50 protein-coding genes, 4 pseudogenes and 1 riboswitch (2 of these 55 running past the window's edge) are annotated in these 57671 nt (G+C 58.7%); of the genes and pseudogenes, 43 read left to right on the top strand and 11 right to left on the bottom strand.

Annotated elements, in window-relative coordinates; translation table 11 throughout:
* Both QRQ56_RS22160 and QRQ56_RS22165 read right to left on the bottom strand, forming a co-directional pair.
* Positions 1-23 carry the 5' portion of a tyrosine-type recombinase/integrase gene (locus QRQ56_RS22160; RefSeq protein WP_438742976.1) on the bottom strand. 841 nt of this gene lie to the left of the window's left edge, so the window shows 23 of its 864 coding nt (coding positions 1-23); it begins with the start codon at positions 21-23; its stop codon lies off the left edge, out of view.
* Between the two features lie 428 nt (positions 24-451).
* Entirely contained in the window at positions 452-1141 is a 690-nt protein-coding gene (locus QRQ56_RS22165) for an IclR family transcriptional regulator (RefSeq protein ID WP_438742977.1), read from the bottom strand.
* A 164-nt stretch (positions 1142-1305) separates the two neighbouring features.
* Here QRQ56_RS22165 and QRQ56_RS22170 point away from each other — a divergent pair, with 164 nt between their 5' ends.
* The 7 genes from QRQ56_RS22170 to QRQ56_RS22200 all read left to right on the top strand — a co-directional run bounded on the left by QRQ56_RS22170 (position 1306) and on the right by QRQ56_RS22200 (position 6981).
* A complete protein-coding gene (locus QRQ56_RS22170; protein ID WP_317245401.1) occupies positions 1306-2094 on the top strand; it encodes an ABC transporter ATP-binding protein in 789 nt (262 codons plus the stop codon).
* Entirely contained in the window at positions 2081-2857 is a 777-nt protein-coding gene (locus tag QRQ56_RS22175) for an ABC transporter permease (protein WP_438742978.1), read from the top strand. Before QRQ56_RS22170 ends, QRQ56_RS22175 begins: the two co-directional genes overlap by 14 nt.
* A 31-nt stretch (positions 2858-2888) precedes the next feature.
* Positions 2889-3911 carry an ABC transporter substrate-binding protein gene (locus tag QRQ56_RS22180; protein WP_438742979.1) on the top strand — a complete coding sequence of 341 codons (1023 nt, stop codon included), beginning with the start codon at positions 2889-2891 and terminating at the stop codon, positions 3909-3911.
* A gap of 50 nt (positions 3912-3961) precedes the next feature.
* Positions 3962-5227, top strand: a complete 1266-nt coding sequence (locus QRQ56_RS22185; protein WP_317245399.1) for a CaiB/BaiF CoA transferase family protein — start codon at positions 3962-3964, stop codon at positions 5225-5227.
* Positions 5228-5282: 55 nt separating this feature from the next.
* Complete coding sequence (locus QRQ56_RS22190; protein WP_317245398.1) at positions 5283-6110, top strand: citryl-CoA lyase; 828 nt, start codon at positions 5283-5285, stop codon at positions 6108-6110.
* A 167-nt stretch (positions 6111-6277) separates the two neighbouring features.
* Positions 6278-6616: an SMP-30/gluconolactonase/LRE family protein gene (locus tag QRQ56_RS22195; RefSeq protein ID WP_310473285.1), complete on the top strand. Its 339-nt coding sequence runs from the start codon at positions 6278-6280 to the stop codon at positions 6614-6616.
* A 65-nt stretch (positions 6617-6681) separates the two neighbouring features.
* Positions 6682-6981 (top strand): hypothetical protein, encoded by a 300-nt coding sequence (locus tag QRQ56_RS22200; RefSeq protein ID WP_317246486.1) that lies wholly within the window; start codon positions 6682-6684, stop codon positions 6979-6981.
* A gap of 557 nt (positions 6982-7538) precedes the next feature.
* Here QRQ56_RS22200 and QRQ56_RS22205 read toward each other — a convergent pair.
* A complete protein-coding gene (locus QRQ56_RS22205; RefSeq protein ID WP_317245397.1) occupies positions 7539-8075 on the bottom strand; it encodes a GNAT family N-acetyltransferase in 537 nt (178 codons plus the stop codon).
* 546 nt (positions 8076-8621) lie between these two features.
* Here QRQ56_RS22205 and QRQ56_RS22210 point away from each other — a divergent pair.
* The 3 genes from QRQ56_RS22210 (at position 8622) to metE (ending at position 14017) form a co-directional block, all read left to right on the top strand.
* Positions 8622-9836 (top strand): EAL domain-containing response regulator, encoded by a 1215-nt coding sequence (locus QRQ56_RS22210; RefSeq protein WP_438742980.1) that lies wholly within the window; start codon positions 8622-8624, stop codon positions 9834-9836.
* Positions 9837-10413: 577 nt separating this feature from the next.
* Positions 10414-10617, top strand: coding sequence for a 4Fe-4S binding protein (locus tag QRQ56_RS22215; RefSeq protein ID WP_007600001.1), 204 nt, complete (start codon positions 10414-10416; stop codon positions 10615-10617).
* A gap of 785 nt (positions 10618-11402) precedes the next feature.
* Positions 11403-11602, top strand: a riboswitch (cobalamin riboswitch).
* A gap of 99 nt (positions 11603-11701) precedes the next feature.
* Entirely contained in the window at positions 11702-14017 is a 2316-nt protein-coding gene (gene metE, locus QRQ56_RS22220; RefSeq protein WP_438742981.1) for a 5-methyltetrahydropteroyltriglutamate--homocysteine S-methyltransferase, read from the top strand.
* A gap of 820 nt (positions 14018-14837) precedes the next feature.
* Here metE and QRQ56_RS22225 read toward each other — a convergent pair.
* Positions 14838-15905 carry a cytochrome-c peroxidase gene (locus tag QRQ56_RS22225; RefSeq protein ID WP_438742982.1) on the bottom strand — a complete coding sequence of 356 codons (1068 nt, stop codon included), beginning with the start codon at positions 15903-15905 and terminating at the stop codon, positions 14838-14840.
* A 2634-nt stretch (positions 15906-18539) separates the two neighbouring features.
* On the opposite strand from QRQ56_RS22225, the gene QRQ56_RS22230 reads away from it, so the two are divergent.
* The 12 genes and pseudogenes from QRQ56_RS22230 (at position 18540) to QRQ56_RS22285 (ending at position 31574) form a co-directional block, all read left to right on the top strand.
* Entirely contained in the window at positions 18540-18752 is a 213-nt protein-coding gene (locus QRQ56_RS22230; protein WP_317245392.1) for a helix-turn-helix domain-containing protein, read from the top strand.
* A 22-nt stretch (positions 18753-18774) separates the two neighbouring features.
* Positions 18775-18987, top strand: a complete 213-nt coding sequence (locus QRQ56_RS22235) for a hypothetical protein (protein WP_143275372.1) — start codon at positions 18775-18777, stop codon at positions 18985-18987.
* Positions 18988-20439: 1452 nt separating this feature from the next.
* Positions 20440-21942 carry a nitrogenase molybdenum-iron protein alpha chain gene (nifD, locus tag QRQ56_RS22240; RefSeq protein WP_438742983.1) on the top strand — a complete coding sequence of 501 codons (1503 nt, stop codon included), beginning with the start codon at positions 20440-20442 and terminating at the stop codon, positions 21940-21942.
* An 80-nt stretch (positions 21943-22022) separates the two neighbouring features.
* Positions 22023-23582 carry a nitrogenase molybdenum-iron protein subunit beta gene (gene nifK / locus QRQ56_RS22245; protein ID WP_317245391.1) on the top strand — a complete coding sequence of 520 codons (1560 nt, stop codon included), beginning with the start codon at positions 22023-22025 and terminating at the stop codon, positions 23580-23582.
* A gap of 115 nt (positions 23583-23697) precedes the next feature.
* Entirely contained in the window at positions 23698-25341 is a 1644-nt protein-coding gene (gene nifE, locus QRQ56_RS22250) for a nitrogenase iron-molybdenum cofactor biosynthesis protein NifE (protein WP_438742984.1), read from the top strand.
* Between the two features lie 5 nt (positions 25342-25346).
* Positions 25347-26729, top strand: a complete 1383-nt coding sequence (gene nifN / locus QRQ56_RS22255) for a nitrogenase iron-molybdenum cofactor biosynthesis protein NifN (RefSeq protein ID WP_438742985.1) — start codon at positions 25347-25349, stop codon at positions 26727-26729.
* Positions 26730-26751: 22 nt separating this feature from the next.
* Positions 26752-27147, top strand: coding sequence for a nitrogen fixation protein NifX (gene nifX, locus QRQ56_RS22260; protein WP_085394603.1), 396 nt, complete (start codon positions 26752-26754; stop codon positions 27145-27147).
* A gap of 10 nt (positions 27148-27157) precedes the next feature.
* Positions 27158-27628, top strand: a complete 471-nt coding sequence (locus QRQ56_RS22265; protein ID WP_438742986.1) for a NifX-associated nitrogen fixation protein — start codon at positions 27158-27160, stop codon at positions 27626-27628.
* Positions 27629-27635: 7 nt separating this feature from the next.
* Positions 27636-27836, top strand: a complete 201-nt coding sequence (locus QRQ56_RS22270; protein ID WP_007600023.1) for a CCE_0567 family metalloprotein — start codon at positions 27636-27638, stop codon at positions 27834-27836.
* A gap of 13 nt (positions 27837-27849) precedes the next feature.
* Entirely contained in the window at positions 27850-28134 is a 285-nt protein-coding gene (gene fdxB, locus QRQ56_RS22275) for a ferredoxin III, nif-specific (RefSeq protein WP_085394605.1), read from the top strand.
* A gap of 641 nt (positions 28135-28775) precedes the next feature.
* On the top strand, positions 28776-29936 hold the full coding sequence (locus tag QRQ56_RS22280) for a TlpA disulfide reductase family protein (RefSeq protein ID WP_438743028.1): 1161 nt from the start codon (positions 28776-28778) through the stop codon (positions 29934-29936).
* 751 nt (positions 29937-30687) lie between these two features.
* A pseudogene (locus QRQ56_RS22285) lies at positions 30688-31574 on the top strand (aspartate-semialdehyde dehydrogenase).
* A 674-nt stretch (positions 31575-32248) separates the two neighbouring features.
* Here the strand turns inward: QRQ56_RS22285 and QRQ56_RS22290 are convergent.
* Positions 32249-32839, bottom strand: a complete 591-nt coding sequence (locus QRQ56_RS22290) for a hypothetical protein (protein ID WP_085394607.1) — start codon at positions 32837-32839, stop codon at positions 32249-32251.
* Positions 32840-33163: 324 nt separating this feature from the next.
* Here QRQ56_RS22290 and QRQ56_RS22295 point away from each other — a divergent pair, with 324 nt between their 5' ends.
* From QRQ56_RS22295 to QRQ56_RS22340, 10 genes are all read left to right on the top strand, one after another.
* On the top strand, positions 33164-33484 hold the full coding sequence (locus QRQ56_RS22295; RefSeq protein WP_438742987.1) for an iron-sulfur cluster assembly accessory protein: 321 nt from the start codon (positions 33164-33166) through the stop codon (positions 33482-33484).
* Positions 33485-33523: 39 nt separating this feature from the next.
* Complete coding sequence (locus tag QRQ56_RS22300; protein WP_438742988.1) at positions 33524-33817, top strand: NifU family protein; 294 nt, start codon at positions 33524-33526, stop codon at positions 33815-33817.
* Positions 33818-35029 carry a cysteine desulfurase NifS gene (nifS, locus tag QRQ56_RS22305; RefSeq protein ID WP_007600029.1) on the top strand — a complete coding sequence of 404 codons (1212 nt, stop codon included), beginning with the start codon at positions 33818-33820 and terminating at the stop codon, positions 35027-35029.
* A complete protein-coding gene (gene nifT, locus QRQ56_RS22310; RefSeq protein WP_007600030.1) occupies positions 35026-35250 on the top strand; it encodes a putative nitrogen fixation protein NifT in 225 nt (74 codons plus the stop codon). Before nifS ends, nifT begins: the two co-directional genes overlap by 4 nt.
* Positions 35251-36111: 861 nt before the next feature.
* Positions 36112-37665 (top strand): nitrogenase cofactor biosynthesis protein NifB, encoded by a 1554-nt coding sequence (gene nifB, locus QRQ56_RS22315; protein WP_438742989.1) that lies wholly within the window; start codon positions 36112-36114, stop codon positions 37663-37665.
* A 15-nt stretch (positions 37666-37680) separates the two neighbouring features.
* Positions 37681-37905 (top strand): 4Fe-4S binding protein, encoded by a 225-nt coding sequence (locus QRQ56_RS22320; RefSeq protein ID WP_007600032.1) that lies wholly within the window; start codon positions 37681-37683, stop codon positions 37903-37905.
* Positions 37906-38031: 126 nt separating this feature from the next.
* Entirely contained in the window at positions 38032-38352 is a 321-nt protein-coding gene (locus QRQ56_RS22325; protein WP_007600033.1) for a nitrogen fixation protein NifZ, read from the top strand.
* Complete coding sequence (locus QRQ56_RS22330) at positions 38349-38588, top strand: nitrogen fixation protein NifZ (RefSeq protein WP_007600034.1); 240 nt, start codon at positions 38349-38351, stop codon at positions 38586-38588. Before QRQ56_RS22325 ends, QRQ56_RS22330 begins: the two co-directional genes overlap by 4 nt.
* Before the next feature lie 11 nt (positions 38589-38599).
* Positions 38600-38959 (top strand): DUF3024 domain-containing protein, encoded by a 360-nt coding sequence (locus QRQ56_RS22335; protein ID WP_007600036.1) that lies wholly within the window; start codon positions 38600-38602, stop codon positions 38957-38959.
* Positions 38960-38969: 10 nt separating this feature from the next.
* Positions 38970-39236: a hypothetical protein gene (locus tag QRQ56_RS22340; RefSeq protein ID WP_085394612.1), complete on the top strand. Its 267-nt coding sequence runs from the start codon at positions 38970-38972 to the stop codon at positions 39234-39236.
* A gap of 1793 nt (positions 39237-41029) precedes the next feature.
* On the opposite strand, the gene QRQ56_RS22345 is transcribed toward QRQ56_RS22340, so the two are convergent.
* Positions 41030-41584, bottom strand: coding sequence for a peroxiredoxin (locus tag QRQ56_RS22345; RefSeq protein WP_317245385.1), 555 nt, complete (start codon positions 41582-41584; stop codon positions 41030-41032).
* A gap of 530 nt (positions 41585-42114) precedes the next feature.
* Between QRQ56_RS22345 and nifH the strand changes: the two genes are divergently transcribed.
* The 8 genes and pseudogenes from nifH to QRQ56_RS22385 all read left to right on the top strand — a co-directional run bounded on the left by nifH (position 42115) and on the right by QRQ56_RS22385 (position 49854).
* Positions 42115-43005, top strand: coding sequence for a nitrogenase iron protein (gene nifH, locus QRQ56_RS22350; RefSeq protein ID WP_007600043.1), 891 nt, complete (start codon positions 42115-42117; stop codon positions 43003-43005).
* Between the two features lie 66 nt (positions 43006-43071).
* Positions 43072-43800: a nitrogen fixation protein NifQ gene (locus QRQ56_RS22355; RefSeq protein WP_317245384.1), complete on the top strand. Its 729-nt coding sequence runs from the start codon at positions 43072-43074 to the stop codon at positions 43798-43800.
* Positions 43801-43962: 162 nt separating this feature from the next.
* Positions 43963-44392 (top strand): annotated as a pseudogene (locus QRQ56_RS22360) (homocitrate synthase/isopropylmalate synthase family protein); the annotation flags it as partial.
* A 106-nt stretch (positions 44393-44498) separates the two neighbouring features.
* Positions 44499-44831 carry a nitrogenase stabilizing/protective protein NifW gene (nifW, locus tag QRQ56_RS22365; protein WP_317245383.1) on the top strand — a complete coding sequence of 111 codons (333 nt, stop codon included), beginning with the start codon at positions 44499-44501 and terminating at the stop codon, positions 44829-44831.
* 1148 nt (positions 44832-45979) lie between these two features.
* Positions 45980-47095: an electron transfer flavoprotein subunit alpha/FixB family protein gene (locus QRQ56_RS22370; RefSeq protein ID WP_410706228.1), complete on the top strand. Its 1116-nt coding sequence runs from the start codon at positions 45980-45982 to the stop codon at positions 47093-47095.
* Between the two features lie 11 nt (positions 47096-47106).
* Entirely contained in the window at positions 47107-48414 is a 1308-nt protein-coding gene (locus QRQ56_RS22375; RefSeq protein WP_317245382.1) for an FAD-binding protein, read from the top strand.
* Between the two features lie 40 nt (positions 48415-48454).
* Positions 48455-48751, top strand: coding sequence for a ferredoxin family protein (locus QRQ56_RS22380; protein WP_007600062.1), 297 nt, complete (start codon positions 48455-48457; stop codon positions 48749-48751).
* A gap of 572 nt (positions 48752-49323) precedes the next feature.
* A complete protein-coding gene (locus QRQ56_RS22385; protein WP_245285976.1) occupies positions 49324-49854 on the top strand; it encodes a hypothetical protein in 531 nt (176 codons plus the stop codon).
* Between the two features lie 817 nt (positions 49855-50671).
* Here the strand turns inward: QRQ56_RS22385 and QRQ56_RS22390 are convergent.
* Positions 50672-51037, bottom strand: a pseudogene (locus QRQ56_RS22390) (RMD1 family protein); the annotation flags it as partial.
* A gap of 373 nt (positions 51038-51410) precedes the next feature.
* Between QRQ56_RS22390 and QRQ56_RS22395 the strand changes: the two are divergent.
* Positions 51411-52163: an energy-coupling factor ABC transporter permease gene (locus QRQ56_RS22395; protein WP_438742990.1), complete on the top strand. Its 753-nt coding sequence runs from the start codon at positions 51411-51413 to the stop codon at positions 52161-52163.
* Positions 52164-52596: 433 nt separating this feature from the next.
* Entirely contained in the window at positions 52597-53118 is a 522-nt protein-coding gene (locus QRQ56_RS22400) for a thermonuclease family protein (RefSeq protein WP_007605661.1), read from the top strand.
* Between the two features lie 672 nt (positions 53119-53790).
* Here QRQ56_RS22400 and sugE read toward each other — a convergent pair.
* Both sugE and QRQ56_RS22410 read right to left on the bottom strand, forming a co-directional pair.
* On the bottom strand, positions 53791-54105 hold the full coding sequence (gene sugE / locus QRQ56_RS22405) for a quaternary ammonium compound efflux SMR transporter SugE (RefSeq protein ID WP_007600067.1): 315 nt from the start codon (positions 54103-54105) through the stop codon (positions 53791-53793).
* Between the two features lie 91 nt (positions 54106-54196).
* Positions 54197-55069, bottom strand: a complete 873-nt coding sequence (locus QRQ56_RS22410) for a radical SAM/SPASM domain-containing protein (protein WP_245329445.1) — start codon at positions 55067-55069, stop codon at positions 54197-54199.
* A gap of 862 nt (positions 55070-55931) precedes the next feature.
* On the opposite strand from QRQ56_RS22410, the gene QRQ56_RS22415 reads away from it, so the two are divergent.
* Complete coding sequence (locus QRQ56_RS22415; RefSeq protein WP_317245378.1) at positions 55932-56180, top strand: hypothetical protein; 249 nt, start codon at positions 55932-55934, stop codon at positions 56178-56180.
* Between the two features lie 74 nt (positions 56181-56254).
* Here the strand turns inward: QRQ56_RS22415 and QRQ56_RS22420 are convergent.
* Together QRQ56_RS22420 and QRQ56_RS22425 are read right to left on the bottom strand one after the other, a co-directional pair.
* A pseudogene (locus QRQ56_RS22420) lies at positions 56255-57251 on the bottom strand (IS3 family transposase); the annotation flags it as partial.
* 127 nt (positions 57252-57378) lie between these two features.
* Positions 57379-57671: the 3' end of a hypothetical protein gene (locus QRQ56_RS22425; protein ID WP_438742991.1), read on the bottom strand. The gene runs 373 nt beyond the window's last position; 293 of the gene's 666 nt are visible here — the last part of the coding sequence; its start codon lies beyond the right edge, outside the window; the stop codon is at positions 57379-57381.

The following is a 57671-nucleotide window of genomic DNA, read 5'->3' on the forward strand; positions in this document are numbered from 1 at the left end:
CGAAGAGGGCTCAAATCGGCCATCTCAATACCCTGTCTGAGGGGGGCTCCAACACCCACATCCTCTCAGCCAGGAGGCGATCTACGCCACCTCGCCACGCACGCTGCGACAGCGGCTTCGTTCAATCCCAGATCGATTCGGTCTAACCCCATCCGGCTTTAGGCCGCACAATCCGCGAAACGTCCTAACCGCGCTTGCATCGATGTCGGCGCGCCGCAGCTTGGCCGTCACGCCATGACGGCTCCAGAACACGCGCACCAGCACACATCACACGAGCAGCGTAATAGCCTTGAAGAAGCCTCCCTCCTGATGTCCGTGTAGGGATGGGTGGCGTCGAGATCGAGGATGATCTGCAGGCCTCAACAATGCGAGAAATGCGCGCTACGCTCAGGAGAGGCCATTGCGGCACCCGCTGAGCTGTGCGTTATAAACAGAACGCTGCCATTGTAGCTCAGCGCTCAGTTGCAGGCAGCAAACCAGTCAGCGCTTTAGCCTCGGACTTCAGCACTTCAACGGCAGATTTCCGAGCATCTGCATCAAAGCGAGTGCGAATGGCGGAGACTGAGAGCGCGCCCCGCAATTTGCCGTAGACATCGATTACGGGCACCGCTGCGGCCGCAACCTCAGGATCACGCTCGCCGATCGAGACGTAGAAGCCACGATCTCTGATCTTCTTTCCACCAGCTAATGCAAAATCGCGGTAAGCGGTAAGAACGCGGCCCGCAGCGCCGCGATCAATCGGCAATCGTTGTCCTTCTTCGAGGTGATGCCGGACGGAACGCGGAGAATTAACGCGATAAAGGCAAATGCGCTCGTCGCCCTCCGCGATGTAGAAGGATGCGGTCTCTCCGGTTGCTTCGACCAGACGATGGAGCGAGGGTCTGATCAGGTCACCGAGGTCCAGCCCACGCTGATAGAGCGCCCCAAGGCGCCATAGCTCCGGTCCGGGTCGAAATAGCCGGTCGGTCCCCCGCACCAGGAATCCGTCCGCTTCCAGGGATGCGGCAAGGCGAAGGACCGTGCTCTTGTAGAAGTCGGTCGCCTCGGCAATCTCGGTCAGCGTCATGGCTGCGCGCTCAGCGCCGAAGGCCTTGAGGATCGCCAGGGCGCGCCCGACCGCATCAACCCCTGTCTTTGCCATTGATACAGTCCTCATGTTCTGGCGTGCAGAACAGATATCCAGAATGGATAGAAAGTCCAGTATTCAATTCTCATCTGGGTTCTATACTGCAGAATGCAATTGACTCCGGATGAAGCGCCAGTTACCTGTTTTGAGGCTTAGAACAGGTTCTGCGGAGCGAAACAATGGAAGGGCAGCCGGCACTTGCCGTCGACCTGCGCGACGTGATGATTCGCTTCGGCGACTTCACCGCCGTGAAAAGCATGAACCTCCAGGTCGGCGAAACCGAATTCGTTGCAGTGGTCGGGCCGACCGGCTGCGGAAAATCGACCATTCTCAATACTGTCACCGGACTGCTGAAGCCGGCCGCCGGCGAGGTTTGCATTTTCGGCAAATCGCTTAGGGGCCTGAACGGTCAGTCCGGCTACATGCTGCAACAGGAAGGGCTGCTGCCCTGGAAAACCGCCCAGGACAATGTCGGCCTCGGGCTCGTGTTTCAGGGAAGCTCGATCGCAAAGGCGCGCGAGCAGGCGCGGCCCTGGCTCGCCAAGGTCGGCTTGAAGGGGTTCGAGGAGCGCTATCCGCATCAATTATCCGGAGGCCAGCGCAAGCGCGTTGCCATGGCCCAGACCCTGATCATGGAGCCGAAGATCGTCCTGATGGATGAGCCTTTCTCCGCGCTGGACGTTCACACGCGCCGCCTCATGCATCGCATCCTGCTCGAGCTATGGCAGGCGGACCGGCGCTCCCTCGTCTTTATCACCCATGATCTCGATGAGGCGATCACGCTGGCGGACCGCGTCGTTGTGATGTCTGCCGGTCCTGCCAGCCGCATGGTTGGCGATGTCAGGATCACGCTGTCCCGTCCACGCGACGTCTTGGCACTCCAGACCACGGATGAATTCGTCGCGCTCTATCGTGAAATCTGGTCGCTGCTCGGCGCCGAAGTGGAGAAAAGCTATGCGCAGGGGTAAGGGTAAGGTTGCTCTCACGCAGTTCGCCATCGTCCTCGGTGTGATCCTGATCTGGGAACTGGGTGTGAGGGTCGGGCTGATCGATCCTTTCTTCTTTCCGGCACCATCGACGCTTGTCGCAAGAATAGGCGAGTGGATGTCAACATCGGACTTCTGGACCGATGTTGGGACAACACTGCTGGAGACGGTCCTGTCTTTCCTGGCTGGGATCGGGATCGGCACCTCGCTTGGTATCTGGCTCGGCTTAAGCCCGTTTGCGGCCGAGGTGGTCCAGCCCTTTATCAAGATGTTCAACGCGATCCCCCGCATCTTGCTGGGACCCATCTTCGTCATCTGGTTCGGATTGGGGCTCACCTCCAAGGTCGCGCTCGGGGTAACGCTGGTCCTCTTTGTCGCATTCTTCAACACGTTTCAGGGGGTCCGCGAGGTCAATCCGGTCGTGCTCGCGAATGCCCGCCTGCTGCGTGCATCGAAGTCCTCGCTGCTGCGCCACGTCTACCTGCCGTCCGCCACCACGTGGATCCTGTCGAGTCTGCGGGTATCTGTCGGCATGGCCGTGATGGGAGCGGTGGTCGCCGAATATCTCGGTTCGTCCGCAGGATTGGGGCACCTGATTGCGCAGGCCGAGGGTGTCCTTGATGCCACCGGTGTCTTCGCAGGGATCATCGTCCTCTCCGCCTTCGTCATCGCGCTCGATGCCATCGTCGACCGGGTGGAAAAGCGGCTGCTGGTCTGGCGGCCGGCACCTGCCCACGAAGTTTGATCGTAGCGCTCCCATTCTCACGGAGGTTCCCATGCACGCTTTTCCGAGACTGATGGTGGTTATCGCGGCAGCCGTATTGCCGCTCATTTCAGCGCATGCCGCCGAGCCCGAGAAGACAAAATTGAAGATCGCAGTGGGATCACAGATCCTCAACTATATGCCTCTCGAGCTTGGTGTGAAGCTCGGTTCGTTTAAGGACCAGGGCCTTGAGGTGACCGTCGAAAACTTCCAGGCCGGTGGTTCGAAGGCTTTGCAGGCGCTGGTCGGCGGTTCGGTGGACGGGACAGTCGGCTTTTACGATCACACCATTCAGATGCATGCGCAGGGCAAACAGATTTCCTGCGTGTTCCTGCTCAATGACATTCCCGGCGTGTTGCTCGGTGTCCGCAGCGGCCTCGCTGACAAGGTCAAGTCCGGTGCCGACCTGAAGGGCCTCAAGCTCGGGATCACGGCGCCGGGGTCATCGACCGACACCATGGCGCGCTACTACATCAAGAAATCTGGGTTGGGTCCGCGCGACGTGAACATTATCGCGGTCGGCAGCGGGGCGCCCGGTATGGTGGCACTCGAGGCCAGGAATATCGACGCGCTCGTCTATTTCGACCCGATTGCGACCCTTCTCGCGCGCAAAAAGAGTGCGACGCCGCTGTTCGACGCGCGCACACTCGAAGGCTCAAAACAAGCCTTTGGCGGAATCTATCCGACCGCCTGTCTCTACCTGCAGCAGACTTTCATCGACAAAAATCCAGAAACGGTCCAGCGCCTCGTCAACGCCTTGCTCAAAACCCACCGCTGGATCAACACGGCGTCGACGGAGCAACTCGTCGACGCGATGCCTCCTGCATACAAGACCGACAATCGCGAGGTGAACATCGAGATCATGAACGCGTCGAAAGCGCTGTTCTCGCCAACAGGTCAGATGGACATCGAGGCGGCCAAGATCCCGCTGGCTGTCCTAGGCGACTTTGATCCGAAGATCGCAGCCGCAAAGATCGACCTGATCAAGACCTTCACGAATCGATTCGCGGAACGTGCTGCGCAGCAACTGAAATAAGTTGCGTACTAAGCGCTCGCTATCGGATCACCTACAATAAGGCTCTTCAGATGTCTCTGCCGCTAACCGGTATCCGCGTTCTCGACCTGTCAAACGTGTTGGCGGGTCCGTTCTGCGGTTACCATCTTGCGCGCCTTGGCGCGGAGGTCATTAAGGTGGAAAATCCGAACGGCGGCGACCTGGCGCGGCGCCTCGGCGCGGATCCGCAAAGAGCGGAGCGCCTGCAGGGACTCTCGTTTGTCGCTGTGAACGCCGGCAAGCAATCGATTGCACTGGACCTGAAATCGGAAGCGGGCCGCGAGGTGTTCTTGCGACTGGTCAAGGAAGCCGACGTGGTGCTCGAAAACTTCCGCCCGAAGGTGATGGAACGCCTTGGCATCGGCTTTGATGTGCTTGTCAGGCTGAACCCGCGTCTGGTCTACTGCGCGATCTCCGGCTTTGGGCAGAGCGGACCGTGGTCCGCCCGTCCGGCCTATGACCAGATCGTCCAGGGTCTCTCCGGAGCCATGAGCGTCACCGGCGATATAGCCTCGGCTCCCCTGCGCACGGGCTTTCCGATCTCGGACACGATTGCGGGACTGACTGCTGCGTTTGCTATCGCCGCGGCTCTGGTCGACCAGCGGCATAGGCAACGGGGTCGGTTCATCGACGTGTCCCTGCTCGAGGCCACCATTGCGGCGATGGGATGGGTCGTCTCCAACCACCTGAACGCCGGGATCGAGCCGCAGCCCATCGGCAACGAGAACTTTACCGCGGCTCCCTCCGGCACGTTCCGCACCGCAACGGGCCCGCTGAACATTTCCGCCAACGAGCAGAAGCAGTACCAAGCCCTATGCGACCTGATCGATCGACCGGACCTGAAGACGGATCCACGCTTTGCTGGACGCGAGATGCGCAAGGTGAACCGCGCTGCGCTGAGCGCGGAGTTGAACAAGGCGTTGAGTTGCAAGCCCGCTGAGGAATGGGAGGCCCAAATGAACTTGGCTGGTGTCCCTGCCGGCCGTGTGCTGACGGTCTCGCAAGTGTTGCAGCAGCCACAGGTCGTTGAGCGCGGATTCATCGAGACTTTGGCGCCAGAACAAGACGATGCGCAGCCGTTACGAATCACGCGGCCGGGGTTCCGGCTGGATGAGGAGTTTTCGGAGCCTTCACCACCTGCGACGCTCGGAGCAGACACTGAGCGATGGCTGCAGCGGCTCGGCTATTCGTATGCGGAGGTTGAGCAACTAGTCTCAAGCCGAGCCGTCGGGAGGCCAAAGCAAGGAGAGGCTGATTTCCTGCCCGTCCGCGCAGCCACGGACGGACCGATATCATGACATCCGACGGCTTGCGTCAGTTGGCAATCGGCAGGTTGAAAGGACGGAAGCGGAAATGAGCGAAGAAGAACTGAGACAGCAAGCGGCCAGTTGGTGGCGAACCTCCATTTGCGATATCGCGCCAGGTCGCATCGCCTATCGGGGTTATCCAATTGAAGATTTGATAGGCCGCGTTTCTTTTCCCGCCATGATTTGGCTGATGTTACGTGGCAATCTGCCGACGCCAGCACAGGAGCAGCTGCTGCAAGCTGCGCTGGTTGGATCCGTTGACCACGGTCCGCACGCGCCCTCCATTGCAATTGCCCAAATGGCGGTGAGCTGCGGCCTGCCCCTGAATGGCGCAATGGCCTCGGCAATCAACACGCTCGATGACGTGCATGGCGGAGCAGGGGAGCAGGCTATCGAACTCTACGACGATGTGCTGCGACGGCGCCAAGGGCGAGAGATCGAGCAGGCCGCTGGCGCTGCAATCGACCATTTCACCGCAACCCGCAGCAAATATCTGCCGGGCTTTGGCCATCGGTTTCATCCAGTCGACCCGCGCGCGGCCCCGCTATTGGCGCTGGTGGATGCCGCAGCTGACGAGGGCAGTGTCGGCGGCGATTATGCCAAGGCCGCTCGCGCGATCGAGCGGGTGATGCAACAGCGCAAGAGCAAGCTCATTCCGATGAACATCGATGGCGCGACCGCGGTCATTTACGGCGAACTGGGCTTCGCCTCTCCGCTCGCGCGGGGGGTCTTCTGCTTGTCGCGCGCGGTCGGAATCCTGGCTCACGCCTGGGAGCAAACTGGGCGCAACGATCGCAACAAGGGCCCGATGCCCAAGCAGTTCGGCTACAAATATGAGGGCCAGCCGCGTCGCAGGCTCCAAGGCGCATCATGAGCATCTCGAAAACCCGCCCAAGCTGATGGAGGTTAGCGTGTTCTCGTCGATGCCGGCGGAGTTTCGTCGCCCGGCTGTTTCTTCGGAATGGGCAGACGCGAACCGCGGGGCATATCTAGTAGATTGTTTCATCGAGGGACCGTCGTTCGACCAGTCCGGGAATCTCTATGTCGTCGACATCCCCTTCGGCTGCATTTCCGGATTTCACCGGAGGGCGTCTGGTCTTTGATCATCGAATACGACGGCTGGCCGAACGTCTGAAGGTTGCTCCGGACGGCCGGGTGCTCGTGTCCGACTATATCAACGGTCTCCTGGAGCTCGATCCACAGAGAGGGACCATCCGACCGTTGCTGGGCCACCGCAATTCCGAGTCCTTCAGAGGCTGCAACGACCTGCATATCGCGACCAAAGGCGACATCTATTTCACCGATCAGGGCCAGACTGGATTGCACGATCGGACCGGCCGGGTATTTCGACTGTGCCCTGACGGCCGGATCATTGCTTGATTTCTAATGGCCCGGGCCCGAATGGCCTGGTGCTCAGTCCGGACGAGACCGTATTGTTCGTTGCAATGACGCGCGACAATAGCATCTGGCACGTACCGCTGATGCGTGATGGCGTGGGGAAAGTCGGACGATTCAGCTGGTTCTTCGCGACGAGCGGTCCTGACGGACTGACGGTCGATCAAAAAAGGGGGCTCTTTGTCGCGCATGATTCCCTCGGCCCACGTTTTCGTATTGGCGCCAAACGGCGAAGCGGTCCGCTTGCATCCAGTCCTGCGCATGGGGGAGCTGCACGAATGTCGTATTGGACGCGGCACTCGGCACATTGCTCATTACGGAATCCTCTACCGGATCAGTGTGATGGCTGATCTCGCGCACCTTCCTCGAAATTCGCCAGCAGGAGTGGCAAGGTGGTGCGGAATCCTTTCACGCGCCGGTCCGCCGCACCAAGATGCAGGAAATGAGTCTGGTAGACGACTGGCTGGCCAGTTTCCGAGAGAATGTAATTGGTGACGAATGGATGGCGTTTGTGTGGGTGATCTCAAACCAGAGCCAGTAAATCGCACTGCATGGGAAGCGCAAACGAACGATTCGTAAGGCTGGGTCGGGGCTTCGCCCGCGACGGGCCGCCGCCGACCTGTCGCCTTTTGGTGGGCGGGTCGCGGTATCGCTTCCCACAATGCAGAATGATTGATCGCTGATATTTTCGAACGTTCTCGCCAAGAAGGCCGAAGAGGTAACCGCTCGCGGTGGGAGTCAGCACCGCATCAGCGTCAAAGGTTCTCGATCATGCTGGGCCGCGACGCACGCGTGAAGCGTTCGTTTTGAGAAGCAACAAGCCCAGGATTGACTGCGTGAAGGACTTTACCGATAGCACGCTAGCCCAGGAGCGCTTTAAGTGTGTGGCGCAGAGGTCGTACCACTGTCAGAGCCTCTTGCGCGCGCGCAATCCTCCAACCCGATATCCCCTCTCCTCGTAGAAATGGCGTACCCGTTCTAGGGCCGGATAGCCATCCGGAGGCAACGCAACCTCAATCATCTGCCAGCCGCGTCGCTTCGCCTCCGAATCTACCGCCTCGAGCAGATGCCGACCGCAGTCAGAGCTGCGGAAGTCACGAGAAATCCATAGCTCCTGAAGCATGCCGTACGCTCCGGCTGCTCTCACGGCCTGTACGGCCGAGATGCTAGCTACCCCTACAATCTGCCCGGTGCCTTGTTCTTCGACGACAAAAATGAAGCCCTGTTCGGGATCCTGAATCAGGCGCAACGCCGCCTGCTTCGCGCCGTGAAGGCTGAACTCCGGTCCGAGGCCACCTAACTCGGAAAGTAGCTCTTCGACCGCTTTTGCGACCGCGTTCTCATCTCCTGGCACGCTCTTGCGCAAAACCGTGCCCGCGCTGGACGTGCCTTGCCCTTCAGCGCCAACACGAACACCTGACCGAGCCCTCTGGAGGAAATTCATGCTCAGGAGGATACAGAAAACGCAATTGAGAGCAACTATCTGGCTCGGTAGGAAGCAGCACGTCCACACTCGCTATAAGCAACAGAGCTGAGGTAATCGCAAGCCATTGCCGTTCTCAGAATCGACTCCGGTTTGAGCAGCTGCGAACTCATGATGGGCTGCCTTCGATTGGAAAACAATCACCAAACGGCACACGCCGGTCATGTCGATCAAACGTTCGTAAGAGTGATTGCCGATCGTCGCTCACGAACTACTCTATTCAATAAATCGTGCGCCACGATGATCGCAGCGCCATAGAGCGTCAGCTCGGTCCGTCCGAAGGAGAGATTCCCACCTCGCGTACGACATCGTACAAAGTTGCGCGAAGCGCGACAGGTATCATACGCGTGCGCCCGATAAAATCGTCTGAGCAAGATCGCGAAAGATTTTGCACACTAATGCACTATCTTAAGCTTATCTCGAACAATCAAAAGATATCGGGAAGCACAGCTTGTTTGGACCTTCGCTCCTCGTTTAAGGCACCGTCACGGAACGGGAGTGGTTGCGATGGAACATGGTCAGGCCGAACTGGTCGGAGGGAAACCTGTAATCTTCGGGCAACGTAAGGTGCGGCCGCGGGCATGCCTGGCGGTCGGCAAACGGCATCTGCGCGCCTTTCTACGGGATGTGCTGGAGGATATGGGATTTGTTACCAGCGAATGCAGGACTGCTGACGAGTTGCCGCATGTACTCCGCACGGAGTTCCCTGATCTGATCCTGCTCGGCATTGGCTCGGACCGCATCGAGCCTGGACGATTGCTCGAGATACTGGTACGCGAAGAATTTGCAGGCCGAGTGCTGGCGTTCGGAGCGCGCGAGTCGATCATCATGGCGGCAGTGCAGCAGGTCGGCAGTGAATATGGACTTGCTATGCTGCCGCCGCTCAGGGCGCCGTTTGCAGCCGAGACGTTGCGCGATCGGATCGGCATACTCTTGCCAAGAGAGCCGGCGCCCCGTCCCGCGGTCCATGTCGGAGAAGCCTTACACGCTGGCTGGCTTGAGCTCTGGTATGAGCCGAAGTTTGACACGTGTACCCTTAGCCGCCGCGGCGCCGAGGCGCATGTGCGAATGCGGCACCCGACCTGGGGCGTTGTTCCACCGGCCTATTTCATCCCGGAATCTCACGATCCGCATTTTAGGAACTTGTCGCAGTTCGTGATCGACCGCGCGATCAAGGATTGGCAGTATCTTCTGGAGCAGCAAACTTCGATCGATCTCTCCATCAATCTCCCGGCAGCATTCCTGATTGACCCGCAGGCGGTACGCGATCTCTGTCGGCGCATGCCGTCGCACGCCGCTTTCGGCGGTTTGACGATTGAAATCGAGAGCGTGGAAGCGATCGAGAACCTAGATCTCCTGGTCGAGGTTGCGCGTGAGGTTCGCTTTCACAACATTGGCCTTGCAATCGACAATGTCGGTGCCAATTGGCCGCAGCTGATGGGGGTGACAAAATTCCCGTTCATGAAATTGAAAGTGGATCGTCAGTTCGTCGGCGGCTGCGCGAATGGGCCCCTCAAGCGAACGGTGTGCCGCCATATCGTCGATCTAGCCAAAGAGTACAATGTGCGCACCGTCGCCGAAGGTGTGGAGAGCCAGGCTGACCTAATCGCTGTGGCCGAACTCGGCTTCGACCTTGCGCAGGGCCATCTGTTCGGAAAAGCCATGCCACTGAAGCAATTTGCACAGTCATCTTTCAACCCTGCTCCAGCTCGTCTAAAATAGTTGCGAGTGGCTGAGTGCGGCCAAGCGACGCTCAGGAGCACCGCCATGCCTACTCGGCACCAGGCATGAGGCTGAGTGCAATTCGGTCTGCAGGGCCAGTGTCGCTCGTCCCGCCGCCACTTCATTTCCCTCCGAAGCTTGTTATACCACAAGCCCGTTTTGGCAAGCCTCCAGCGAGTCCTCCGCGCAGCTAGCGTTGCAGCCATGAGCGAGGCTTGCACAAACCTCCAGTCGGGGTGTGTGACCGGAGGTTTGCCGAGATCCAACGTAGACCTGCGTCCGTTGGCGGTTTTTTGTCGCCGCCGGTTGAGGAAGCGTCAGCCTCGCTTGCCCCCGCGCTGACGTGCCAAACAAACCGACGGACGCTTCCAGCGTCAAGTCGCGACTGACTCTCGCAAGACGGGCCGAGGGCTCGTAGCCTGAAATTGAAGCGACCTGTTGCTGTCGCAGATGCAACATGGTCTCAGACCCGGGACAGCCGAATTGGGCAAATTGCCCAACATTGAGCGCGTCTGCGTTTGGCACGGCATTTGAAAGGGATCGCCCATGGCATCGCTCGCCTAAGGAGTCGGAAGGCATGGCTTACAAGATCGTCGCTTCGCAATGCACCGTTTGTGGCGCATGTGAGTTCGAGTGTCCCAACGCGGCGATCAGTCTGAAGCGCGACATTTACGTTATCGATGCCAAAAAATGTACGGAGTGCGAGGGCCATTGCGACACGCCGCAATGCGCGGTGGTCTGTCCGGTCCCTGACACCTGTGTCCCGTCCAAGACAGGATAGGCAGCCCGCGACCAAAAGGCCTCATCGCTCGATTTCGCGAACGAAGTTGTAGATGTGGGACCTTGAGGAGACCACGACCGCATGGGGCGCATCGAGGTCGATTAACATCGTTATGAGCTTAAGACGCTGAGCGACTCCGAGGAACCCCTCAACGGGCTCTGTCGGAGGACACCGTCGAAATTGTCACGAACAAGGACAAGGCCCTCGATGCTCAGTGGCCGCGTTAAGGCCTATCATCGCTGGCCGCGAGTCGAGGCGAGGCAGACCGGCGTCGAGCGGCCACGGACGTATCGAAGCCGGCGCAAAAGTCGCTCAGCACGTGAACACCTATTGCACCGAGAAGATCATCTTGGCCAACCTCACGGAGGCGAACGACCTCGTGCCTGGTCGCGGGCCGCCGAACACCAAGGAGCCGACCTGATCATCCGTGCGGTCCTGGAGCAATCCGGCTTTCGAAATGTCTAGGGAGCCTCGTGGGCTGTGACCAAACGGAAGACGGCCGAGGATGATCGCACCTTCCTGACGCGCTGGTTCGAAAAGCTGCTGACGGAAAAGGTCGCTTCCTCGCGATCACACAGATACCGAAAGCGGCCCGGGTTCGTTCCGGTCGTGGAGCTCAACCGTTACGCGAGCAAGGAGCGAATGCATTCACAAGCGGAGCCTCCACAGATCCGGGCGTGTTCACCAGGCCGCGAGCAAGACCGTCGTGCCCGCCTAGTGCGCTCGTAATCGCTTGGGCAATATCGCAGCGAGAATAGGTAGGTTGACGCATCGATCCTCGTGCGCATAATTCAAGCCGTCGCGGTCTCCGGATTTCGTTTGATCTGGAGCTAAGAGGGAAGCCGGTGCAATGCCGGCGCTGCCCCCGCAACTGTAAGCGGCGAGCCGCTGTCCAACGAAGTCACTGAAGCCATGCGGCTTCGGGAAGGCCGGACAGCAGCGACGACCCGTGAGCCAGGAGACCTGCCTCGACAAGATATCGTCCACGGGCGGGGCGTCCCGGTGTGCGCCAAGCAGTTGTCGCTCACGCGATGTTCGCTGTCTGCGTCCGCCATGGCCTTTGCCCCAACATGGGGTCTAAGCTATGTCAATCCTTTCGCTTCCCGTTGCCACACTGGGGACGTCACGCATCGGCCCACGACGCGAACTCAAATTCGCGCTCGAGAGCTACTGGGCGGGAAAATCCAGCGAAGCCGAGCTCCTCGAGGCGGGGAGTGGACTTCGTGCCGCTAATTGGGCACGGCAGAAATCCCGCGGTGCGACCGTCATTCCTTCGAATGACTTCTCGCTCTACGACCATGTGCTCGATACCAGCCTAATGGTCGGCGCCATTCCCGACGTTTACGGCTGGAACGAAGGTCCTGTGTCGCTCAAAACCTACTTCACCATGGCGCGTGGCGCTCAAGACGGTGGTCACGCTCAGCATGGGCCCGGCGTAGCCGCACAGGAGATGACGAAGTGGTTCGATACGAACTACCACTACATGGTGCCGGAATTTCACCAGGATCAGATCTTTAAGTATGCCTCTCGGAAGCCGATCGAGGAATATGAGGAGGCAAGAAGCCTCGGCTATCAGACGCGGCCCGTCCTAGTGGGCCCAGTCACTTTCCTGAAGCTCGGCAAAAGCGTAAATCCCGCCTTCAATCCGCTGTCGCTGCTTGATCGACTCCTCCCCGTCTATGTCGATGTTCTCCGCGAACTAGCCTCGCGCGGCGCTGAATGGGTTCAGCTCGACGAGCCATGCCTAGTGATGGACGTCGACGAAGCATCTCGGGCCGCTGTCCGCCGGGCCTATGCTCATTTCGCTAAGGCCGTGCCGGCCCTTAAAATCATGCTGGCCACATACTTCGGGGGTGTCGGCGACAATCTTGAAACAGTATTGGCCTTGCCCGTTGCCGGGGTTCATGTCGACCTGGTTCGTGCACCTGACCAGTTGGACGCGATTGTCGCCAGAGCAGGTAGAGATCTCGTGGTCTCGCTCGGTGTCGTTGATGGTCGCAACGTATGGCGCTCTAATCTGCCGGCGCTACTCGACCAACTTGCTCCTATGGTCAAAAAACTGGGCAGGGACCGTGTTCAGATTGCCCCCTCCTGCTCGCTGCTTCATGTTCCGACCGACATTGAACTAGAGATCGATCTCGATCCCAATCTGAAGACGTGGTTGGCGTTCTCAGTGCAGAAGATCAAGGAACTTTCGATATTGGGCAAAGCGCTGGCTGGCTATGCTGCCGACGTGGCCGATGAACTCACGCTCTCAGAGGATGCATCCGTCACCCGCGAAACATCGCCGAAGATCCACAGTGCGAACGTCGCCGGACGAATGGCCGCGATCGACGATAGCATGCGTCGCCGTCGCAGTGCGTTCACCCAGCGCGCCGACGTCCAACGCGTCGCCTTCGCATTGCCGATGTTTCCAACCACAACCATCGGATCCTTCCCGCAAACGGCGGACGTCCGCAATGCGCGTGCAGCTCATGCGCGGGGAGCGCTGAATGACACGCAGTACGAGCAGCTTCTGAAAGCGGAGACAGCCCATACCGTGCATTGGCAGGAAGATATCGGCCTGGACGTGCTCGTACACGGTGAGTTCGAGCGCAATGACATGGTTCAATACTTTGGCGAGCAGCTGTTGGGTTTCGCATTCACCAAGCACGGCTGGGTTCAGTCTTATGGCTCGCGGTGCGTTCGTCCTCCTATCCTGTTTGGAGATGTCTCCCGCCCGAAGCCCATGACCGTTAAATGGTGGCGACATGCGCAGTCTCTGACCAAAAAACCCGTCAAGGCTATGCTGACCGGACCGGTGACGATCCTGAACTGGTCGTTTGTCCGTGACGACATCCCGCGGAGCGAGACATGCCGACAGATCGCTCTCGCGATCCGAGACGAGGTCATCGACCTTGAGGCGGCTGGAGCGACCATGATCCAGATCGACGAGGCTGCGTTGCGGGAGGGATTGCCACTGCGCAAATCGCAGTGGAAGGACTATCTCGATTGGGCAGTGGACAGTTTCCGTGTTTGCTCCTCCGCTGTCGCTGACGGAACTCAGATCCATACGCACATGTGCTATTCCGAGTTTAACGAAATCATCGATGCGATCGCAGCAATGGATGCCGACGTCATTTCAATCGAGGCGTCGCGCTCCAAAATGGAATTGCTCGACGCTTTCAAGAGCTACAAATATCCTAATGAAATTGGGCCGGGCGTCTATGACATTCATTCACCGCGCATTCCCGCAGTAGCCGAGATCAAGCAGCTGATTGTGTTGGCTCGGCAGCGGGTTTCCGATCGGCAGCTCTGGATCAATCCCGACTGCGGACTGAAAACTCGAAGATGGGAGGAGGTGCGTCCCGCGCTCGTCAATATGGTGGTCGCCGCACGTGAGTTGCGGGCCGAGGCATGATCGTACGGAGCGTGTCGCCAACGTATCTGTGAATAAGATGAACGCGCTTTGGGAGCTCGCGATATCCTTGCGAGCTTCCAAAGTGTCCAGCGCCTGCGAATGCCGGTTTGCCCCGGCGGAGGCGATCGCATACAGCGGCGACAAGCTCGAATCCGGCGGACGACCGCATGCCGGCCATACCGATTAGGTGACATATTCCAAGTCACTTACGCTCGACGCGAACCACGGTCCTATCGCTTCATTTATCCATCGCGTGGATGCGTCCCATCACAACAATCTATTTTACCGCCCTTGCGGAATTTCATACCTATTTTGCGCCTCCGCGCGGTCTTCGGGAAGATTTGCTGGTATTCGGCGGTGCCAAAATACTGGCGCGTGACGGCAAACTGACGGTTGAGTTTCAGGGCTCGGCAGTCAAACCGCCTGCGCGATGGATCCCAGCTCCATCAAGGCGCTGCCCGTGCCAACCGGACAGCTGGCAAGTGGTGAGCAAGTCCTGAAGTTTACGACAGGAGCGGAAGGCAAGCGGCTCGCTAAGTTGTGCAGAGCGATATCCGCTTCTCCTTGTTTGACGGCGAATGCCCTCGTCGTAAGTCGATCGCCGGTAGTTCTCCCTACCGACGAAAGCTGGAACGATGCGGAAAGCAGCGTCGCTCCCGCGTGACTTTCGCCCGGCCTCGCATTGAGGCCGGGCGGCTTTTTATGTGCCTGCTTATCAGTGACAGCAGGGGATCATTCATTTTGGCGTCATTGCGAGACCCCGGGTTCTTGGAGCGCTTCTGTTGCTGTTCGGCAGGGAATGAGGCCGGTGCTGCTAAGGCTATCTGTCTATTGAAGGCTTTGGTGTCGTGTTGGTGCGCGTCGGCAATATCGGATATTCGATCTTAGGCAGCCGACCGGTCAGCGAATTCAGAAATGCGACAATGTCGTTTTCCTCCCTATCGCTAAGCTTGGCGCCGAGCTGGATGTCACTCATTAGGGCAACAGCTTGCTTCAGGCTCCAAACCTGGCCCGAATGGAAGTAAGGGGCTCGCAACGCGACGTTCCGCAATGGCGCCGCGCGGAAGACATATTCGTCGCCAGCCGCCCTGGTAACCGCGAATCGGCCCTTATCGGCGTCCGGAAGCACGCTTGCGTCCGGCTTTTTCATCACGCCGAACGGGAAGTAGGCCTGTCCACCGAGATTGATTCCATTGTGGCAAGAGGAACATCCCTTCGCCATAAACAGTGCCAACCCTGTCTTCTGCTGATCATCGAGAGCACGTGTATTGCCCTCCAGATACTGGTCGAACGGAGCCGCAGGTGTTATGAGAGTCGCTTCAAAAGCCTCGATCGCCTTCGCAAAATTTTCAAAGGTGACCGGTCTCGCTTCGTTCGGAAACGCGTTGTTGAACAGGACGACGTAGCTGGGCATTGAGTTCAAGATACCGAGCACATGATCCGGAGTCGCATTCATTTCGGCACTCGCCTGCACCGGGCCGGTGGCTTGCGCCTTGAGGTCCGCGGCGCGTCCGTCCCAGAATTGCGCCACATTGAACACTGCGTTGTAGACGGTTGGCGCCCGACGCAGGCCGACCTTCCAGCCGTGACCAACGGAGGTCGGACCGGCATCGACTCCGCCGGTGCCGAGATTGTGGCACGTATTGCAGCTAATGATCCCGCTCGCCGATAGCCGCGGATCGAAGAACAGCATCTTGCCAAGCTCGACCTTTCCATGCGTCACCGGATTGTTTTTTACCGCAGGAATGACCGAGGGGATCGGATGGAAGATCTGCTTGGCGTTTCTCATCAGATCATCGTCGGCGTTAGCTCCTGACGACATCAACAGCCCAATAGCGAAAATAGATGCTTCAGCGACAAGCCGAAGCTCCGGGATCGACATGTTCATACACCGCCTCCATTAGTTCTGATTGTTAAACAAGGAAACAGTCGAAAGCGATGCCACGCGTTCCTCGACGGTCCGGCGCAGCATGCAGCGGATCCTCAAACGAGGCTGCATCAAAATGTACGACTTTGAGGAGCCCGCCGCGGCGTTCACGCAAGGGCTTGAGGGGCTCATGTGATTCGCGAGTTCGCTTTGAGCGTAGATCGAGGCCTCTGTTGGTCGATCAGACTAGCGGCTCAAGCGGCCTGATGGTCGGTCTGACAACAACAAGTGTGCCGCAAGCAGTAAGCTGTCCGGTGGCCGCATCGGTGCTCCATCGAGCGATTGGGTGGCCAATACGCTCCGCAAAGTTGATGTATCCGTCTTACACCAATGGCCGCGCTCAGCGCTCACGGTGTCATTGGACAATTAGCAACTGCGGTGCCAGTTGCGTCCGAGATGCAAGTTGCTGATTTAGTTGTAGAACGGGTGCGGACGAACAAACAAACTAGGATGTCTTGGTTTGATCACTACATTCAGTGTCACAGATGCCACAAGTGCCAGCCCCGGCTAGAGTGATCGCAGATACCTTTGTGGTGAGGTTCGCTTGCCAGCCGCACGCGGGAACGGCGGTAACAAGACCTACGCAGCTGGGCGAGACACTGAGCCGAGGCGCTTGGCGGTGCGCATCGTTCACGATTTCGCCGAGCCCTGCCGACTGAAGCCTCTCCGACTCATATCCGGGCCGCTCTGGCGCGCCGCCGCCGCGAAGCCCGGCTCGTTCGTAAAGGACGAGCCTCCGAACCGAACATGGCTTGATTCAATTCCACCTGAGGTTCGCTGGCATGGCAATTGCCGTGCTGAAGTCTGAAAGGCGCGGCTGCCCAGAGTTTGACGGTGCGACCGTCCGATTGATCGCTACTCCAATTCGACAGGTGACCAGCCTGACCCTGATCCGGCGGGTGTTGGTTGGACTACCAAGTCGGCCCACTCACGGGCTGCTGCTCGCTTTTGAAATCCTGCGCGCTGGGGCAAAATAAGCTGAACTTCTGCAGGAGCAACCGCTACTTCGTGCTCTTGCGTTGAATGATGCCGATACGAGAGGACACGCTGGGAGGAGATCGTGACATCAGTCCGCAGATGGCCCAAGTCCTGAGATTTATCGGCGTGTTAGCGAGGAAGAACGTGATTGAGCACTTGTCCATGGCTGGTTCAAGTTGGATACGGTATCCGTAATGACTTCGATTGACGAGCGCTTGAATGAGATCAGATCCGTACGGAATGACATTTGGCGTTGTCGCAGAAGGCTTCAAAGCGAGCTAGATGATCTCCAGCGTAAAATGCTCGAAGAGCGTCTGCTTGAGCGGCAGTCTGCCTTTGAACGGCTCGTCTCGGCCACGTTTCCTTTTACATTGAGATTGTGAAGCAAAATTTCGGGACCTGTGCCGCGGGAGCATTCCGCGTTAAATAGCGTCCGCTCACAGAGCGCCTGCGCCTGGGTCAGGAATGTAGCGCTCCGGCGCCGCGGGCCGTCGCGGCCCCTCATGGCCGCCGCCGACCTGAAAAGCTCGGCCCATAGCCTTGGTTCACCGAGGTGCTGCCCGCTGCGCACCGATAATGAAATCGGTCCGGCCCCGTCCAAGGGCACTGCCGGGGGATACCGCTCGCCTCGCTTCTGCGACACCGCAGTCACCTGAGTAACGCTGATCCGGCAGAGCGATCGAAGGAGCTTGAATCGCCCGTAGCGTCAGATTGTACAGAGCAGGGAACGATATTTCAGATCAGGTGCAGTCGAATGATAAGAGCCGCTCTCGCTTTTGTACTATGTTCCGCTCTCGAGTGGATCGGGCTAGGCATGGGGGCGGTTGCGGAAACAAGGCGGTACGCGTGCACGATCACTGCCGCCGATCGAGAGCCGGCCGGAGTTCGGAATGAGCGGGTTATTCTCACCGTTCAATATGGCTGCCGGATCGCAGGTGGTCTCTTGACCGACGCGGGGATCACAGCAGTGTCGGTCAGCGAGTGGGCTGCTGACAAAAGGACATACTTGGCCTCCATGGAATTTCACCACGCGCTGGAGGGAGTTGCACTTGGGCAACTCTCCGAGGCGACCGACTTCTCTAGCATGGAAGGCGAGCAAGGCATTGGGGTCGCAACTTCCGGCACGACAGTTTTCACATTCGCATCTGGTTCATTGGCCGACCTTTCAGGGAAGACCCTTAAATTCACGACAAAACCCACCGGCCTACGTAGCTTCGAGTTGGAGTTCACAGACTGGCCAGAATCTCTTCTATGGAAGTGACGCGTGTCTTACGCTGAATTCCGCAGGCGCGCGCACAGGAATACTGTCCATACTCTTAAGCACACACATATGTGCTCACCGGCCAATATATGCCGTCTCCCAAGACGAGCACACCCGCAACAGGTTAAGCCAAAACTCCGAAGGCACTCGAGCGCGGTAGAGCGTTCAAATGACCTTCACGCGGTCCGATCAGCAGCTCTTTTGGCTGCCGATCCGCATATGGGACGATCTGGCCTCGCATGGCAGCGCCTGCGCGACACGGAAGCTATCAACACGGAATAAATGCAGCCCAACCGCCTCCCGAACGCGGACGAGTACCAACTCAAGGCAGCCCTCATTGTACACTGAAGCGGTTGATGGCGGAGCGGGAGATCACTCAGACCGAAGCCGCGAAGCTCGTCGGCGTGAAGCAGCCCAACATCTCCAAGCTGCTTCAAGGGCAGTTCAAGTTGGTTTCCGTGGAAAAGCTGCTTCGCATGCTGGCGGCGTTCGATCAGGACGTCGAAACAAAGATAAAGCCACATCGGAAGCGTGGCGAAGGGGGCCGGATCACGTTTATTCGGGCCTAAGAGCTGCCGAAACGGAGGGTTCATGACATCTAACCCGACGGCGGCAAAAGGGCCCATGAACTCACCCTGCAGTGCCCGATCTGCAATCGAGATTCGGCTGACTGAATCCTTCGCCCCCGCTGTTCTCGCCGAGGCCCGCCAGCGTTTCCAGGAACAACTGGGCGAAGGACGCGAGGTCGCCCGAGAGACCGAAGCGCTTCAGCAGGAGCGCGAGAAGCTCAAAAGGGAAGATTAACGGGTCTAACGCTAGGTCGTGAACCGACGCGGCGGCTTAGTGCAGCAGCCAACTCGTCCCTACAGAAGCGAAAGGCGCGCGAGTACCGCCGGAACAGTGGTGATGCACCAATTTACGAACGTTGCAATGCGTGAAATCCGCACCTGAGCACTTCGGTCCGAGGTCTTGGCCCTTTTTACCATAATTACCTGGGCAAGAAAAATACCGTTCAAGTGGACCATCGGCGCGCTGTTCTGCAAAAAGGCTGGCGGAGCGCGTTAGCAAAACTGGTTTCAATGGCGATTGATACGCCACGCAACGGAGGTAAGCGTAAGGAATTTCGATCCTGTCCTGGAACGAGAAAGGATAAATCGACCAGTGGTCCGCATCCCACCTGCCTTATCTCGACTGCCGACACTTGCGAAGCTGCCGGCCTTTCCGTGAATTCGCTCAAACCGTCTGACGCGTCAGAATCCGATGTTCCCCTTTGTCGAACTACGCCGAACGCAAAAGCTGCAGATTATTTGATGCGGAAGCGCCCTGTGTCGTAGCCGGCAAATTCAAATCCGGGCAAGCCCAGGGTGACCGTTTGCGGAGTTTAAGTTACCGCGCTGCTTGGGAATTGATCAGCTTACGTGCTCTCCACGGCGTCAGCTGTTCGCCCCTCCGAGCGCGCCTCTCCGCAGTATCAAATAAAAGAACGCCGGAGCGAGAGACCATGCGGAAGTGGAAGAGGACTGCTGCTGGGCAACTGAGTTCTTGTGGAGACATCTGCAGCAGGTGGTGGAGCGCTCGATGCGATTCTTGCTGGGGGTGGGATCGCGAGCACGATGGGCACATCTAACCGCGCTGAAATCCGCTTCGAACGGATGGTGGTTGCGATCGCTGGATCGGCGCGTACGAAGCAAGGCTGCGCATTGGAGTGACGTCGGCGCGGCCAGACTCCAGCCACGCCGCTGGTGGAGAGCGTAACCGATTGTTTTGTTTCAGACAGGGCGTTGCGGCTACGCTTGTTGGTGGCAGACAGGGTCAGGTTTATAACAATCCGCATCCGGCAGCTATCTAGCTCTATAAACGTTGCTTTTTTATTCAACCGGCGCTGGCACACTCGTTGCAGACCCCTGCGCAGGAGGCGGCTGTTAGTCCTTTGCATCCCATGCACAGGGACATGCCCCGTGATCGCACGCGAGTGAATAAAGAAGCCGATATGACCAACCGCTGGAGAGCAGGCATGACTTCACCGAGAAGCGTCTTGGTCATCGATAGGCAGCGTCACACATGGCGCTCCTAACCGCTCAGCCGAGATGAGCTACATGATCGTGAACGACCGCTGCGGCATGAACGTCGCGAAGTTGCGATCGGTAGGACCGCCCACGCAGATTGCACTCTTACCTGAACGCCGGATCGGAAATCCGTCGGTCTACCGCAAAAGCGTCGCTTCTTGTTGAGACCACAATCGAAAAGGAAACCTGTATGAGCCGAACACCTACCCAAGGCGTTGCAGAGATCAAGGCGCGCAACAAGCAGCTAATCGATGAGGTGTTGACGGTCTACCCCGAGAAGACTGCCAAAAGGCGCGCCAAGCATCTCAGTGTTCACGAGGCGGGGAAGTCGGATTGTGGCGTCAAGTCGAATATCAAGTCCATTCCGGGCGTGATGACCATCCGCGGCTGCGCCTATGCGGGCTCCAAGGGCGTGGTCTGGGGACCCATCAAGGACATGATCCACATCAGCCACGGTCCGGTCGGCTGCGGTCAGTACTCCTGGGGCTCGCGGCGCAACTACTACGTCGGGACGACCGGCATCGACACGTTCGTGACACTGCAGTTCACCTCCGATTTTCAGGAGAAGGACATCGTGTTCGGCGGCGATAAAAAGGTCACGAAACTCATCGATGAGCTCCAGGAGCTATTTCCTCTCAGCAGGGGCATCACCATTCAGTCCGAATGTCCGATTGGCTTGATCGGTGACGATATCGAGGCGGTCTCCCGAGAAAAGTCGAAGGAATATGGCGGCAAAACCATCGTGCCCGTGCGGTGCGAGGGCTTCCGTGGCGTGTCGCAATCGCTCGGCCATCACATCGCGAACGACGCCGTTCGGGATTGGATCTTTGACAAGAGCGCCCCAGAGACCAGCCCTAAATTTGAACCGACGCCATATGATGTTGCGATCATCGGCGACTACAACATCGGTGGCGACGCATGGTCGTCACGAATCCTGCTGGAAGAAATGGGCCTACGCGTCATCGCCCAGTGGTCGGGGGATGGATCTCTCGCTGAATTGGAGGCGACGCCGAAGGCGAGGCTCAACATACTGCATTGCTATCGCTCGATGAACTACATCTCACGGCACATGGAGGAAAAATTCGGGATTCCCTGGTGTGAGTACAACTTCTTCGGTCCTTCCAAAATCGCGGAGTCGCTGCGAAAAATTGCAAGCTTCTTCGATGACAAGATCAAGCAAGGCGCCGAACGCGTCATCGCGAAGTATCAACCGCTTGTCGATGCTGTGACCGCGAAATACCGGCCGCGGCTTGAAGGCAAGACGGTAATGCTGTTCGTCGGCGGCTTACGTCCTCGCCACGTCATCGGCGCCTATGAGGACCTCGGCATGGATGTTGTCGGCACGGGCTATGAGTTCGGGCATAACGATGACTACCAACGCACCGCCCAGCACTACGTCAAAGATGGCACGCTGATCTACGACGATGTCACCGGCTACGAATTCGAGCGCTTCGTCGAAAAGATCCGGCCAGACCTGGTCGGCTCCGGTATCAAGGAAAAATACGTCTTCCAAAAAATGGGTGTGCCGTTCCGCCAAATGCATTCCTGGGACTACTCGGGTCCTTACCACGGCTATGACGGCTTCGCGATCTTCGCCCGCGACATGGACATGGCGATTAACTCCCCGATCTGGGGGAAGACCACGGCACCTTGGAAGGACGCTCCGCAGCCGAGCCTCATGGCAGCGGAATAGGAAGCCGACCCCGGGCCGTTTCTTTCCGCAGAGGAGGGGAAGGGCAGGAGAACGAACGCAAGAACCCAAAGAGTGCTATGATGACACAGAACGCCGAACACATACTCGACCACTCCGAGCTTTTCCGGGGAGACGAATACCAGCAGATGCTGGCCAAGAAGAAGGCGCTATTTGAGAATCCGCATGATCCCGCCGAAGTCGATCGCATCAAAGAATGGTCGAAGACATCCGAGTACCGCGAGAAGAACTTCGCCCGCGAGGCGCTAACCGTTAATCCGGCGAAGGCTTGCCAGCCGCTCGGTGCGGTGTTCGCCGCCCTCGGGTTCGAGCGCACACTGCCGTTCGTCCACGGCTCACAGGGCTGCGTCGCGTATTATCGCAGCCATCTGTCACGGCACTTCAAGGAGCCGACCTCGTGCGTCTCCTCGTCCATGACGGAAGACGCGGCCGTGTTCGGGGGGCTTAACAATCTCACGGACGGGCTTGCCAACAGCTATAGCATGTACAAGCCGAAGATGATCGCGGTCGCCACGACCTGCATGGCGGAAGTTATCGGCGACGACCTCAATGCCTTCATCAAAACATCAAAGGAAAAAGGTTCAGTCCCAGCGGACTACGACGTACCATTCGCTCACACTCCTGCGTTCGTCGGCAGCCACGTTACTGGCTACGACAATACGCTCAAGGGCATCCTCGAGCATTTCTGGGATGGCAAAGCCGGCACGGCCCCAAAACTCGAGCGTAAAGCGAACAACACGATCAACTTCATCGGTGGCTTCGACGGCTACACTGTCGGAAACATCCGTGAGATAAGGCGTATCTTCGAGCTGATGGGGATCGGCTACACCATCCTCGCGGATAACAGTGACGTGTTCGATACCCCCACGGACGGCGAGTTCCGCATGTATGATGGGGGCACTACACTAAAGGATGCCGCGAACGCTGTCCACGCCAAGGCAACCATTTCCATGCAGCAATATTGCACGGAGAAGACGTTGTCCTTCATCAAAGGGCACGATCAGGAGGTCGTCGCTTTCAATCACCCGCTGGGCATCAGCGCCACGGACGATTTCCTGATGACACTGTCGCGTATCACCAACAAGGCAATTCCAAATGCGCTGGAGCAGGAGCGCGGGCGCCTGGTAGACGCAATGGCTGATTCTAGCGCGCATGTTCACGGCAAGAAGTTCGCGATCTACGGCGATCCAGACCTCTGCTATGGTCTGGCCGCATTCCTGCTGGAGCTCGGTGCTGAGCCGACCCACGTGCTGTCGACGAACGCGAGTAAGGCCTGGGAGCAGAGGATGCAGGCGCTGTTCGCGAGCTCGCCCTTCGGTAAAAACTGCCGCGCCTTCCCGGGCAAGGATCTCTGGCACATGCGCTCGCTCCTGTTCACAGAGCCGGTCGATTTCCTGATCGGTAACACCTACGGCAAGTATCTCGAGCGTGACACCGGAACGCCGCTAATCCGCATCGGCTTTCCCATCTTCGATCGCCATCATCACCATCGTTATCCAGTGTGGGGCTATCAGGGGAGCATGAATGTGCTGGTCAAGATTCTCGACAAGATCTTTGATGAGATCGATCGAAAGACCAGCTCGGTTGGCAAGACAGACTACAGCTTCGACATCATACGCTAAGGCGAGCTCCCCGCCTCATCGTCCGCAGAAACAGCGGCGCTGCGGCGGGGATCACAGGTTCTCCGCCGGTCATCCTTGTGGTCTGCGGTGTGTTAACATCCCCGAGAGAGACACCATGACTTCGCTTCCCACGACCATACAGGACGTCTTTAACGAACCGGGCTGCGCCAGGAACGCGAGCAAGTCGAAGGTCGAGCGTAAGAATGGTTGCACCAAGCAGCTCAAGCCGGGCGGCGCCGCCGGCGGATGTGCCTTCGATGGCGCCAAAGTCGCGCTGCAGCCCTTCACCGATGTCGCCCATCTTGTGCATGGTCCAATCGCCTGTGAGGGCAATTCCTGGGACAATCGTGGTTCGGTCTCGTCCGGCTCCGATCTGTGGCGCAGAAGCTTCACCACAGATATGAGCGAGACCGATATCGTCTTCGGCGGCGAGAAGCGGCTGTACAGGGCAGTCAAGGAGATCACAGAGAAATACGACCCGCAGGCCATCTTCGTCTACCAGACATGCGTGCCCGCAATGATCGGTGACGACATCGATATGGTCTGCAAGGCGGCCTCCGCCAAATTCGGCAAGCCGGTCATTCCCATCAATTCACCGGGATTTGTCGGGTCGAAGAACCTTGGTAACAAGCTTGCTGGCGAAGCACTGCTGGAGCACGTCATCGGTACCGGAGAGCCGGACTACACGACATCGTATGATATCAACATCATCGGTGAATACAATCTGTCCGGCGAGCTTTGGCAGATCAAGCCCCTGCTCGATGAGCTCGGAATCCGGATCCTGTCCTGCATCTCGGGGGACGGCAAGTATCGCGAGGTCGCTTATTCGCACCGGGCCAAAGCCGCGATGATGGTTTGCTCAAGGGCAATGATCAACGTCGCACGCAAGATGAGGCAGCGCTACGGCATCCCGTTTTTTGAAGGCTCCTTCTACGGTATCGAGGATACCAGCGATTCACTCCGCCAGATCGCGCGCATGCTGATCGAAAGTGGCGCGCCGGCTGAGCTGATGGAACGCACGCAAGCCCTGATCGCACGCGAAGAGACCAAGGCCTGGGCTGCGATTGAACGTTTCAAGCCGCGCTTTGCCGGCAAGAGGGTTGTTCTCATCACCGGCGGTGTGAAATCCTGGTCGATGGTGGCCGCGTTGCAGGAGGCCGGGCTCGAGATCGTCGGCACGTCCGTGAAGAAATCGACCAAGAAGGACAAGGAACGTATCAAGGAATTAATGGGCCAGGACGCCCATATGATCGAGGACATGTCGCCTCGCGAGATCTACAAGATGCTCAAGGACGCAAAAGCCGATATCATGCTCTCGGGCGGCAAGTCGCAATTCGTCGCACTAAAGGCGGCGATGCCGTGGCTCGATATCAACCAGGAGCGCTGCCACGCCTATATGGGCTATGTCGGGATTCTCAAGCTCATGGAGGAGGTCGAGAAGGCGCTCTACAATCCGATATGGGATCAGCTCCGCCAAGCCGCGCCATGGGATGAGTTCGACCGGAATCTTCAGGCAAGGACGGCTGCCCAGATGCATGCGCAAGCCGCGGATCCAGTTCGGGACCCGAGCAGGAACGGCGTCAGGACGATAAGTTTTTCCAATCAAGCTGAGGCCAGCGAGGGTGAGAGCGCGATTGCGGCGCATGGCCCGAAGCTCGCCGAGCCCAACAAGCCGTGCGCCAGTTCCAGCGGGCGGTGCATTGCTTGTAAGGACATTCCGTCCGATCTCCAGCCGCCGGCATTGCAGGCGGCGGAGTAGGGGACATGGCGATCGTCACTACCTCGAAGAAAGCCTGTTCGGTCAATCCGCTCAAGATGAGTCAGCCGATCGGCGGCGCGTTTGCCTTCATGGGGTTGCGCGGCGCGATGCCGCTTTTGCACGGCCCGCAAGGTTGCGCCTCCTTTGGGCTGACGCTGTTCGTGCGCCATTTCAATGAAGCCGTGCCGATGCAGACAACTGCTATGAGCGAGGTTGCGACCGTGCTCGGCGGCCACGAGAATCTCGAACAGGCAATCCTCAACATCTACAATCGCATCGAGCCCGAGATCATTGGCATCAATTCAACTGGGGTCACTGAAACCAACGGCGATGACGTCGAAGCCTTCATCCGGTTGATCCGACAGAAGCACCCGCAGCTCGAAAAGCTCCCCCTTGTCTACGTCTCGACTCCGGATTTCAAGGATGCCTTGCAGGATGGCTGGGGCAAGACGGTGGCGCGGATGATCGAGGTGCTTGTGACTCCGTTCGACCCAGCGCGACCGCGCGATGCGTCCCGCGTTAACGTGCTACCTGGGTGCCACCTCACGCCCGGCGACCTCGACGAGCTTCGCACGATCTTTGAGGATTTCGGTCTCAAGCCCTCCTTCCTGCCGGACCTTGCAGGTTCGCTGGACGGCCACATCCCCGACGAATTCACGCCGACTACGATCGGGGGGATTGGAGTGGACGAAATTGGGACTATGGGGCAGGTGGCCTGGACGATCGCGATCGGCGCGCAAATGCGCCGTGCGGCCGAGACCATGCAGGTGCGGACAGGCGCGCCGTTCCGTCTATTCGAGCGGCTCTGTGGCCTTATCCCAAACGACGAATTTATGGCGTTCTTGAGCCAGATCACCGGCCGGTCAGTACCCTCGAAGTATCGCCGGCAGCGTGGACAGCTGGCAGACGCCATGCTGGATGCTCATTTCCATATCGGCGGCCGCAAGCTCGCGATCGGCGCCGAGCCGGACTTGCTATTTGATCTCTCCAGCTCGCTCCATGAGATGGGGGCGCAGGTCACTGCTGCGGTGACGACGACGAACTCACCGGTGCTGCAGCGTGTCAGGACCGAGGACGTCCTGATCGGCGATCTGGAGGATCTTGAAGAGCTTGCCAGGACGCGTGACTGCGACCTCTTGATGTCCCATTCACATGGTCGCCAGGCGGCTTCGCGACTCAATGTTCCATTCTTCCGGGTGGGCTTTCCCATGTTCGATCGCCTTGGCGCTGCGCACCTCACAATGGTTGGTTATCGCGGCACGCGCGACCTGATCTTTGACATCGCCAATCTCATTATCACCGACCGAGAGATCAACCATCGGCCGACGCCTGACAGCTGGCGATTCACCAACTCTGGCCTGCAGGTCGTTTCGCCTCGGTTGCATTGAGCAGGGAGAGAAAACAACACGGATGAAAGTTGCATTTGCCACTCAGGACTTGAAGCATGTCGATGCGCACTTCGGCTGGGCCAAGAACATCGCGATCTACGAGGTCGGCCCGGAGGGGCATCGGTTTATTGAGGCGATCCAGTTCGGTGGTGACCTCACGGAAGACGGCAATGAGGATAAGCTAGCGCCCAAGATCGAGGCGATCAGGGACTGCGCAATCCTCTATGTTGCGGCGATCGGCGGCTCGGGTGCTGCACGAGTCGTCGCGAGCAAGATCCATCCGATGAAGGTGCTGCAACCAGAGCCCATCGATGAACTTTGCGTCAAACTCGAAACCGTGCTGAAGGGCTCGCCGCCGCCCTGGCTCCGAAAGCTGCTCGCCAAAGACCCGGAACGTACAGTGGATTTCGAAACCTGAAGGAACGAGGATGGGAGATACGTCCGAAGTCACTCCAGCCCCCGCGGCGGCGGAGCCGCCATTTCTGAAAGAGCTCGTCAAGATCTGGCGCGCCCAGGACTCCCACGGTGCCTGGGAGGGCAAGGAGGATCTCGATTTGCTCGAACCCTACGTTCTCGACAAGCACAAGCGCCGTGCGCTGCCTATTGTCGGCAATCCCGACCCCGCGACGACATGGCGGCTGGAGCTGTTCTTTCACGCGGTTGCGCTCTCGATCGAGAAGGCGACCGGAGTGATGATCTCCCCAATGCTGAAGATGCACAACGAAGGGTTCGGTCGGATCGTCTTGATCGGCGGCCGGCTCGTTGTCGTGAGCAAGCAGCTGCGCGACGTACATCGCTTTGGTTTCGACCATTTCTCTGATCTCGCTGATCAAGGCGACAAATTCGTCAATAGTGGCGTTGAGATGATCCGTAAGTTCCCGGAAGTGGCGAATTATTGAGGCAAGCATGAGCGATGTTGAAGCGCTGAAAGCGGAAATAAAGAAGCTGTCGGCGAAGGCGACCCAAGCCAAGATGGACCTCCACGACCTCTCCGAGGAGCTGCCGGTCAACTGGTGCTCGATCCTGAGTGTGGCGCAGAAGGCCCACGCTGCCTTCAGCGAGCTCGAAAGCAAGCGCCAAAATCTCCAAGCGCTAGACAAAGCATAGCGGATCTCAAGCCATGTCATTTAGGACCCGAGACGGCCGCAGTTGGGAGCCGGATTACCTGGTTTCTATCGATCTCAAGAAGTGCATCGGCTGCGGCCGCTGCTATAAGGTTTGCGGCCGCGAGGTCATGACGCTGAAGGGGCTAAGCGAGGCTGGCCAAATCATCGATCTCGATGAGGAGGACGATGAGCTCGAAAAAAAAATCATGGTGCTGAATGACGAAGGCGCTTGCATCGGCTGCAGCGCCTGCGCGCGGGTGTGTCCAACAAACTGTCAGACGCACGCGCCACGGGGTTGAAGCGACTTTCTTCGCTATCAACCCAGCTTTCCTGAGCTGACCGTGCCCGAACATGGACTATTGGCTGTCCTTCGGGGGGATCGGTCAAATGATCAAATGACACGACCGCGCCGTCTCGTGCTCGCGGACCACAGTAACCACGGCGCAAGGAGTTGATGGGCTAGGTGACTTTGGTTGCGAATTCTGCATGGTTTCAGTGCGGCAGAAATGCTCGTGAGTAGCCTGTCGGCTGGCTAGCATCGCCTTGTTCAGGGCTGCGCGCGCAGTCTCCGCCTTTGCGCCAGATCAACAGACACTCGGCAGGCGATGTGAGCGGCCTTGGGCACCCCGGCTAGATCGCGCGGCAGTTAAGGGGTGATCCTGAACTCGCTCAGCGCCCTGAGCCCGCCGCCGAGCGTTACGGCGAAGCCTACGTCGCGGCTCGGGGATGCGCATTCGCGTTTTGGTGACCGGAAGGGCGCGATGCGTGCCCGAAATCTAACGCTCACGCAAAGCATGTCAGTCTACAGTGGACCTATTGGGCGTGTGGATGTTTCTCAAAGCTTTTTCATGTGCTTAGTGCGCGCGGGGCGCCTGGCACGGTGATTGCTAACTCAGTGTAAAGACAAGCTCTCGCAACAACTGACTTTGGAGAAGAAATGATGGTGCTGTGCATGGCGACCCCGGCTCCTTCGCTCAAAGTCGAGAACTGGCTGCGTGGCGCCCCCCTTACGAAGTTCCAGCCAGGGGGAGTGTACATCGTCGAATTTTGGGCAAGTTGGTGCGGTCCATGTGAGGAGGCGATGCCCCATCTCATTGAGCTGCAAGCAAAATACAAAGACGAGGGGCTTGAGGTCGTCGGAGTCGCAGCTAGCGAACAAGCACCAACGGCGGATGAGGCTCGTACCAAACTGGACGTATGGTTGACTGAGAAGTTCTCAAATTTGAACTATCGAATCGGGTTCGACAGTACGGGCGAAATGAACAAGCTTTGGATGGATGCCAGCTCATCTGTTGGGATTCCGACATCGTTCGTCGTCGATCGCGACGGCCACATTGCCTATATCGGTCATCCGATCACACTCGACGACGTCTTACCGAAAATAATAAACGGCACTTGGCGCAGCAGCTATCAAGCTAAATTCGCTGATGCGAAACGGATTGCGGAAGGCCAGCGCCTAGCGCGCGAACGCTCAATGCACCGGAGAATCGGAGCGGCGATGGAAGCAAAGGACTGGCCGACAGCGCTATTAGCCGTCGAAGAGGGCATTGCCGCGACGCCGGACAATCTCCACTTCCGGGAGATTCATGCGCATCTGTTGCTTCACAAAATGCGCGACACGGCGACTGGTTTCCAGGTCTTACGCCAACTGGTTCGAGATGCGATTGAGACACAGTCAGAGGCTTTGAGTGCGCTGGTTGGCGCGATGAGGCAACTCTTTGATGCGGAGAACGACAACACGCACCTCCCGCGTGCGGAACGCTTTGCGATCGGCAGGGATGTTTCGGAACATATCCTCAATCCTGGGCAGGCCTTCGGCGGCCTCAACTGCTCTTCCTATATGGTGGTCGCTCAGTACTACCACGAGAGTGGTGACAAGCAACATGCGATCGAGCTGATCGAGCGGGCGATGACGTGGCTAGACGATCCGAAAGCTATGCCGGAATTGCCAGCGGAGCGTGCGAAGAAGTATTATATGCCACGGCTGCTCCAAGCCTTGGCCAACTACAGGGACGAGAAGGTTTCTTGCGGCGGATCTTGTTCGGTTCCGCGAGAGAAGTCTCCTGGGGTTCCCAACGTCCAGCCGCAGGAGGAGACATGAAGAGAAATGTTAATCAGAAGACGCACCATCGGGCCCAATTAGCGCCTTCGAATCGCTCGCCACCAGCAGAATCATTCAGGGCGATTGCGACACGCACGCCACAAGGAAAACCTAGCCGACAACGAGCGATGCCACGCCCTGCGGCTCTTCGTTGCTGGGTGTCTCGTTAGTGCTTGTATTCAAGGGATGCCGGCTCCGCCGTTTTTACATACTCAGGTTTGTAGCTCGACACTATCGATCTGCTACTCACATCGAGCATTACTCACGCAGTTATGTTTGCCGTTTCCGGCACAAACCGCCCCTTCGAAGAACTTAAATGCAGCATCGAGGTTCGATCTGGCAGTCTCCTACCGGTTGCGCCGCCCCAGACGTCGATCCCATGTTCTATTGGGCTAGCATAATGAACAGAACGTGTTGTTCTTAAAAAAGGGAGGTGGTCGGTTCAGAAAATGCTGAAGGCGACTTGAGAGTGTCGGATCTCGAATGCTTCAAACCATCGATCAGTAACTCTTCAACATCAATTCTTGCGAAGCATACCGCACAAGTAGCGGTCATGCTCACGATCACCAAACGCGCGACCAAGACCACCACGGCCTTCGGGGCCCGAGAGGCATGCGCGCCTACTCGTCCACTGAACGCACCAGCTCTACCGAAGCCCCGCCGCCATTGGTCCCGCACTTTTTTGTTGTCTGCACAGGCTGATCCGGAAGAGTGGAATCCGAGTTTCCGACCAGATCATGCTCAAACGGAAATGGAGGAAAATGTGAGTAACGATCCCGTGCTCGCGATTGTCGGCGGTCACCGGCGGCGGGGGGCGCCGAATTCTCGCCTCCACGGACAGCCGCGGCTTTCGCTTTGGCAGGCTGAAGCGCTGGCCAGCTCCCGCTCGCCCGGCAAGACGATGTCGTTCTGAAGCAAGGGCGTCGTGATCGAGGAGCTGACGACATCGCCCTGTTCTCGGACGGCAACGGCATCTCCAAAACGGACGCGCCGATCGCGGTCAGGGCAGGCGCTGTCGTGGTCGACAACTCCTCCGCTTTCCGAATGGATCCGAACCTGCCGCTGGTGATCCTCGAGATCAATGCGGGCCGCGTCCGCGACCGCAAGGGCATCATCGCACCAGAAGAATCGCATCAAGCGCGTGATAAGCGCAACTTAGCGGGTCACCAGCGGGGCCGGCGCCGCTGCGAAGGAAAAGGTTCCTGAAATTCACGCGTGTCAATCTCAATTGCCAACTTTCAAGATCTTCTCGGACGGGATAATCGTGACTGGTGTGACCTGCATCCGCGTACCCGTGCTGCGCGCCCATCAACTTCGAATGCGAGAAGCCGATCAGCGAGGAGCATGTGCGCCCAATCATGGCGCAAGCGCCCGGCGTGAAGGTCGTCCGACCGCACCAAAAACGAGGTCCGATACCAATCGCCGCCGCTGGCCAGGGTGATGTTCTGGTCGGCCGCATCCACAAGGATCTCAGCGATCCCTCAGGGCATCCGACCTCGATGTTCGTTGCGGCGGATCAACTGCTCAAAGGCCGCGGCGTTGCGCGCCATGCAGATCGCAAGGGCTGTTGCTGGGCCTGTAATCAGGCGCACGCCCGAGACCATAGGTCTAAGCCTGCGTGGCCGAAGCCGAGGCTGACGGGAAGTCCACCCGCCTGCTCGACCTGCGGGTGCTGCTGATTACCGCGACGGGTACTCGGGCACTCCTACACAGTTGCCAGCACCTCCACCCCTTTGGCGACCACTCCGTCCTCCACACTCCCTGCGGCGGATTCTGTCAGGCGATTTCGCACGTACGCTACCGCGCATCCGGGTCGGCGCGAGTTCTGCATCCATCCGTGGTCGCTGCAGTGGCGGATGCCGCCGGCTTCCGCAGCACGGACATCGCGCACCCCCGGAATGTCCGGATCACCGCCGGCCCTTCCGTGAACCATCAGCATAGTGATCGCTCCTCGCGCGACATCTCAGCGCCGCCCAGGCCGGCAAAGGCCTGGAGCACAACGCCAAAGCCAATCCACACACCGTCGATCGGCCTTTGAAGTGTGACCGCGACCATGAACCGGTCAGACTTAGAATGTCCTGATCACGATAGACCCGCTCAGTCGGACCGTCGCGGTGAGCCGGCCACAGCGTGATGACGACAGTGCTCTTGGCCAACACACGACCAGCAGAGTGGGCATGTCATCTGCCCGAAAAGCTGGGCCGGAAGTGCATCGCCAAGGTTTGAAAGAGCCCGCCGCAGGCGAAGCGTTTGCAGTGAATCTCTTTGCGGCGGACTGTCGAGCTGGCGAGAAAGGGATCTGAGGCGATGCCTCAGACTGGGCGGTTTTCGCTTCTGTTCTTCACCGGCTCCATTTTGGCTAGGCCGTCCTCGTATGAGATCTCCGTGTATGATCCATCGAGTTCCTTGGCTGCATCGAGCAAGTAGTCGAGCCTTGCGGCGGTACCGAGCTTCTTGAGGTCGTTCTTGTCGATGCCGGCGAGGTCCATCATCTCCTTCCATACGGTTGATTCGTTGCAAGGCAGAATGCGGAAGGTGATGTCGCCTATTTTTGTGCGGTACTTCGCGAGCAGATCAATGTTGTTGCAGAAGATGAAATAGCTGCCGTTGGGGCTCAGCCTGCCATCCAGCACCTTCGCGGCCTCGGGTAGATAAGCGAAGGAATGCAGATATCCGGCAAGGACTGGGATGGCTGGTTCGCCTTCTTGTGCAATTGCAAGAACTTGTTCGATGGAATAATCCGGCGGTCGTTTTTCGTCGGCGAGCTGGGCTTGGAACTTCAGCGCGATGTCGCCTCGAAACCCAAATCGCCCGGACTTCGTTGTTTCACTCTTAAGCACCGCATTCAGCAATCGCCCCTCCTTGTCCAGCGGGCCAAGAGCGGTGTTGTCGATCGAGGTCATGGAAGTCTCCTCATCAATTTGTGGTGTGCACGGGTCGCCCAATGCGACGTGCCCCTACCTTCCTGCAAGTTGTTTGCCGTCCGCGATGTCTGCAGCGACGTAGAGCGTAAACGGCGGCTTGGCGCGATTTGCGGGGATACCTGCTGTCACCATCACGAGGCCTCGCACGCATGACATCCTGCTGCCGGAAAACCGCCTGTCGCGAACCCGACAGGTCGCAAATCGAATGGTGGGCCTCTGCAATAGAAGCTGGTTTCATCTGCATCTCGACTGGCATGGGATTTGCCATTTGTGCTTTGCGAGAGAACTGAGAACGAGCCAGAGATGATCAACCTAACGAATAGCGCCATCAACGCACTGAAGGCCGCAATCTCCTCGACAGTGCAGCCGGCAACCGGTTTGCGGATCATGATCGAAGGCGGCGGCTGCCAGGGATTCACATATAAACTGGGTCTTGCTCATGAGCCAAGCTCCGATGAGACCGTGTTCGAGCAAGGCGGGATTAAAGTCTTTGTCGACAACGCGAGCCGGGCGCATCTCAACGGCACCACGATCGATTTCGTGGTGTCGCTCGAAGGATCAGGATTCCGCTTCGATAACCCAAATGCCAAATCGAGCTGTTCATGCGGCAAATCGTTCAGCTGAGTCGCCTTGGTACGCTTGGCAATGGAATGAGCATCGAACATGGGCCTGAAGGCTGAACCTACGAAGCAGTCTCGGACTATCGAGCCTTCCGATCGCGAGCGGATTGTCCGCGCCGTGCTCGATGAGAGTCGGCCAAGCCTCAGGCGCGATCGGGGACATTGTGAGCTCGTCGCAATAGACGGCGACAAGATCATGGTCGGGCTAACCGGCGCTTGCAGGGTATGCAAGCTTGCGGGCACGACGCTCGCGGCTATTCAGGCGCGCCTGATCGAGCGGCTCGGAAAGTTTGCCCGCCTGATCCCGTTCCCCGGAGCTGCCAAAGTGAGGGCTTAAATGCAGAGCGAACTCTCCGTGCGTCCGATTTACCTGGACAATAACGCCACGACCCCTGCACATCCTTTGGTGGTCGCCGCGATGCTGCCGTTCTTCTCTGGGCAATTCGGCAATGCGTCGTCCGGGCATGCATTCGGCATTGAGGTTGCACCCGCATTGACGCAGGCGCGCCGAAATGTGCAGGCTCTCATTGGCGCGGCATTCGATCACGAAATCGTTTTCACCTCCGGCGCGACGGAATCTGACAACACTGCGATCCTGTCCGCGCTCGCCGTGCAGGAAGGACGCGACGAGATCGTCACAACCGCCGTTGAGCATTCGGCCGTGCTGTCTCTTGCCGAGGAGCTGGGCCGACGAGGAATCAAGATCCATGTCATTCCGGTCGATGCAAGCGGTCGATTGGACATCGAGAGTTATGGCAATGCCTTGTCGGAGCGTACGTCAGTCGCCTCGATCATGTGGGCGAATAATGAGACCGGTACGATCTTTCCGGTGAAGTCCCTCGCCAAGATGGCGCGCTCAGTCGGCGCGCTCTTTCACACGGATGCAGTCCAGGCCGTCGGGCGGATTCCCATTGACCTGAAGACGACGGACATCGATATGCTGTCGCTCTCCGGCCACAAGCTCCATGGTCCGAAGGGCATCGGCGCGCTGTATGTCCGCAAGGACATTAAGTTCCGGCCGCTGATCTTCGGCGGCGTGCAAGAGCGGCGTCGCCGCGCTGGCACCGAAAACGTCCCAGGCATTGTTGGGCTCGGCAAGGCGGCGGAACTCGCGGCGGCACACCTCATACAAGATCAGATCCAGATTTGCGCCCTTCGCGACCGGCTGGAGCGCGGCATTCTCGCGCTCGGCGGTTGCATCGTGCTTGGTGATATCAAAAACCGCCTGCCAAATACCTCTAACATTGCCTTCGAGCGTCTCGAAGCGGAGGCCATCGTCCACCACCTGAATCGTGACGGAATTGCCACCTCCCTCGGTTCAGCCTGCGCGTGCGGCTCGATGGAGCCGTCCCATGTCCTGCGCGCGATGAGAGTAGCGCCGGCGTTTTTGCGCGGTGCGGTTCGCTTCTCGCTCTCGCGAGAGACGGCGCTGGATGAGATCGATCGTGTGCTGCAAGTCCTCGCGCACATTACTTCCGAACAGAGAGCCCTGTTGCGTGCGTGTCAGGAGCGTGCGGGCGAGAGTTCGCAACCTGCAGAGCCCCTATGAAGGTCATGATTCGTCGTTCGCCTGAGACAGGCCTTTCGATTTATGTACCCAAGAAAGATCTTGAGGAGCCGATCGTCGGCTGGGAGCACGAGACGCTGTGGGGTGGTTGGATTAAAATCGCAAACGGCTGGGTGCTCGACCTACCGGCGATGGCGAGCGACACCACCCTACCAATCACCATAAACGCCAAGAAGCGCGGCGGCGAAGCAACCGAAAAATGAAACTCCGTGTCTATGGACGTCGTCAAACCGGGATGTCCAGGGAAGTCTTGGCGGGCGCGGTGAGCGCGTACCGGTCAACGCGACAGCCCATGCAGCCTTGTTCGGAACCAAGATCGTGCTGCCGCGCGCTGCCAAAGGCAGTATCTTGGCCGGGGCGCAGCATCGAGGCATCCGGCCAGCGGGATGGCGTTGGTGGGGAGGCCTTCGCGACCTCCCCTTTTCGGCGGCCGCCAGGCCGCTCGTTGCATTCCGCGCGTCTTAACAGCGTCAGGCCAATGGCTGGACTCCATAAGGTTCAGCTTTGAATGGTTGAGTCGCGCGCCGGCCCAGATCGCAGGCTCAGAAGTATCAACCTTCGTGATGATCCCTGACCCTGGCGAGCGGGCGTTTCTCTTCACCTGGGTTGACAATGCCCTTCCGGAGCATCACGCAGGGGTCCGCGTGATCTTCCATGGCATAGGTCAGTCACAGGACTGCTTTCTCTGCTTCTAGGCTCGCCTTATCAACCTGTCCTTCAAAGCGCCCCGGACGTCTTTTGCGGATTGTGCTTTGCCTAGGCGTCACGTTCTGACGGAAGATCAACTTTCAAGCGACGCCACCCGCCTGCCGTTTGCCGAAGCCATAGCTGACGCTGCCTGCCGGGCCTCAAAACAATGGTGTCAGCGCTGTTGTGATCGCAACCCTTGTCAGCTTTCCAACATGAATTGATAAAGCTAACAATCGACCAGGGCTTAGCTAAGTACTTGAAAGCGAAATGTTAAATTCATCCTGCAGGAATGGCACGCCAGTTGCTCTTGGCTTTCCAGAAAGACTCTGGGGATGCTTGCCGAAAGGGTTCGGCTTGCGAAGAGAATTGGAACAATGAGTACTTCAGCGCAACACCAGGTATCCTGCGCCGGCGAGATCAGCGAGACCATGCAAGTCATGGCGACGCACAAGGGCTGCGGTACGATCGGTGGCAGCGGTAAGGCAAGCTGCGGATCTCAGGCTGGCATCGCCAATCTGCCAATTGAGATCTGGGAAAAGGTGAAGAACCATCCGTGTTACAGCGAGGAGGCGCACCACCATTATGCCCGCATGCATGTCGCCGTCGCACCCGCCTGCAATATCCAATGCAATTACTGCAATCGTAAGTACGATTGCGCTAACGAATCGCGTCCTGGCATTGTCAGTGAAAAGTTGACGCCGGTGCAGGCCGCCAAGAAGGTGCTGGCGGTCGCTTCCGCGATCCCTCAGATGAGCGTGGTCGGCGTTGCCGGTCCTGGCGATCCGCTCGCGAACCCGGACAAGACATTCAGGACATTCGAGCTCGTCAATAGGCTCGCGCCAGATCTCAAGCTGTGCCTCTCGACGAACGGCCTTGCGCTACCCGATCATGTCGACACAATCGCGAGACTCAAGGTCGACCACGTGACGATCACGATCAACATGATCGACCCCGAAATTGGTGCAAAGATCCATCCGTGGATCTTTTACGGCCACAAGCGCTGCACCGGCATTGAAGCCGCAAGAATACTCAGCAATCGACAGCTCCAAGGGCTGGAGATGCTCACCGCGCGCGGCGTCCTGTGCAAGGTCAACTCGGTGATGATCCCGGGGATTAACGATCAGCATCTGGTCGAGGTTAACAAGGCCGTGAAGTCGCGCGGCGCCTTCCTGCATAACGTGATGCCGCTGATATCGTCGCCGGAGCATGGGACCGTCTTCGGCCTCAGGGGGCAACGCGGCCCGACTGCACAGGAAGTGGTAGCATTGCAGGATAGCTGCGAAAGCGAGATGAGCATGATGCGTCACTGTCGCCAGTGCCGGGCCGACGCTGTCGGACTGCTCGGGGAGGACCGCGGCGCGGAGTTCACCATGGAAAAAATCATGGCGATGGACATCAAATACGACGAGCAGGCCCGGAAGGAGTATCAGGCTAAGGTTGAGAAGGCGCGCACCGCGAACCTTGTGGCCAAGCAGGAGGCGCTTGCGCGGCTCGCCAGCGCGTCCAGCGAAATCAAGGTGCTGGTGGCGGTTGCAACCAAGGGCTCGGGATTGATCAACCAGCACTTCGGTCATGCCAAGGAGTTCCAGGTCTACGAGCTCTCGACTTCAGGCGCAAAATACGTTGGTCATCGAGCAATACATTCCTATTGCCAAGGTGGTCATGGCGAGGACAGCAAGCTCGAAATGGCCATCGGCGCCATCAAGGATTGCCACGCCATATTCGTGTCAAAGATCGGCGGCTGCCCGAAGGCCAAATTGATCAAGGCCGGCATAGAGCCGGTCGATCGGTACGCCTGCGAGTTCATCGATGGCTCGGTCACCGCCTGGTTCAAACTCTATCTCGATAAAGTCAATGAGGGGAAGATCCAACACGTTGAAAGGGTCGATGCAGCGGCCCGCTCCAACGCGCTGACTTCCGCCGCCTGAGGATGGGTTCAAGTAATGCCGTTCAAGATCATCGCGTCGCAATGCACGGGCTGTTCGGCGTGCGAAACGCAATGCCCGAACCTCGCTATTTCCGAGCGAGCCGGCGTTTTCCTGATTGATCCTGAGAAATGCACCGAGTGCGCCGGCTACTTTGACGAGCCACAATGCGTGGCGGTTTGCCCCGTTGACAATACATGCGTGCTCGACGCGGCGCTGCCGCGTCACCAGGAGCCTGCTTGAGGGCCACGATGGATGTCATGACAACACTAGCGGTTCAGAAACTCGGGCGGTTGATGCTCCGCATTGACGGGCGGCGGCCGCGGCTGTGCGAGACGTTGTATCGAACTGTGGAACGGGGACGACAGCATGAGCAACATCGCCCGCGATAGTGAGATCGTCGAGCTGACGGACGCCCCCTTGTTTGACTATGGCGACAAGGTGCGGGCCAACCGCACCATCCGCAACGACGGCACTTATGTGGGCAAGGAGATTGGTGAGGTTCTGGTCAAGAAAGGTGAGCTTGGCTATGTCGTCTCGATCGGCACGTTCCTACAACAATTTTATATCTATGGGGTCGAATTCCTCGGCTCCGGCTATCGCGTCGGCATGAAAGGCAAGGAGCTCGATCTAGTCAGGCGAAGCCGCGAAGGCGAGGAGCCTTCCTTGCCAGGAGCGGCATCCCGATGATCGAACCAAGACTGCCAAGATACCAGTCAGGCCAACGTGTCAAGGCGGCGATAGATCTGCTCAACGACGGTTCCTTTCCCGACGCGTCGCCGGAAGAGTGTCTGGTCAGCGTCGGGCACGTTGGTGAGATCGTCCAGATCGGTCGCCATACGGAAGCGAACCTATTCATTTATATGGTCGATTTCGGCAAGCAGTTGGTGGTTGGCTGCATCGAGGCAGAAATCTCTGCACTCTAGGAGATTGCGCAATGAACGCGGCAATCATCAGGAGACATCATGCCGGCTTGCCTGCCCATCCCAACGAGCTCGACCGGTGGCGAATCGTGCGCGCACTCACGAAGCGCGAGCGCTACCGATATGTCTCGCCAGAGGTGACTGCGGTTCCTGGCGGCTATCTAGTCGAGAGCCCGTGTTGCTCAGGCAATATCAATGCGGAGGGTGGCCTCGTCGAGATCGCGCTGCTGCGCCACGACAGGACGGGGGCGGCATGGCAGCTGTTCCGCAAAGATCACGGTAAGGACGTCTGGGAGTGGCATTCGACCCATCAACGGCTTGGCTTGGCGACAACGGTTCTGAATGCCGATCCTGAACGTTTATTCTGGCGATGAGGATTTGTGGATGGTGCGCCAAGGCGAATTGACCATGATCGAGCAGACGCTCGCCGCTATTGACACAGGCTCTGAGCCCTGCCTGACGCTCCGGCAGAAATTTCCACATCTTGCCTGGATTTGTTGCGACGCCTCCGACATGACGCACACTCCGTTCCGCCGGTTTGGCCAGTTCGACCTGCATTTACTCGACTGCGGAGATCAATGTGCACAGATCACGAATGATCCGCGGCGCGCCAGCGGCATTGTGCTGGCCAAGCGCTCTGCCATGTCATGATCAAGCAATCGCCTGCCGGTGCCAGGCTCACAGGGCGCTAGGCCCGCGGGTTGTTTGCCATGCCGTCGTGCCCGGCCTGGCGAAACATCACGATCAGGTCGCTCGCTCGTTCATCGGGTCCATGACATGGGGCAGGCGATGGTTTCGCATCTTGTTCGCTGGGGATGGAATTTCCTGGCTATCTCTACGTGGCCCCTTCGATCAAGAATACTGCGGCGGTCAAATGAGGAAGAGCAAGCCGTGCTCGATCTGCTGACGAAGAAAACCTCAGCCGTCGCAGGATTCGCATTTGTGACTACTCGACCTAGTTCCGCAGAACCCCAGCAGGTATGAGAGGACGTCCGTTCTTCGCGCGGTAACGCCATACACTCGTGAAGGCCGGTTTATCATGCGCGGGAGCACAACGATCGTCCTGGCCGATCCAGCGCTACTCCGCGCCTGAATATTGCTCTGCGAAACGTCTTCTTGAGTGAAGTTGATGTATTTGAGCAAGAAGCGCTTTCGAGTTGTTTTTTGAAGGACCGAAACGATCATCCCTGTCTCGATAGCGTGCTTCCATGTTGAACCACCTGGCGTGCGTCGGGAATCGGGTTTGTCACGCGGACAAAGATACAGAAGGACAGAGAACAAATCGCGTGTAGTTCATGTTCTTATCTGGAAGATAAAAGCCAGCTTGAATAGTTGCCGATGGTCATTGATATGGTAATGGGAAGCAGTTGCGGCGTTTTTCAAAAACAAGGCGCTGCAGATAGATGTGCAAAGCGAAATCGGAGAACATAACGTGGCGAAAAGCACCAAGCGCAAAGAATATAGTAAGGACGAGGTCAAGCTGCTCAAGGCGCACTCAAGGGCCCGCACCCCTGTAGCTAGGGTTTCAAAGCTTATGAAGCGATCCGAAGGCTCCCTAAGGCAGAAAGCGTCTACCTTGGGGATTGGCTTGGGCCACCAGCGCTGAGATGGGATTCAGCTTCGGAAATCGACCGGCGTGATGATCGAGATCGTCAGGCGGCGTGCGGTTGCCGGCCAGTTGGTCGTCTCAGGCTCGGCGCCGACGGTTAGGTCGTGCGGCGAACGAGCTGACCGGTTTCTCCGTCGATCCGGTTACTTGACCTAAACCCGACCGATTGTCGTGTTCAATCAGCGACTCAAGCGAATCGCTCGTCGCAACGTGCTGCTTAGGCTCTGAATATAGATTTGCCGGGCCCGGAAAATACGGTGTGCGAGCGCGTCGATCGACGGCAGGCACGCCTCGTTCGCCGCTAAGCCATCTGCCGCTGCGTCCACCCTGCTCAAGGCGCGGCGACTGAAACCTAGAATGCCCCAAGAGGAGAGATTGGTACCCTCTTTCCGACCCGTGGGCGCTGGATCGACCCCTTGAAGTTGCATGCCGGTAAGCCGCAGACAAAAGAGAACCGCGGTCCGGCCTACGACGAAGTATAAGGAAATCCGGCGGGAGATGTGCGTCCGGCAGGCGCAGAAGCGTACAAGCGTTTGTATGTTCATGGGCAGCCGCGCTGGCATCCGCTTGTGTTCGAGATGATGTGAGGTGAGCGAAGCGGCCGTGAACGCTGTTCATCGTCGTGATCGAGACGTGGATATCGCCGCCGCGACGGCCGCGCGAATATCGCGGCGGCGGCGTCAGAGTTCATGACCGGTAAAGAGACCTGAATTGCGGGTCGCACGCGCTAGCAGTGTTTGCGGCAGCATCGTCTCACCTGACATCATCGAAGAACGATTGCGTCTGACGTCCCGCGGCCGGAACGCTCGTCCAACTGCACGATCGATATGTTGCCTCAGGCAATTTTAAGCGTGTCGCCGCCGATTTCGCGGTTGCAAGGGCAGAGCTCATCAGTTTGTATCGCATCCAGAACGCGTAACGTGTCGGTGGGGCTGCGGCCGACATTGAGGCTAGTCGCATAGACATGCTGGATCGTGTTCTCAGGATCGACGATGAAGGTATAGCGATGTGCGATGCCATCACGCGAGCGCACTCCAAGGCCATCGACCAGTGCGCCCTTGGTGTCGGCAAACTGCCAGATGGATAGACGGTGCAGGTCCTTATGGTCACGCCGCCAGGCGAGCTTGCAAAACTCGTTATCGGTCGACCCACCAAGCACGATTGCGTCGCGATCGGCGAAATCCTTCGTCAGGCGGGCAAACTCGGCGATTTCGGTCGGGCAGACGAATGTGAAATCCTTCGGGTAAAAGAAGATGACTTTCCATTTGCCGGGGAAACTTCTCTCAGTCAGCGTCTCGAAAGCGCTTTGCCCATCCTCCTCCTGCAGGTGAAAGCCGGGCTTCACGCCTATGATGTCGAACGGCGGCAACTTACTTCCAATTCCAAGCATATTGTCCTCACAACATCGGGTCACACGGAACATCGTTCCACGACTGAGCAAGCAATATGCCACCCGATCTGGCGGCAAGTGCCCGCCATGCCCGTCGTGGAACATTCGCCTTTGATGGTGGCGATGTCCTCGAGCCCGATCTGCAACATGTCGTCTCCTCAATTGTCTCGGGCGTAAGGCGCGGGATTTCCCGTTTGTGCTCCTTGGCCGGCGCTCGCAGTGGAATCCGAGCGCCGAGGCTTTGTCGGGTTTCTGTCAGAGCCCTTGCAGCTGTCCGGTCCGCCACAGCACGCTGGCGTCCGAGGCCACGCTGTTAGTCGAGGGTGATCAGAGGCTTAATGCAGGTGCGAAGGAAATGGCACGCCAGTTGCTAACTGGATGGAGCAACAACGAGCGAGGGCTGAGGGCACGCCGACGCTGATGGCGAGCGATGGCCTCCTTCCCGAAATTCGTGTGCCCATGATTTCTACGAGAGAAACAGGCTCGCGCATTCGGCGCGAGAAATTAGCAATCGGTTGATGGAGAGCAACATGTCTTCGCTGAGACAAATCGCGTTTTATGGCAAGGGTGGCATCGGCAAATCGACGACGTCGCAAAATACGCTGGCGGCCCTTGCTGAGCTGGGCCAAAGGATTCTGATCGTCGGCTGCGATCCCAAAGCGGACTCGACTCGCCTCATCCTGCACGCCAAAGCGCAAGACACCATTCTGAGCCTGGCGGCGAATGCCGGCAGCGTCGAGGACCTCGAAATCGAGGACGTCATCAAGCTCGGCTACAGGGACATTCGATGCGTCGAGTCCGGTGGTCCGGAGCCGGGGGTCGGCTGCGCCGGACGGGGCGTGATCACGTCCATCAACTTTCTGGAAGAGAATGGCGCTTATGAGGACATTGACTACGTCTCTTACGACGTGCTCGGCGACGTCGTCTGCGGCGGCTTCGCGATGCCTATCCGTGAGAATAAGGCACAGGAAATCTACATCGTGATGTCCGGCGAGATGATGGCGATGTATGCCGCCAACAACATCTCGAAGGGTATTCTAAAGTATGCGAATTCCGGCGGCGTGCGTCTCGGCGGCCTGATCTGCAACGAGCGGCAGACCGACAAGGAGCTGGAGCTTGCCGATGCTCTTGCCAAGAAGCTCGGCAGCCGGCTGATCTACTTCGTGCCGCGCGACAATGTCGTGCAGCACGCGGAGCTGCGCCGAATGACCGTGCTGGAATACGCGCCGGACTCCAAGCAGGCGGATCACTATCGCAATCTCGCGACCAAGATCCACAATAATGCCGGACAAGGCGCTATCCCGACGCCAATCAGCATGGACGAGCTCGAAGATATGCTTATGGAGCACGGCATCATCAAGCCCGTCGACGAGAGCCAGGTCGGCAAGACCGCTGCCGAGCTTGCCGCTATTTCGGCATAGTTCATGTTGTCGGCCTTCTCGATCCGGGAAGGCCGACATCGTCCACTCAGAAGCTGTACGAAAGTTATGATCGGCACACAAGGAAAAACGGGCGACACGATCTCATCTCGCGTATCGGTAGCTCACGCCGCCGAGCAGCGCGACGCGAGTGAGCTCTACCAGCTTCTGACCGGGCGCCATCCGGCAGAAGTCGACATCAGCGACAATGATGACTTCGATCACCATGTGCTCGCTTGCATTCTGGCCACATCAGCCATGGATGGCGGCCAACTTCCCGAGCGGGCTGGCTTGACCAACCAGGAGCTCAATGCGCTGTTGGTGCAATACTTCCCATCCACCCCGGTCAGGAGCTATACCTGGCGCGATCAGTCCGCCTTACCGGCGCCTGACGAGACAGTTATGGTACGCGACCTCCTGCTTGCGCAACGTTCCACTCGTGGCGAGGTTGGCGGCTGGCTCGCGACGATGATCGCGCGGCGCGCCATGGAGCCTAATCACTTGTGGGAAGATCTCGGCCTGCGGAAGCGGGATGAATTGTCCCGTGTCCTCATGCGCCATTTCGGGCCGCTGGCGGCTCGCAATACGAAGAACATGCGCTGGAAGCGCTTCTTCTATCGCATGCTATGCGAAGATGACGGCCTGGTGATGTGTACCACGCCGGTCTGCACGGAATGCAATGATTTTGATCTTTGCTTCGGCGAAGAGAGCGGGGAGAGCCGGATGGCCGGACGTCGGCGGGATCATCTGCGCCGCCTTGATGACGCCGTCCAAGCCGTCCCAAGCTTGAAAGGCTGAGTTCATTATTGATACCCCTCTTTGGCGCCATTGCGGGTATATCCTACGAGCTTTCGGCCACCTGTCGCATGGCGGGTGAAAACAGGTCGGGGCAAACGATTGCGCGCACCCGACCCACGGGCCGAGGCGGCGTCTGATGATCGCGGGTTGATATCTGGCGGAGCCGACAACGCGCCGCTGAAGGAAGTTGCCGTCGCACTCAGACAGCTCTGTTGCGTTGATACCGGCGTGCTGCTATCCGAACTGGGAAAAAGTCGCGGTCGTCGTTGCAGCCGCTGCGTCCCGTACCGTCCCGCTCAACAAGGCGATTGTCGACGAGCATGTCTTTACCAATGAATCCGGCATCCACGTCCACGGGCTGTTAAAGGACCTGGCGCAGCTACGAAGGGCTAGACCCGGGGCTGCTCGAGCGCTCCCCCCGGATTATGATCGGCAAGCATTCAGGGTTCGCCGCGATTACCTTGCTGCTATCGTGCAACTTTCTTTCGGCGCCGAGCAAAGCGAAACCATCCCCGCGCCCGTCCGCAAGCATGCCATCGAGCACCAAGGTCTGGTTGCGCAGGAAACGGTGGTGGCGATTTGGCGCGACATTCACGAGAGCTCGCTCGTCAACAGCGAATCAGCCACGCGCGTCGCGCGATCGGTTGAAACATTCCAGCCTGGTCGTTTCTGGGCGCGGATCGAGATGGAGGTTGAGAATGACGACGGATGGGATCCTTGCGCGATTGAACAAGGCCTCGGCGGCAGAGGATTTTTTTGCACTGCTCGGCGTCGAGTACGATGCGAAAATCGTCGATGTGGCGCGGCTTCACATCCTGCGTCGCATGGGTCAATATCTCGCAGGCGAGGAGTTGACTGGTGCATCTGATCCTGAGATCACCGCGCGTTGCAAGACCACGCTTGAGCGCGCCTATGCCGACTTCGTCACGTCCTCCCCTATCGAACAGCGCGTATTCAAGGTGCTGAAGGATGCGACCGCACCACAAGCGAACATGCATCCCGCATTGGTCCAGCTCGATTTGTTGGAGTGAATTGAGCTTATATGTCGTGCTCTGGACCGTGAAGGTCCCGAGAGCCTGACAGCAAGCCATGGCTTCGAATTCAAGCGGAAAGCTGCAGTTGCGGCCTCGCGGATCCGCAGTTCATCACCACGGCTCCTTAGGGGCCAATCACGACTCGCCGCCGATATTTCCATCCTTTCGAGCTGGTACGCAGGTGTGCCTATCTCCTGCAATCATGCGCCGGCAGCGGGACCGCACATGTTGCGCGGAAAACTCAGCAAGGTTCAGATGAGTGTCTTCTGTCGCATTCCGGACACGGGTCAGTACGGTCTCGAATGTTTCGGCCTCGTGAGAGGGCGCCAATCCGACTTACTTCTTCAGTAAGATTTGAAATAGCGGCCAATTTTCATCGCCTGCGCAATTGGTACGACAATTGCTGACATATGCTCAGCTAGTTTGGAGCAGCGCATGCACGTCTTGGTTCGCATCGATTTTATTTTTGACGCCGCGCAGATTCGCGCGCGCTGCCTGCCGGCACCATAATGCGTCGCGGCGCCAAAGCGATGGTCGCATACCTGGCTGAGCTGAAAGGTGCGTTTGATTCGTGCGCCCCCGTTGGCCGATCCCTGGCCGAGGTTTCGCGGGGAGAGCCGTTGCTCAACAGCGCCAGCCGTGCGGCGCTGTTGACCGGGCGCCTTGAGCGCCGCCCCTCCTGTCCTCGCCAGGAGTTGCGGGCCTGTCGCTATGATCGGCAAGAAACAAGCGCACTCGGAGCAATGAGATCGCGCTTCCACCGGCAACGACGCGGCCGACAATCGTACCAGCCGAGCCCCTCGCAGGTCCTTGATCTGTTGCACCTCGGTTGCATCTCTAAGATGAGGAGGACCAATCGATCGGCACGCCTGACCGGCCCGGTCGGTGCCTTAGGAGTGCCGGGAACCAAACCGTCGTCCCAGAATGCCGCATCCGGAACGAACCGGAAGCGCGTGCTTCCGGGCTCGTCGTCAAGCTCCAGCAACGGCTGTATCGGCCCCACGCTGCTGCCAGGCCGTGCTGACGCGATGCCGGCCGGCGTCCGGCCCGACGCTTAACTGAAGAAATCTTCAAGCGCAAATTCCAACCTGGAGGCGGAGCATGCGCCGCTGGCGAGCCGCTACTGAATGCGAATGGGAGTACAGATGATGAGCACCGCACCGAAAAGTGCAGCTCCGGCCGCGGGTGGTGGTCGCGCGGCGACCAAGAGGGAACTGCCCGAGCGATTTAAGCCGTATAAGCACGTCTGGGTTTTCATCGAGCAGGAACGCGGGGTTGTGCACCCCGTCTCATGGGAGCTGATGGGGGCCGGCCGCCGGCTCGCCGACAAGCTCAATGTTGACCTCGCCGCGGTTGTCATCGGCCCGGTCGGGGAGACAACGCAGCAGGCGGTCGCCGAATCCTTCTGCTACGGCGCCGACCTCGCCTATATCGTCGCGGACAATCTCTTGGCCGATTATCGCAACCAGTCCTATACGAAAGCCCTGTCAGAGCTGGTCAACACTTATAAGCCGGAAATCCTACTCCTAGGGGCAACAACACTCGGCCGCGATCTCGCCGGCTCAGTGGCCACCACATTGCTCACCGGCCTAACTGCGGACTGCACCGAGCTCGATGTCGATGCCGACGGCTCGCTTGCGGCGACCCGGCCGACGTTTGGCGGCTCACTGTTGTGCACGATCTACACACTCAACTATCGTCCACAGATGGCAACCGTCCGTCCGCGCGTGATGCCGATGCCCGAGCGCGTGACAGGCGCCGTCTCGCGCGTCATCTCGCATCCGCTCGGGCTTGTAGAAGAAGATATCGTCACAAAGGTCCTGTCCTTCCTGCCAGACCGCGATTCTGCAAAGTCCAACCTTGCCTATGCCGACGTGGTCGTCGCTGGAGGGCTCGGTCTGGGATCGCCTGAAAATTTCCAACTTGTACACCAGCTCGCGGACGTGCTTGGCGCCGAATATGGCTGCTCGCGGCCGCTGGTCCAGAAGGGCTGGGCCACCTCGGACCGACAAATCGGCCAGACCGGGAAAACCATCCGGCCAAAGCTCTATATCGCGGCCGGCATTTCCGGCGCTATCCAGCATCGCGTCGGCGTGGAGGGCAGCGACCTCATCGTTGCCATCAACACTGACAAGAACGCTCCGATCTTCGACTTTGCCCATATCGGCATCGTCACCGACGCCATTCGACTGTTGCCGGCATTGACCTCTGCATTCCGCGCGCAGCTATCGCCGCACTCGCACGACCGCATCGCTGGCTAGGGGAGCTTGTTATGATTCAGGAAAGATTCGACGCCATCGTCGTCGGTGCTGGCATGGGCGGGAACGCGGCGGCGCTTACAATGGCCGAGCGGGGTCTGAAAGTGCTGCAGCTGGAACGCGGCGAGTATTCCGGGTCGAAGAACGTGCAAGGGGCCATCCTTTATGCTGATATGCTGGAGAAGCTGATCCCGAATTTCCGAGAAGATGCGCCGCTTGAGCGGCATCTAGTCGAGCAACGCTTCTGGATCGTGGACGAGCGTTCGCACACCGGGATTCACTATCGATCCGATGATTTCAACGAGGAGAAGCCGAACCGCTACACCATCATCCGTGCCCAGTTCGATAAATGGTTCTCCCAGAAGGTCCGCGAGGCCGGCGCTACGGTGCTGTGCGAGACCACGGTGACCGAGCTCCTCCAGGATTCCCATGGCAGGGTCGTCGGGGTGCGCACAGACCGCGATGGGGGTGAAATCCATGCAGATGTTGTCGTGCTGGCCGAGGGGGTGAACGGAGTGCTCGGGACGGGTGCGGGCTTAAGAGGGCGGCCGAAACCGGACAAGGTCGCACTCGCGGTTAAGGAGATGCATTTTTTGTCGCGTGAGACAATCGATGCTCGCTTCAATCTCAAAGGCGACGAGGGGCTCGTCATCGAAGCGGCAGGAACCATCTCCCGCGGCATGACCGGTATGGGCTTCATCTATTCCAATAAGGAATGCATCTCGCTCGGTATTGGCTGTCTTGTTGCCGACTTCCAGCGTACCGGCGAGACACCTTACGGCCTGCTCGAGGGTTTCAAGCGTCACCCCTCCGTCGCGCCGCTCATCGAAGGTTCGGAAGTCAAGGAATATTCTGCGCACTTGATCCCCGAAGGTGGGTACAGGGCAATCCCGCAGCTTTGCGGGGAGGGCTGGGTGGTCGTCGGAGACGCCGCCCAGCTTAACAACGCGATCCATCGCGAGGGGTCCAATTTGGCGATGACGTCGGGCCGTATCGCGGCGGAAGCGATCTGCCTTATCAGATCGCGAAAAGATCCGATGACGGCCAAAAATCTTTCACTTTACAAGAAAATGCTAACTGATTCTTTCGTGATCAAGGACCTGAAAAAGTACAAGGATATGCCGGCACTCATGCATACCCACTCGCAGAACTTCTTTCTCACATATCCGCAGCTCTTCTCCAGGGCGATGCAGGATTACGTGCGCGTCGACGGCACACCAAAACTCGAGAAAGAGAAGCTGATGCTGAGCTCATTCATCAAGGCGCGGTCTTGGAGTGGGCTGTTTAGCGATGCCCTGCGCATTGCCCGGGCCTGGCGGTGATCCAAACCTAAGACAACGACGAACGACGGAGCCAGAAACAATGCCGAGCGAGCCATCCCAACGTGTCGAGGATAAACTATTCTACAACCGTTATCTTGTCGATTCCGGCCGTGCCCATATCAAGGTGCGTCCGCACACCACGCCATCCTCGCGGCTCTTGTCGATGTTGAAGGCCTGTCCTGCACGGTGCTACGAGCTCAGCGATAAAGGTCATGTTGAGGTGACAGTCGACGGGTGTATCGAATGCGGCACCTGCAGGGTGATCTGCGAAGAAAGTGGTGATATCGAGTGGAGTTACCCACGCGGCGGTTACGGTGTCCTATTCAAGTTCGGTTAAAACTTCGGGTGAGAGCCCTGCCACGGCGGCTACGTCGTTCTCGCGATGCAACTAAATCACGCGTGAAATCGGCGTTAACCCGGTCACGTTCAACCGGTGTCCCAATCTTTCCATCTACCCGGCGGGCCCTTGCATGTGGACAAACGCAGTTTTCGGTTTCCGCTATAATATTCCCGAAGATAGCCAAAGCGAGCGGATCCGAAGCAAGGGTGCAAACGCAACGTCGTCCGTCTCGGATCTGGTCCACGGTCTGGTTGTCTTCCGGAATATCTGGCCGGTTTCGTCCTCCCTGGAAGGTTAGCGGTGATCCGCCCGCCGCCACCGGCTCGCTGCCTATCACCTACTGACGGAATGTTGGAAGCAGGCCTTCGCTCGCCGTAGCCACGACCCGACAACATGCCATCCCGCGCCTTGTAGACTAGAAAAGCACGAGCGCATCACGAAAATAGCGCATTCTGAGTCCTTCGCGCGACCGCCGGTTCCGCGTTCGTCAGGCGGACTGCGCGCATGCACCACACAACTTTGCACTTCCATTCCGCTGTATCGCCGGGATATATCGTCCGCCGGAGAGCATGACGATGGTTCGGGTACAAAAGAGCAGGGCAGGAGCTAACGCGTGGCGAGCAGATGCAGGGCGTGAGAGTTCGATTGGCGACATCCAGGCTCGCATAGTCGAACTGAGAAGCTTGCCGCGCGAGAAGCTCGCGGATGCGGCGTTCATGCTCTCGATGAATGCACGAAGCCAGCGCGAGTTGATACGAGAGGCAATCGAGAAGCGCGCCGCGGTCGAGTTGGACTTTGATCCGCCGGCGAAAGGGGATTTGGCGACCTATCTCGCCAATGATGTGGTCTCGACCTTACGCGACCACGTTGCTGAACTTCCGACCTTGATGGACCTCTTGGTTCAGCGAGCGCCTGACGTCGGCTTCACCGTCCATCGGGAGGAGGCCGTTTCGCTGCTCGCCGCAATCGTTCGCGAACAGCGGCTCGAAGGAGTCCTTGAAGGCCTCAGGCTCGCCGGCCTTCTGAACGAGCCAGCTAAGCATCGCCATGGCGGGTTCTGTTCAGAAGTGGATTTGGGGGAAGTTGCCGCCCGCACGTGAGTGGCGAGGGCGCTTTGAGGACAATCCCTGCAGATGGAATGTCTACAGGCAACAGCGACGTCGGATGGCGCCTGCTTGCGAGGTCAAAACCGCTTGAAATTCGCGGCGCAGTTCCTTGTCGTCCGTTTTTCGCTGACGCGGAGCTGCCATGCACGCTCCATGGCAGTCCCGAGCGCGTATAGCTCGGCGACCGTCGCGTTAGTCAACCCGAGGACCGCGGTTCGGAGCTTTCATGTTCAGTTGTAGCACGCGCGGTGCGCTGCGCTCCTCGATCCTGGAGCCTTTCGCTAACAGCCAAGCAAGGGAAATCACCGAAGGAGACGTCGACCGAGCCGCGGCGATGTGTCAAAGCGGCGAAAGGCGATCGCTCATAGCGAGGCGCTCTGGTGAAATCGACCGTCCTTGTTCCGGTCATCACTGGCCGCGCGCTGGCGAACGACGGGGGAAGGGCAAGTATTCCGCGAGCTACTCGGCAACAGCGGACAAGCTCAGTGGCGGTCCGCCGCAAACTGACAAAGGGTCTTCTCGGGTCACGCTGGATCGTCGGGGTGAACGCTCTGCCGCGCGTCTGCCATACACTCATGATCGTTGATCGATTTCCGGAGAATTGCGCCGGAAGTCGCCTCGCCTATTTGCTGGGTCGCGAGCCGCACCGGGATTTCGTCGAACCTCGCGTGCACGAGCACGGCGAAGGCTTGGCCAAAACACGCCGCCGCGTGGGCCGAACAGCGTGTTCCGCGCAACTACCGGGCCTGATACGTTAGTAGGCCCGCTCAGACGCCAGGAAAGCGCCTCGCGTGCTGTGACCAGCCGCACTTCACTGAGCTGCTGCAATAGTCTGACCGCATCCGATCGCAACTTCCATCGCGATCAGCACGACTATAACCCTCCAGACGCGGCGAGCGCCGTGTCTCGATGATGCCCGTCGGCGCGTTGGCCGTTCCGGAGATGGCCCGCAGTTTGCGCTGGAGCATCTCAAGCCGCTCCTTCAATTCGTATCCGTCTTTCATGCGCGAATAGAGCCGCTCCAGCGCCGGCTTGTCCCAGAGTGCGTCGGGCTTCTCGGCAATGGCTGCGCGGCCCGCCACACGCTGCTGGACCAGGAGCGCATCGCCGATCAGCTGGAGAATGCCCTTGGGTCCTCGCGCGGTCGGCCGCGCTCGGCTAGTTCGCGTGCGAAGGGTGTCTTCGCGCCGGCGGCCGCAGGATTTCCGATTCAAGGAGGGAGGTAGAACGATTGTTCGAAACGGCACAGGTTGAGCAAAGACGGGGCACCCATGTGTGTCCAATTTCATCCAGAGTATGTCAGCTAACTCACACGGCGAGCCTTGCGGGGACGGAACGTTTCAATGCGCAACCAGAGGCTTAAGCGCGGTGGCGGGGGTGGCATAGCTGTTGCTATCGAAGTCCCGCAGACCGAGCGGAGGCTATGTCCACACCCGGTCCGACATGGCGGAAGCAGGACGTTAGCGGTCGACCCAGGTGCGGAAACTGAAATGCCGTTTCGAGCGGTCTCCACACAAGGCCCGAGTAAAAAGGCAAGAGGGACCTGGACCATGCATATCGAACCGGGAATAGTAACAGGCGCCAAGCTTGTGTTGAGCTACGCCATAGGCCTTGCGACGTGCTGCGTCGCCGCCAAGCTTCTGGTCGAGGCTATGCGCGAGCGGGGCGCTCTGTCGTTTGCCCTGCAAGCCATCGCCGCGACGCTTGTGTTCATGTTCTTCGAGATCCTGCCGCACTTTGCGGTTGGCGTCTCCGAGGTGCGCTTCGTCCACGGCTCGATGCTGTTTCTGTTGTTCGGCGCGGCGGCGGCTGCGTTTGGTCTTGCGCTCGGCCTGTTGCTGGAAAACATACTCTTTGTTCCGGCCGACCTGCCGCAATTTGGTATGAATGCCACGACGCTTCTGGTGCCGTTGTTTGCGATGCAGGCGCTCGCCAGTCGGCTCATCCCGTCCAACACCGCGCATCGCGATCTGCAGTACAGCAAGGCGCTTGTCCTCTCGACGGCGTATCAGTCTGGTATCGTTGTCTGCGTCACGTTTTGGGCCCTCTACGGCGCGGGCTTCGGCGCCGCCAATCTCTATAACATCGCATGGTTCGGGGGTTGCTACGCACTTATGTCCCTGGTCCAGCTAGAGGTTGAGATGGCTGTGCTGGCGCTCGCGAAACAAGTTGGGCGGCGTGACTGCGGGCGGAGTTGTCGCGAACCGCCTGTAGAAGGCATGTTGCCGTTGATAACAACGATGGCCTTCGGAGCGCCCGTTTTGCTCAAGCGATGCATACGCTTTCCCTTACAGTTGCCGTGAGCAGCGACCGCGGACGGCGCGTGCTTGCTGCTATCGGTGCCAGAAAGGCGGCCGAGCTTATGCTCATTTCGGACAAGGCCACCGGGAAATCTTATCACGCCGACTTGCGGCCGGCCGTCTGCACCTGCCTCGTCGCTAATCAGCGGACGCGCACGACGGAGTGCGTCCTGCCGGTGCGCGATGCAGCCGAGGCGGACTGCCGCAATGACGTGGAGCACGGGCCCGGTTCGCTCAGCGCAGCAGCCGGGTCGCACAGCATCGCGGGCGAGGTTGGAGGTGAGGGGAGGGGTGCGCTGCTGATTCAGGAGGAATCATCTGTCGAGCGATCTTACCTACGGAACATTAGCACTGCTGCGATCGAGCGCCTTTGGCCACTTGGCAGCGCTCTGCTGCGCTCGTCGGGAATGGTTGCGGTCCGACAAAGAAAATCGCCATGCCAGGCTTGATCGTGGTGTTGACCATGCTCGCACTGTTCAGCATCGTCCTGGCCGGCGGGCTGACGGGGCCGGCAAAGGTCATCAGCACCGACACCCTTGAAATCAACAGAACACGCGTTCGACTCTGGGGCATTGACGCGCCGGATGAGACCCAAATGTGCCGAGATATCAAGGGCAATCCATATCAATGTGGCCTCAGGGCCGCGCGCGATCTTGAAAGCTTCGTTGAAGATCGCGAAGTCAGTTGCGTGCCAGTCCTGGAGGATGAGTGTGGACGGACGATCGCGACCTGTTCAGCTGGTGGCACCGATATTGGAGAATGGTTGGTGCGCAACGGTCTCGTGCTCGATTGGAAGCAATACTCCAGGGGACGATACTATGCTGCGCAACGCGCGGCCGATCGTGCCGGGCTGGGCTTATGGGCGGGCAGCTTTGCCGTACCTTGGTTATATCGAGCCTGCATTCGGTTGGGTGGTCGACCAGCCAGCTGTTCTGACGACGCGAACGCACATCCTTGATGGCTACCCCTACACCAGAATACGCGGTTGCTCCGCGTGAGGTGACAGTCACGGGCGAGCTGGCTCGATCGGGAGTGAGTCAAGCTCACCACTGCCGCCCAACCATGCTCAACGAGTAGGATGGTCTCGTACTCTTGGGCGGGATGGTCGGAAGCAGTTCGGAGCAAATGAAGACGCTCTGCCGATCATATCGTTCTGTGATGCATCTTCTCCCCTGCAGCTCCGTAGGGCAGTCATCGTATGACTCGGGCAAGCGAACTTTCTTAGCCGGCGCCCCGGAGCATCAGCGGCATACCTGGGATCCATTACTGTTCTATTCGTATTCGCGAGTTCGGTGGCGAATTGTTCGTGCCGCTCCGCGTGGTACATCGGGCCAGACGCCATGGCCGTGGGCACGCCGGTTGCCGATGGGCGTATCGTCCTCACCATGGGCGTTCGCGTTGCGACACTGAGGCTAGCGGTCAACGGGTCTCGGCCCAGAGGGCCTGCATCGGCATCTGGTTCACGGCGACTTTCTTCGGCCACAGTATCACCGGGGCCGTTGTCGGCGCAGCGCCCTCGGCGGTGCGCTGGAACGCGCCCAGCTCAATTGTCCATGCCGGACAATCACGGCGGCAAGTCTCCGATCCTTGCGGCGTTGACCTAGTGGGGTCAATGCTTTCGACGTTTTCGTCAGGACACGAGCTTCAGCCCGACAATGCCGGCCACGATCAGTCCGATGCTGGCAAAGCGAAACGCGGCGGCCGGCTCCCCGAACAGGATGATGCCGAGCGCCGCGGTGCCGACCGCGCCGATGCCGGTCCAGACCGCATAGGCAGTTCCAATGGGCAGCGTCTTCAGAGCGAGGCCGAGCAGGATCACGCTGCCAGCCATGGCCACGAGCGTGAGCACGGACGGAACGAGCTTGGTAAAGCCCTCGGTGTATTTGAGGCCAATTGCCCAGGCGACTTCCAGGAGGCCGGCGACCAACAAAATGCTCCAGGCCATGCCGACCTCCGTTCATGGCGGGGTCGTCCCCGCGGCTGATGTGATGATGAGCGGCAAGGCCGTCCTCGCCTGGGCTCCCGATTCGTTTCGATCAGTCAGGGTCAACTGCTCTCAAGGATGAGCATTCCGACCTCAGTGGCTCGGCGAATTCACATGTTCGACAAAGCAGAAAACCGTCCGCGCCGTTCATGCGACTGGCAATCTTGCCAAAAGTCGCCCCTTCGAAGAGATCCTTGTGTCTGTCGCGGAGAAGGTTGCCCAGAACGTGCCGTCGCTCAAAATCCATGCAGCAGAAAGTAACGTCGCCGTTTGGGAGAAGAACATTCCGATATTGCCGTTCGTCAGGACATGTCAGCGCTCCAACGATTGGCTGTCTTGCTTCAACCATCCTAAGCTCGCCGCTCGCAGGCCTGCTGCGCGGGGGACGCGAGCGAACGAGCGCTTCGTCAGGTATTATGTCGACTAGTTCGGGATGCACCTCGCCCATGACTATGAAGAGCAGTGACGAAATGCCGGCATCAACAAGTTGACGCATCAAATCGACATAGTTGCGCCTGACGAGACCACTGTCCATATGCGTGCCGTCGTCAAAAACGTGCACCAGGAAACCGCGGAACTGCAACGCACGCAAGCGTCTTAGATCCCGCCCATTCATTCCTACGAGGGTTGTGAAAATCCGGATTCCATGGCCGCACGCGTAGGCATGCTCAACCATTTCGGTGCAAGCCGGATTGAGCCAAGGCTCCGAATACCCGGAAAAGCTGATGTCCACAGTTGCTGGTACGCGCGCCAGGCATCGCTTGAAATCTTGCAAAGAAAGATGCTTCACGTCGGATATAGCTCTTTGCCGTTCGGCGAACTTGTCCTGCGGGCAATAAGAACATCCGACGACACAGCCCGTTGTCGTGGTTACCTCCAAGACCCTGCCGCCACTAATTGCAGAGCGCAGCTCCTGTGCAGTCATCGATTGTATATTATCCACGTCCGCGCTCCGCCATTGGGAACAAAGAGATCTTGAGGGGGCACCCTCGCATTGCATCCCTCATGTCGGTTCGCTCATGCATCATCCTCGGTTCGTCGCCCGTCACCGCAACACTTCACCTTCGCAAGCCGCGGCCGCGATAGATGAAGACAGCGCCGACGGCTCACTCACCCTAGCGCCCCCAGTCCAGCAGGATCCGGTGGCTGCCGAGTGCACATGCATCGACGGCATCGATCTAACCTCTCGCTTATTCCAACAAGCATCACTCATGCCATTGCCGGTATTGTCCATAAGCCGACACACCCGCGATAACTGTCTTCGCAATGGCACAACGGAGGCGCAACTGCGATCGAAAGCGTACAATATGACGCTATGTACGATTTAAGCTCTCTCGAAATGAGTTGAATCGCAGCCTTCCTATGAAATGTGAGGCCGTTGCCGCCGCCCCAAGGGCCAAGTCATCATCATCATCGACGTGCATCGGGATCGGCCGCGCGAAGTGCCGACTGGGAATGCACTTTGCCGCAGTCAACAGTGCGAATTCTTTACCACCACTTCATGCACCAAGTCGTGAATCTCAATAGTTGGAAACGCTATACGAGGGAACGGCGTCGTCATGCTCTTCGTATGCTCGGGAGGGCGGCTGGATAAATATCCGGGCGCCAGGGCTACGGTCGGACTTGCGAGGCGTCTTCTCGATGATGGGTCCAGAACAGGAGTGGGGCCGCGCTGGCCTTGCGTACGAATGTTCCGCCCTACGGGCTTCCGACTTTTCTAAACCGCTGGAGCAAGTCGGCGGCGCTAGTAGGGCACGGGCGACTTCACCTATATCTACGGTATCGCGATGAGCAGTTTCACGGTTGGCTCGGGCGCGGTTCGCTCATCGTCTTTCACGGGGGATCAGTTCACCGACAACCTCATTGCGGTGTTCATCGGACAAAACTCGAGTGGCACGCGCAATTTCGCTTCGACTCCGAGCATCCTGCCGACCTTGATGCGCTTCTCGCTCGGTGTCGCGTACAACGACATCCTCAACCGACTTCGATATCCTTGGCTTCGCTTAAAAGCCTCTTTGTCTCGCCCAGTCGCTTGAAGTCAGGTTGAGCTGGTCCCGGTTGTCTGAACAGAATCTGCGCATCGATAAGTGGAGCGCGTCTGCCGGGGGTATGCTGCCAGGCGGAGCGGCAGCGAGGTGAAGTAGGCTTGATCGGGCGTGCTGCCGTCAAGACTCGAATGGGGACGTCTACTGTTATAAAAGTCGAGATATCGGCCGATCGAATTGCGCGCCTCGTTGACGCTATCATAGGCCCGTAGGTACACCTCCTCGTATTTGAGGCTGCGCCATGGCCGCTCGACGAACAGGTTGTCCCGCCATGCGCCCTTGCCGTCCATGCTGATCGCGATGCCGTTGTCGGCGAGCACGCCGGTAAAAGCCTGTCCGGTGAACTGGGAGCCCTGATCCGTATTGAAGACGTCCGGCTTGCCGTGACGAGCCAAGGCATCCTCCAGCGTCTCGACGCAGAAGGCTGCTTCCATGGTGATCGACAGCCGCCACGACAGAACCCGGCGTGTTGCCCAGTCCAGCACCACGGCGAGATAGACGAACCCACTCGCCATCGGGATGTAGGTGATGTCCATCGCCCAGACCTGGTTCGGCCGTGTGATCTCCATGCCGCGCAGCAGATACGGATGGATCTTGTGGCCGGGCTCGGGTTTAGTGGTGCGCGGACGGCGATAGAGCGCCTCTATCCCCATCCGCCGCATCAGCGTCTTGACATGCCGGCGGCCGATCTTGCACCCCTCGGCAGCCAGCAGGCCTCTCAACATTCGCGAACCGGCGAAAGGGAACTCCAGATGCAGCCAGTCGAGACGCCGCATGATCGCGAGATCGGCGTCCGGCACCGGACGCGGCAGGTAATAAACGCTGCCGCGTCTTGGCGTGCAGCGACTTCACGTCGATCGCAGGCGCGGCAGGCGACATGCTCCCAGAGCCGAAGACCCCGGAAGCGCCACCCTCCAACTGCGCCTTCCACGCCGTAATCTGATTGGGGTGGACGTCGAACTGCTCGGCAAGCTGAGCTATCGTCCGGTCGCCCTTGACGGCGGCAAGCGCCACCTTTGCCTTGAACGCCGGTGTGTGGTTCCGGCGCGATCGTCTGTTCATGGTCTCTCCTGTTCACGGCGATTATCGCCGCGTTTCAGGCAGAAACTCCACTTATCGTCTTGTTCAAATTTGCGGAGCCGGCTCTTTTCGCAGACGTCACAGAAATCCAGGCAAATGGCGACCCCCATCAAAGCACCTTCGGTGGCCAGGACACATACACGGTCACCCGCAGTGATGTTTTCCGTTCCCCAACCATCGTGCGCGTAGGGGCGATCTTGTCGTAGATCAGGCGCTCCTCTCCATAGCCGTTGTAGATCCGGGCTCGGTTCACGATCCCATGGTCGGTTGTCTCGTGCCAGGTCCCTGGAATTAGAATTTCGGGAGCTTCCAGCTCGTCCGTAATGTCGCGATCTCGAACGAGCTTGAGGATGTGCTCGCGCAATTCCGGCGAGACGGTTAACTCGGGCCACACAATCGCGA

The organism is Bradyrhizobium sp. U531 (assembly GCF_051710265.1).
Lineage (GTDB): Bacteria > Pseudomonadota > Alphaproteobacteria > Rhizobiales > Xanthobacteraceae > Bradyrhizobium.

Bases quoted from the DNA above. Each gene is read 5' to 3' on its own strand.
- QRQ56_RS22345 (WP_317245385.1), bottom strand. From the start codon at position 41,584: ATGCTTGGAATTGGAAGTAAGTTGCCGCCGTTCGACATCATAGGCGTG.
- nifT (WP_007600030.1), top strand. From the start codon at position 35,026: ATGAAGGTCATGATTCGTCGTTCGCCTGAGACAGGCCTTTCGATTTAT.
- fdxB (WP_085394605.1), top strand. From the start codon at position 27,850: ATGTCATTTAGGACCCGAGACGGCCGCAGTTGGGAGCCGGATTACCTG.
- QRQ56_RS22415 (WP_317245378.1), top strand. From the start codon at position 55,932: ATGAGCAGTTTCACGGTTGGCTCGGGCGCGGTTCGCTCATCGTCTTTC.
- QRQ56_RS22340 (WP_085394612.1), top strand. From the start codon at position 38,970: ATGGTGCGCCAAGGCGAATTGACCATGATCGAGCAGACGCTCGCCGCT.
- QRQ56_RS22370 (WP_410706228.1), top strand. From the start codon at position 45,980: ATGATGAGCACCGCACCGAAAAGTGCAGCTCCGGCCGCGGGTGGTGGT.
- QRQ56_RS22235 (WP_143275372.1), top strand. From the start codon at position 18,775: ATGACATCTAACCCGACGGCGGCAAAAGGGCCCATGAACTCACCCTGC.
- QRQ56_RS22270 (WP_007600023.1), top strand. From the start codon at position 27,636: ATGAGCGATGTTGAAGCGCTGAAAGCGGAAATAAAGAAGCTGTCGGCG.
- QRQ56_RS22175 (WP_438742978.1), top strand. From the start codon at position 2,081: ATGCGCAGGGGTAAGGGTAAGGTTGCTCTCACGCAGTTCGCCATCGTC.
- nifB (WP_438742989.1), top strand. From the start codon at position 36,112: ATGAGTACTTCAGCGCAACACCAGGTATCCTGCGCCGGCGAGATCAGC.
- QRQ56_RS22210 (WP_438742980.1), top strand. From the start codon at position 8,622: ATGGAACATGGTCAGGCCGAACTGGTCGGAGGGAAACCTGTAATCTTC.
- QRQ56_RS22170 (WP_317245401.1), top strand. From the start codon at position 1,306: ATGGAAGGGCAGCCGGCACTTGCCGTCGACCTGCGCGACGTGATGATT.
- QRQ56_RS22295 (WP_438742987.1), top strand. From the start codon at position 33,164: ATGATCAACCTAACGAATAGCGCCATCAACGCACTGAAGGCCGCAATC.
- QRQ56_RS22185 (WP_317245399.1), top strand. From the start codon at position 3,962: ATGTCTCTGCCGCTAACCGGTATCCGCGTTCTCGACCTGTCAAACGTG.
- QRQ56_RS22290 (WP_085394607.1), bottom strand. From the start codon at position 32,839: ATGACCTCGATCGACAACACCGCTCTTGGCCCGCTGGACAAGGAGGGG.
- QRQ56_RS22190 (WP_317245398.1), top strand. From the start codon at position 5,283: ATGAGCGAAGAAGAACTGAGACAGCAAGCGGCCAGTTGGTGGCGAACC.
- QRQ56_RS22395 (WP_438742990.1), top strand. From the start codon at position 51,411: ATGCATATCGAACCGGGAATAGTAACAGGCGCCAAGCTTGTGTTGAGC.
- nifD (WP_438742983.1), top strand. From the start codon at position 20,440: ATGAGCCGAACACCTACCCAAGGCGTTGCAGAGATCAAGGCGCGCAAC.
- nifN (WP_438742985.1), top strand. From the start codon at position 25,347: ATGGCGATCGTCACTACCTCGAAGAAAGCCTGTTCGGTCAATCCGCTC.
- sugE (WP_007600067.1), bottom strand. From the start codon at position 54,105: ATGGCCTGGAGCATTTTGTTGGTCGCCGGCCTCCTGGAAGTCGCCTGG.
- QRQ56_RS22280 (WP_438743028.1), top strand. From the start codon at position 28,776: ATGGTGCTGTGCATGGCGACCCCGGCTCCTTCGCTCAAAGTCGAGAAC.
- QRQ56_RS22165 (WP_438742977.1), bottom strand. From the start codon at position 1,141: ATGGCAAAGACAGGGGTTGATGCGGTCGGGCGCGCCCTGGCGATCCTC.
- metE (WP_438742981.1), top strand. From the start codon at position 11,702: ATGTCAATCCTTTCGCTTCCCGTTGCCACACTGGGGACGTCACGCATC.
- QRQ56_RS22265 (WP_438742986.1), top strand. From the start codon at position 27,158: ATGGGAGATACGTCCGAAGTCACTCCAGCCCCCGCGGCGGCGGAGCCG.
- QRQ56_RS22385 (WP_245285976.1), top strand. From the start codon at position 49,324: ATGACGATGGTTCGGGTACAAAAGAGCAGGGCAGGAGCTAACGCGTGG.
- QRQ56_RS22330 (WP_007600034.1), top strand. From the start codon at position 38,349: ATGATCGAACCAAGACTGCCAAGATACCAGTCAGGCCAACGTGTCAAG.
- QRQ56_RS22335 (WP_007600036.1), top strand. From the start codon at position 38,600: ATGAACGCGGCAATCATCAGGAGACATCATGCCGGCTTGCCTGCCCAT.
- QRQ56_RS22325 (WP_007600033.1), top strand. From the start codon at position 38,032: ATGAGCAACATCGCCCGCGATAGTGAGATCGTCGAGCTGACGGACGCC.
- nifE (WP_438742984.1), top strand. From the start codon at position 23,698: ATGACTTCGCTTCCCACGACCATACAGGACGTCTTTAACGAACCGGGC.
- QRQ56_RS22375 (WP_317245382.1), top strand. From the start codon at position 47,107: ATGATTCAGGAAAGATTCGACGCCATCGTCGTCGGTGCTGGCATGGGC.
- QRQ56_RS22380 (WP_007600062.1), top strand. From the start codon at position 48,455: ATGCCGAGCGAGCCATCCCAACGTGTCGAGGATAAACTATTCTACAAC.
- QRQ56_RS22410 (WP_245329445.1), bottom strand. From the start codon at position 55,069: ATGACTGCACAGGAGCTGCGCTCTGCAATTAGTGGCGGCAGGGTCTTG.
- QRQ56_RS22180 (WP_438742979.1), top strand. From the start codon at position 2,889: ATGCACGCTTTTCCGAGACTGATGGTGGTTATCGCGGCAGCCGTATTG.
- QRQ56_RS22215 (WP_007600001.1), top strand. From the start codon at position 10,414: ATGGCTTACAAGATCGTCGCTTCGCAATGCACCGTTTGTGGCGCATGT.
- QRQ56_RS22320 (WP_007600032.1), top strand. From the start codon at position 37,681: ATGCCGTTCAAGATCATCGCGTCGCAATGCACGGGCTGTTCGGCGTGC.
- QRQ56_RS22300 (WP_438742988.1), top strand. From the start codon at position 33,524: ATGGGCCTGAAGGCTGAACCTACGAAGCAGTCTCGGACTATCGAGCCT.
- QRQ56_RS22200 (WP_317246486.1), top strand. From the start codon at position 6,682: ATGACGCGCGACAATAGCATCTGGCACGTACCGCTGATGCGTGATGGC.
- nifK (WP_317245391.1), top strand. From the start codon at position 22,023: ATGACACAGAACGCCGAACACATACTCGACCACTCCGAGCTTTTCCGG.
- nifH (WP_007600043.1), top strand. From the start codon at position 42,115: ATGTCTTCGCTGAGACAAATCGCGTTTTATGGCAAGGGTGGCATCGGC.
- QRQ56_RS22230 (WP_317245392.1), top strand. From the start codon at position 18,540: ATGGCGGAGCGGGAGATCACTCAGACCGAAGCCGCGAAGCTCGTCGGC.
- QRQ56_RS22205 (WP_317245397.1), bottom strand. From the start codon at position 8,075: ATGAATTTCCTCCAGAGGGCTCGGTCAGGTGTTCGTGTTGGCGCTGAA.
- nifX (WP_085394603.1), top strand. From the start codon at position 26,752: ATGAAAGTTGCATTTGCCACTCAGGACTTGAAGCATGTCGATGCGCAC.
- nifW (WP_317245383.1), top strand. From the start codon at position 44,499: ATGACGACGGATGGGATCCTTGCGCGATTGAACAAGGCCTCGGCGGCA.
- QRQ56_RS22195 (WP_310473285.1), top strand. From the start codon at position 6,278: ATGTCGTCGACATCCCCTTCGGCTGCATTTCCGGATTTCACCGGAGGG.
- nifS (WP_007600029.1), top strand. From the start codon at position 33,818: ATGCAGAGCGAACTCTCCGTGCGTCCGATTTACCTGGACAATAACGCC.
- QRQ56_RS22355 (WP_317245384.1), top strand. From the start codon at position 43,072: ATGATCGGCACACAAGGAAAAACGGGCGACACGATCTCATCTCGCGTA.
- QRQ56_RS22400 (WP_007605661.1), top strand. From the start codon at position 52,597: ATGCCAGGCTTGATCGTGGTGTTGACCATGCTCGCACTGTTCAGCATC.
- QRQ56_RS22225 (WP_438742982.1), bottom strand. From the start codon at position 15,905: ATGAACATGTCGATCCCGGAGCTTCGGCTTGTCGCTGAAGCATCTATT.